Source organism: Stenotrophomonas sp. 63632_Sma, from assembly GCF_056482875.1.
Genome location: NZ_CM151220.1, coordinates 113961 through 168908, shown reverse-complemented (window position 1 = coordinate 168908; position 54948 = coordinate 113961). Strand labels below are relative to the sequence as shown.

At 67.1% G+C, this 54948-nt stretch carries 56 protein-coding genes and 1 riboswitch (2 of these 57 running past the window's edge); of the genes, 23 read left to right on the top strand and 33 right to left on the bottom strand.

What is annotated here, in order from left to right:
* Positions 1-877, bottom strand: partial view of an ATP-binding protein gene (locus tag ACZK45_RS00760; RefSeq protein WP_253145705.1) — the beginning only. The gene continues 2723 nt to the left of window position 1, outside the view; the window shows 877 of its 3600 coding nt (coding positions 1-877); it begins with the start codon at positions 875-877; its stop codon lies off the left edge, out of view.
* A 74-nt stretch (positions 878-951) separates the two neighbouring features.
* Here ACZK45_RS00760 and ACZK45_RS00755 point away from each other — a divergent pair, with 74 nt between their 5' ends.
* The 7 genes from ACZK45_RS00755 (at position 952) to pnuC (ending at position 9721) form a co-directional block, all read left to right on the top strand.
* Positions 952-1590 carry a response regulator gene (locus ACZK45_RS00755; protein WP_032130138.1) on the top strand — a complete coding sequence of 213 codons (639 nt, stop codon included), beginning with the start codon at positions 952-954 and terminating at the stop codon, positions 1588-1590.
* Between the two features lie 378 nt (positions 1591-1968).
* Positions 1969-2739, top strand: a complete 771-nt coding sequence (locus ACZK45_RS00750; protein ID WP_180837891.1) for a hypothetical protein — start codon at positions 1969-1971, stop codon at positions 2737-2739.
* 111 nt (positions 2740-2850) lie between these two features.
* Complete coding sequence (locus tag ACZK45_RS00745) at positions 2851-4842, top strand: XVIPCD domain-containing protein (RefSeq protein ID WP_253145703.1); 1992 nt, start codon at positions 2851-2853, stop codon at positions 4840-4842.
* A gap of 246 nt (positions 4843-5088) precedes the next feature.
* Positions 5089-5496 (top strand): glycine zipper 2TM domain-containing protein, encoded by a 408-nt coding sequence (locus tag ACZK45_RS00740; RefSeq protein ID WP_071228796.1) that lies wholly within the window; start codon positions 5089-5091, stop codon positions 5494-5496.
* Between the two features lie 125 nt (positions 5497-5621).
* A complete protein-coding gene (locus ACZK45_RS00735; RefSeq protein ID WP_253145701.1) occupies positions 5622-6746 on the top strand; it encodes a phosphotransferase enzyme family protein in 1125 nt (374 codons plus the stop codon).
* Between the two features lie 43 nt (positions 6747-6789).
* A riboswitch (TPP riboswitch) is annotated at positions 6790-6885 on the top strand.
* Positions 6886-6953: 68 nt separating this feature from the next.
* Complete coding sequence (locus ACZK45_RS00730; protein WP_253145699.1) at positions 6954-9143, top strand: TonB-dependent receptor; 2190 nt, start codon at positions 6954-6956, stop codon at positions 9141-9143.
* A gap of 8 nt (positions 9144-9151) precedes the next feature.
* Positions 9152-9721, top strand: coding sequence for a nicotinamide riboside transporter PnuC (pnuC, locus tag ACZK45_RS00725; protein WP_125893076.1), 570 nt, complete (start codon positions 9152-9154; stop codon positions 9719-9721).
* A gap of 636 nt (positions 9722-10357) precedes the next feature.
* On the opposite strand, the gene ACZK45_RS00720 is transcribed toward pnuC, so the two are convergent.
* From ACZK45_RS00720 to ACZK45_RS00700, 5 genes are all read right to left on the bottom strand, one after another.
* Complete coding sequence (locus ACZK45_RS00720) at positions 10358-10774, bottom strand: hypothetical protein (protein ID WP_125893075.1); 417 nt, start codon at positions 10772-10774, stop codon at positions 10358-10360.
* Between the two features lie 84 nt (positions 10775-10858).
* The gene (locus ACZK45_RS00715) at positions 10859-11833 is read right to left on the bottom strand and encodes a Dyp-type peroxidase (protein ID WP_049423112.1); all 975 of its coding nucleotides are present in this window, start codon (positions 11831-11833) and stop codon (positions 10859-10861) included.
* A gap of 123 nt (positions 11834-11956) precedes the next feature.
* The gene (locus ACZK45_RS00710) at positions 11957-12325 is read right to left on the bottom strand and encodes a VOC family protein (RefSeq protein ID WP_049423115.1); all 369 of its coding nucleotides are present in this window, start codon (positions 12323-12325) and stop codon (positions 11957-11959) included.
* A 68-nt stretch (positions 12326-12393) separates the two neighbouring features.
* Positions 12394-13161 (bottom strand): helix-turn-helix transcriptional regulator, encoded by a 768-nt coding sequence (locus ACZK45_RS00705; RefSeq protein WP_125893073.1) that lies wholly within the window; start codon positions 13159-13161, stop codon positions 12394-12396.
* A 123-nt stretch (positions 13162-13284) separates the two neighbouring features.
* Complete coding sequence (locus tag ACZK45_RS00700) at positions 13285-13860, bottom strand: OmpO family porin (protein ID WP_004134798.1); 576 nt, start codon at positions 13858-13860, stop codon at positions 13285-13287.
* Positions 13861-14066: 206 nt separating this feature from the next.
* On the opposite strand from ACZK45_RS00700, the gene ACZK45_RS00695 reads away from it, so the two are divergent.
* The 5 genes from ACZK45_RS00695 to ACZK45_RS00675 all read left to right on the top strand — a co-directional run bounded on the left by ACZK45_RS00695 (position 14067) and on the right by ACZK45_RS00675 (position 18385).
* Positions 14067-15017 carry a DUF2268 domain-containing putative Zn-dependent protease gene (locus ACZK45_RS00695; RefSeq protein WP_369352970.1) on the top strand — a complete coding sequence of 317 codons (951 nt, stop codon included), beginning with the start codon at positions 14067-14069 and terminating at the stop codon, positions 15015-15017.
* 212 nt (positions 15018-15229) lie between these two features.
* Positions 15230-15502: a hypothetical protein gene (locus tag ACZK45_RS00690; RefSeq protein WP_012509703.1), complete on the top strand. Its 273-nt coding sequence runs from the start codon at positions 15230-15232 to the stop codon at positions 15500-15502.
* 156 nt (positions 15503-15658) lie between these two features.
* Entirely contained in the window at positions 15659-16345 is a 687-nt protein-coding gene (locus ACZK45_RS00685; RefSeq protein WP_478445291.1) for a hypothetical protein, read from the top strand.
* Positions 16346-16784: 439 nt separating this feature from the next.
* Entirely contained in the window at positions 16785-17006 is a 222-nt protein-coding gene (locus ACZK45_RS00680; protein ID WP_200881082.1) for a helix-turn-helix domain-containing protein, read from the top strand.
* The gene (locus ACZK45_RS00675) at positions 17003-18385 is read left to right on the top strand and encodes a HipA domain-containing protein (RefSeq protein WP_100435579.1); all 1383 of its coding nucleotides are present in this window, start codon (positions 17003-17005) and stop codon (positions 18383-18385) included. Before ACZK45_RS00680 ends, ACZK45_RS00675 begins: the two co-directional genes overlap by 4 nt.
* 36 nt (positions 18386-18421) lie before the next feature.
* On the opposite strand, the gene ACZK45_RS00670 is transcribed toward ACZK45_RS00675, so the two are convergent.
* A complete protein-coding gene (locus tag ACZK45_RS00670) occupies positions 18422-19087 on the bottom strand; it encodes an Ivy family c-type lysozyme inhibitor (RefSeq protein ID WP_253145862.1) in 666 nt (221 codons plus the stop codon).
* 115 nt (positions 19088-19202) lie between these two features.
* On the opposite strand from ACZK45_RS00670, the gene ACZK45_RS00665 reads away from it, so the two are divergent.
* Complete coding sequence (locus ACZK45_RS00665; protein WP_125893065.1) at positions 19203-19679, top strand: YybH family protein; 477 nt, start codon at positions 19203-19205, stop codon at positions 19677-19679.
* 144 nt (positions 19680-19823) lie between these two features.
* Here ACZK45_RS00665 and ACZK45_RS00660 read toward each other — a convergent pair whose 3' ends face one another.
* The 5 genes from ACZK45_RS00660 to ACZK45_RS00640 all read right to left on the bottom strand — a co-directional run bounded on the left by ACZK45_RS00660 (position 19824) and on the right by ACZK45_RS00640 (position 22909).
* Positions 19824-20849, bottom strand: a complete 1026-nt coding sequence (locus tag ACZK45_RS00660) for an NAD(P)H-dependent glycerol-3-phosphate dehydrogenase (protein ID WP_004153554.1) — start codon at positions 20847-20849, stop codon at positions 19824-19826.
* A 20-nt stretch (positions 20850-20869) separates the two neighbouring features.
* Complete coding sequence (secB, locus tag ACZK45_RS00655) at positions 20870-21388, bottom strand: protein-export chaperone SecB (protein WP_005407596.1); 519 nt, start codon at positions 21386-21388, stop codon at positions 20870-20872.
* 100 nt (positions 21389-21488) lie between these two features.
* Positions 21489-21926 (bottom strand): rhodanese-like domain-containing protein, encoded by a 438-nt coding sequence (locus ACZK45_RS00650; protein WP_004134671.1) that lies wholly within the window; start codon positions 21924-21926, stop codon positions 21489-21491.
* Between the two features lie 57 nt (positions 21927-21983).
* Positions 21984-22409, bottom strand: a complete 426-nt coding sequence (locus ACZK45_RS00645; RefSeq protein WP_049423133.1) for a hypothetical protein — start codon at positions 22407-22409, stop codon at positions 21984-21986.
* 32 nt (positions 22410-22441) lie between these two features.
* Positions 22442-22909, bottom strand: a complete 468-nt coding sequence (locus ACZK45_RS00640; protein WP_005407593.1) for a YiiD C-terminal domain-containing protein — start codon at positions 22907-22909, stop codon at positions 22442-22444.
* A 35-nt stretch (positions 22910-22944) separates the two neighbouring features.
* On the opposite strand from ACZK45_RS00640, the gene ACZK45_RS00635 reads away from it, so the two are divergent.
* The 3 genes from ACZK45_RS00635 (at position 22945) to ACZK45_RS00625 (ending at position 26138) form a co-directional block, all read left to right on the top strand.
* Positions 22945-23754, top strand: a complete 810-nt coding sequence (locus tag ACZK45_RS00635) for a uroporphyrinogen-III synthase (protein ID WP_049462221.1) — start codon at positions 22945-22947, stop codon at positions 23752-23754.
* A gap of 104 nt (positions 23755-23858) precedes the next feature.
* Positions 23859-24836 carry a uroporphyrinogen-III C-methyltransferase gene (locus ACZK45_RS00630; protein ID WP_132808745.1) on the top strand — a complete coding sequence of 326 codons (978 nt, stop codon included), beginning with the start codon at positions 23859-23861 and terminating at the stop codon, positions 24834-24836.
* Positions 24837-24842: 6 nt separating this feature from the next.
* Complete coding sequence (locus ACZK45_RS00625) at positions 24843-26138, top strand: heme biosynthesis HemY N-terminal domain-containing protein (protein WP_478445290.1); 1296 nt, start codon at positions 24843-24845, stop codon at positions 26136-26138.
* A gap of 219 nt (positions 26139-26357) precedes the next feature.
* On the opposite strand, the gene ACZK45_RS00620 is transcribed toward ACZK45_RS00625, so the two are convergent.
* On the bottom strand, positions 26358-27653 hold the full coding sequence (locus tag ACZK45_RS00620; protein ID WP_099551602.1) for an acetyl-CoA C-acetyltransferase: 1296 nt from the start codon (positions 27651-27653) through the stop codon (positions 26358-26360).
* A gap of 93 nt (positions 27654-27746) precedes the next feature.
* On the opposite strand from ACZK45_RS00620, the gene ACZK45_RS00615 reads away from it, so the two are divergent.
* The gene (locus tag ACZK45_RS00615; RefSeq protein WP_049423143.1) at positions 27747-28634 is read left to right on the top strand and encodes a hypothetical protein; all 888 of its coding nucleotides are present in this window, start codon (positions 27747-27749) and stop codon (positions 28632-28634) included.
* Positions 28635-28756: 122 nt separating this feature from the next.
* Here the strand turns inward: ACZK45_RS00615 and ACZK45_RS00610 are convergent, their stop codons facing one another.
* The 4 genes from ACZK45_RS00610 to ACZK45_RS00595 all read right to left on the bottom strand — a co-directional run bounded on the left by ACZK45_RS00610 (position 28757) and on the right by ACZK45_RS00595 (position 32580).
* Entirely contained in the window at positions 28757-29383 is a 627-nt protein-coding gene (locus tag ACZK45_RS00610) for a superoxide dismutase family protein (RefSeq protein ID WP_478445289.1), read from the bottom strand.
* A 31-nt stretch (positions 29384-29414) separates the two neighbouring features.
* The gene (locus ACZK45_RS00605; RefSeq protein WP_004134573.1) at positions 29415-29984 is read right to left on the bottom strand and encodes a superoxide dismutase family protein; all 570 of its coding nucleotides are present in this window, start codon (positions 29982-29984) and stop codon (positions 29415-29417) included.
* Between the two features lie 93 nt (positions 29985-30077).
* Positions 30078-31526 carry a nitrogen regulation protein NR(I) gene (gene ntrC, locus ACZK45_RS00600; RefSeq protein ID WP_478445288.1) on the bottom strand — a complete coding sequence of 483 codons (1449 nt, stop codon included), beginning with the start codon at positions 31524-31526 and terminating at the stop codon, positions 30078-30080.
* Positions 31519-32580 (bottom strand): two-component system sensor histidine kinase NtrB, encoded by a 1062-nt coding sequence (locus tag ACZK45_RS00595; protein WP_478445287.1) that lies wholly within the window; start codon positions 32578-32580, stop codon positions 31519-31521. The genes ntrC and ACZK45_RS00595 overlap by 8 nt, the downstream gene beginning before the upstream one ends.
* Before the next feature lie 139 nt (positions 32581-32719).
* On the opposite strand from ACZK45_RS00595, the gene ACZK45_RS00590 reads away from it, so the two are divergent.
* Positions 32720-33001, top strand: a complete 282-nt coding sequence (locus ACZK45_RS00590) for a type II toxin-antitoxin system RelE/ParE family toxin (protein WP_478445286.1) — start codon at positions 32720-32722, stop codon at positions 32999-33001.
* A gap of 13 nt (positions 33002-33014) precedes the next feature.
* Positions 33015-33311 carry a HigA family addiction module antitoxin gene (locus ACZK45_RS00585; RefSeq protein ID WP_088023180.1) on the top strand — a complete coding sequence of 99 codons (297 nt, stop codon included), beginning with the start codon at positions 33015-33017 and terminating at the stop codon, positions 33309-33311.
* A gap of 62 nt (positions 33312-33373) precedes the next feature.
* Here the strand turns inward: ACZK45_RS00585 and ACZK45_RS00580 are convergent, their stop codons facing one another.
* The 6 genes from ACZK45_RS00580 to glnA form a co-directional block, all read right to left on the bottom strand.
* Positions 33374-33667, bottom strand: coding sequence for a hypothetical protein (locus tag ACZK45_RS00580; RefSeq protein WP_014035514.1), 294 nt, complete (start codon positions 33665-33667; stop codon positions 33374-33376).
* Positions 33668-33775: 108 nt separating this feature from the next.
* Positions 33776-34942, bottom strand: a complete 1167-nt coding sequence (mltA, locus tag ACZK45_RS00575; RefSeq protein WP_478445285.1) for a murein transglycosylase A — start codon at positions 34940-34942, stop codon at positions 33776-33778.
* 67 nt (positions 34943-35009) lie between these two features.
* Complete coding sequence (locus tag ACZK45_RS00570; protein WP_180837765.1) at positions 35010-35756, bottom strand: N-acetylmuramoyl-L-alanine amidase; 747 nt, start codon at positions 35754-35756, stop codon at positions 35010-35012.
* Positions 35757-36003: 247 nt separating this feature from the next.
* The gene (locus ACZK45_RS00565) at positions 36004-37434 is read right to left on the bottom strand and encodes an ammonium transporter (protein WP_478445284.1); all 1431 of its coding nucleotides are present in this window, start codon (positions 37432-37434) and stop codon (positions 36004-36006) included.
* Between the two features lie 21 nt (positions 37435-37455).
* The gene (locus ACZK45_RS00560; protein WP_004134334.1) at positions 37456-37794 is read right to left on the bottom strand and encodes a P-II family nitrogen regulator; all 339 of its coding nucleotides are present in this window, start codon (positions 37792-37794) and stop codon (positions 37456-37458) included.
* Between the two features lie 393 nt (positions 37795-38187).
* A complete protein-coding gene (gene glnA / locus ACZK45_RS00555) occupies positions 38188-39597 on the bottom strand; it encodes a type I glutamate--ammonia ligase (protein ID WP_004153533.1) in 1410 nt (469 codons plus the stop codon).
* Positions 39598-39821: 224 nt separating this feature from the next.
* On the opposite strand from glnA, the gene ACZK45_RS00550 reads away from it, so the two are divergent.
* Positions 39822-40616, top strand: a complete 795-nt coding sequence (locus ACZK45_RS00550; RefSeq protein ID WP_478445283.1) for an undecaprenyl-diphosphate phosphatase — start codon at positions 39822-39824, stop codon at positions 40614-40616.
* Positions 40617-40689: 73 nt separating this feature from the next.
* Positions 40690-41517 carry an META and DUF4377 domain-containing protein gene (locus ACZK45_RS00545; protein WP_188487018.1) on the top strand — a complete coding sequence of 276 codons (828 nt, stop codon included), beginning with the start codon at positions 40690-40692 and terminating at the stop codon, positions 41515-41517.
* A gap of 142 nt (positions 41518-41659) precedes the next feature.
* On the opposite strand, the gene ACZK45_RS00540 is transcribed toward ACZK45_RS00545, so the two are convergent.
* The 9 genes from ACZK45_RS00540 to ACZK45_RS00500 all read right to left on the bottom strand — a co-directional run bounded on the left by ACZK45_RS00540 (position 41660) and on the right by ACZK45_RS00500 (position 50632).
* Positions 41660-42271 (bottom strand): YbhB/YbcL family Raf kinase inhibitor-like protein, encoded by a 612-nt coding sequence (locus ACZK45_RS00540; protein ID WP_478445282.1) that lies wholly within the window; start codon positions 42269-42271, stop codon positions 41660-41662.
* Positions 42272-42281: 10 nt separating this feature from the next.
* Positions 42282-44351: a tetratricopeptide repeat protein gene (locus ACZK45_RS00535; RefSeq protein WP_049398186.1), complete on the bottom strand. Its 2070-nt coding sequence runs from the start codon at positions 44349-44351 to the stop codon at positions 42282-42284.
* A 56-nt stretch (positions 44352-44407) separates the two neighbouring features.
* Positions 44408-45397, bottom strand: a complete 990-nt coding sequence (locus ACZK45_RS00530; RefSeq protein ID WP_050509830.1) for a YheT family hydrolase — start codon at positions 45395-45397, stop codon at positions 44408-44410.
* 52 nt (positions 45398-45449) lie between these two features.
* Complete coding sequence (locus ACZK45_RS00525) at positions 45450-46241, bottom strand: lysophospholipid acyltransferase family protein (protein WP_049398187.1); 792 nt, start codon at positions 46239-46241, stop codon at positions 45450-45452.
* Between the two features lie 120 nt (positions 46242-46361).
* Complete coding sequence (locus tag ACZK45_RS00520; protein WP_032128719.1) at positions 46362-46796, bottom strand: hotdog fold thioesterase; 435 nt, start codon at positions 46794-46796, stop codon at positions 46362-46364.
* Positions 46797-46806: 10 nt separating this feature from the next.
* The gene (locus tag ACZK45_RS00515) at positions 46807-48858 is read right to left on the bottom strand and encodes a phospholipase D family protein (RefSeq protein WP_125893044.1); all 2052 of its coding nucleotides are present in this window, start codon (positions 48856-48858) and stop codon (positions 46807-46809) included.
* On the bottom strand, positions 48855-49472 hold the full coding sequence (locus ACZK45_RS00510; protein WP_032128717.1) for a YceI family protein: 618 nt from the start codon (positions 49470-49472) through the stop codon (positions 48855-48857). Before ACZK45_RS00510 ends, ACZK45_RS00515 begins: the two co-directional genes overlap by 4 nt.
* A 4-nt stretch (positions 49473-49476) precedes the next feature.
* On the bottom strand, positions 49477-49953 hold the full coding sequence (locus ACZK45_RS00505) for a SixA phosphatase family protein (protein ID WP_005407539.1): 477 nt from the start codon (positions 49951-49953) through the stop codon (positions 49477-49479).
* Between the two features lie 49 nt (positions 49954-50002).
* A complete protein-coding gene (locus ACZK45_RS00500; RefSeq protein ID WP_010487235.1) occupies positions 50003-50632 on the bottom strand; it encodes a ParA family protein in 630 nt (209 codons plus the stop codon).
* 123 nt (positions 50633-50755) lie between these two features.
* Between ACZK45_RS00500 and ACZK45_RS00495 the strand changes: the two genes are divergently transcribed.
* Positions 50756-52240, top strand: coding sequence for an AAA family ATPase (locus tag ACZK45_RS00495; protein WP_180837762.1), 1485 nt, complete (start codon positions 50756-50758; stop codon positions 52238-52240).
* Between the two features lie 586 nt (positions 52241-52826).
* Here ACZK45_RS00495 and ACZK45_RS00490 read toward each other — a convergent pair.
* Entirely contained in the window at positions 52827-53462 is a 636-nt protein-coding gene (locus tag ACZK45_RS00490; protein WP_032128715.1) for a tetratricopeptide repeat protein, read from the bottom strand.
* Between the two features lie 168 nt (positions 53463-53630).
* Here ACZK45_RS00490 and ACZK45_RS00485 point away from each other — a divergent pair, with 168 nt between their 5' ends.
* Positions 53631-54948, top strand: the 5' end (the start) of a protein-coding gene (locus ACZK45_RS00485) for an indolepyruvate ferredoxin oxidoreductase family protein (protein ID WP_125893042.1). It continues 2369 nt past the right edge of the window; the window shows 1318 of its 3687 coding nt (coding positions 1-1318); the start codon lies at positions 53631-53633; its stop codon lies off the right edge, out of view.

Here is a 54948-nt window from a genome sequence, read left to right as displayed (position 1 = left end):
CGAAGCCGATCTTCAACGGCTGCTCCAATACCCGTTTCTCGGCCTGGCTCAACGCCAGCTGTGCCGATGCCGACCACTGCGGAGGTGGCAGCCAGCGCTGCACCAGCGCATCGCGCTGGGCCTGGCTGGTCGCAGCCAGTGCCAGGTCCAATGCTTCGGCCAACGGCTGCTTGCTGTTGGGAACACCGAAGTGCAGCCGTTCGGGCGGCAGATCGCTGGGGCGCAGCAGCACGACCCCCTGCAGGTCCTCGCGTGCGATCAGTTCGGTGGCCACGTAGGCATTGCCGATGTAAACGTCTGCCTTGTCGTCTCTGACCATCTCCAGCGCCGCCAACGAGCTGTTTGCGACAAGCTGTCGTGCCCGGGGAAAGCGCGCCCGCACCTGCGGGCCGGTCAGGAAGTCCTGCTCGATCACCACCCGCAGTCCATCCAGGTCGGGGATGTCGGAGGCACGCAGGTCATCCGGGCGTCCCACCAGGGCCAGCGGTGCCTCGCCATAGGCGGCGGTATAGACCATGCAGCGGGTGCGGTCGGCACTGAGACCGACATTCATCACTACATCGATCTCGCCACGACATGCCGCATCCAGCACGGATGTCCAGTCGGGATAGCGCCGTGCCTCCACCTTCACGCCCAGCTGACGGGCGAGAAGCGACAGATAATCCGGGCCCAGGCCGACCTGCTGGCCATCACGGAGGGACTCGAACGGCGGCCAGCCACTGTCATACTGGCCCACGACGATGCTCGGATGCGCGGCAAGGTACTCGCGCTGCAGCGGGCTGAGCGGCAAAAGCCCAGGCACCGCCTGTGCCAGCGCCGCAGGCAGCACCAGCACGGCCAGCAGCAGGACCAGCCCGCGAACAGCCCAGCTACGCATCGGCGTTGATCTCCTAGAATCTGCCAGGAACCGCGATGGTCGCGGTCCGGCGTGCCCGGTGGCCATACTAGAGCATGAGCTTGCGCATCATCATCGCAGACGACCACCCGGTGGTCCGTATCGGTACCCGTGCCGTCATCGAATCGAGCGGGGTGGGCCGCGTGGTCGGCGAAGCCGACAGCGCGCAGGCGCTGATGGCCCTGCTCGGCAGCCAACCCTGTGACCTGCTGGTAACCGACTACTCCATGCCGGGCAGTCCCCAGGCCGACGGCTTCGCCATGATCGGCATGATCCGCCGCCGTCATCCCGACCTGCCGGTGCTGATGCTCAGTGTCTCCAACAACCTGGCGATCCTGCGCATGGTGCTCGACAGCGGCGTGCTCGGCCTGGTCGACAAGAGTTCGTCGATGGACGAACTGCCACAGGCCATCCAGGCGGTCTACCGGGGCCAGCCCTACATCAGCCGCAGCCTGCGCGAGCGGGTCGAGGCCGCTGGCAGCTGGCGCATGCGCGAGGGCGACGGCAAGCCACTGTCGCCACGCGAGGTGGAGGTGCTGCGGCTGCTGGGCACCGGCATGACCGTGAAGGAAATCTCGCTGCAGCTGCACAAGAGCGTCAGCACCATCAGCCGGCAGAAGGGTGACGCCATGCTCAAACTGGGCCTCAAGGGCGACGCCGAGCTGTTCGATTACCTGCGCGACGGCAAGATCTGAGAGCCAGATCACACAAGAAGGTCAGCTGCCACCGCCCTCTTTGACCGGCCGCCGATCTGTGCCAAGATGGTCCGGCATGAGTTCTCAATGCGAGGTCGAAGGAATCGACCGGCTCATGTCCTCGCTCCCGTTCCTGGTGGACGTGGCGCGGTTTCCTGCCGGCCGTCTGGCCCGGCAACGCTGACCATGGAGAGGCGCATGCATCATCCCCCCAAGCTACGCTGGACCCTGCCGTTGCGGCCTCTGCGCGCATTCGCGGCGTGCCTGCTCGTCTCTCTTTCCGCTGCCGCCTGCAGCGCCGCCGATCCGGCCCCCTCGTCCTCCCAGCCCGGCGCCCCTGCGCAGGCTGCCAATGCGCCCCGACAGGATGTTGCCCCGATGCAGACCCCCACCCCCGATGCCGCCGCCACCCCGCCCGACGCGCCGACCGTGATGTATTTCACCTACCAGGTGGACGGCGATGGCGCGACCTCCTATGAGGTCCAGAACGGCAGCGTGGCGACCTTCTGGTTCGGCCACACCTTCACTCTCGATGGCACCACGTACTACACGGGTTTCTCCTGGGATACCCGCGAGCACTACGGCAAGCCGGGCGAGCAGACGCCGGCCGGTCCGGATGACCGCGCCAACCTTGCCGAGGCCACCTTCGTGCTGGCCGGCACCGACGCCAGGAAGCCATGGAAGTTCCGTGGCCAGGAATGGACCATCGGCGCACTGGGCGCGTACGACAAGGCCGACGATGTCGATACCCGGCGCAAGCCGCTTGAACATCGCACGGCCGATGGTCGCCTGCTGCTGGCGGTGCCGACCAGCAGCTTCGACCGCGGCATCAGCAGCACCGGCTATGCGCTGCTGCTGTTCAACCCCAGGCGCAGCGAAGACGACGTGGACAGCAAGGTCTGGCGCTATGTCGGTTCAGTGCGCACGGGTGAGGACAACAGCGCCGCCTGCGACGACGGCAACGTGATGCCCTGCACCGACAGCGATGGCGAACTGACCTTCGCTGCCGACGGCGACGGCCTGCCGCGACTGACCGTGACCTTCAAGGGCACCACCATCGAAGGCCCCGGCAAGACCCGCGCACTGGGTGCCGGCGACGCCGTGCACTACACCTTCGACAGCGCGACCCAGCAGTACGTCGCGCCCTGATAGCACCCGCCACGCGCGGGTTCCCTGTTGACCGACATGTTCTTGACTCACGGATGAGTCCGGTTGGCGATTCGCGGCACGCGCCGCTCCATCAACCCCGAGGAAAACGTCATGGCACAGCATGACTACAGCAGAAAGGAAGTCCTGGACATCGTCGAGCAGGTCGCCAGGCAGAAGGGCATCCCTGTGGATGACTTCATGCGTTTCGCGCACATCGAGACCGGCGGCACCTTCAACGAGCGCGCCCACAACACCTCATCCGGCGCCAAGGGCCTGTTCCAGTTCGTGCCCGGCTCCGCGCGCCAGTACCACCTGACCGGCCACGAGTTCGACCCCACCCGCAACACCGAAGCGGCCGCGCAGATGTACCAGGACAACCTGGACTCGATGGCGCGCCGCAACGAGCGCACCGGCAACCCGTACCTGTCCGGGGGCAACACGCCCACCGGGCTGGACCTGTACCTGGCCCACCAGCAGGGCAGCGCCGGCTACGGCTCGGTGCAGACTGCCATTGCCACCGGCACCTTCGGTGTGGTCCGCAACAGCCACGGCGACGAGATCAACATGCGCCGCAACGTGCTGAACCAGATCGGCTCCGACGCGAAGGCGCTGACCGGCCACACCCTGGCCGAGATGCGCGGGATGAACGACGGCGACCTGGCGCGGACGTTCTCCAGCTATTACATCCACAAGTACGCAGCGATCAGCATTCCGGAAAAGAACATCGAACCGCAGGCGGTAGTGCAGGGCCAGGGCCAGACCCCGGCAGCACCTGCGCAGGCCAGCGCAGCCGTGGCGGCGGGTGCAGCCACGCTGGCGGCAACCGCAACGGCAGCTGCCACACCGAAGCCAGGCATTGAACTGCAGGCCGCCTACGAGGCCGGCGTGAAGTACGACGACGTCAAGTACGCCATCAACATTCCGGGCCACGCACTGTACGTACCGGGCAAGACCGGCAAGAACGTGGAGCAGGGTTACATCGACTGTTCCGGCTGGGTCGGCACGCTGCAGAACCGGACCATGGACGAGATCAACCAGAAGGCCGGGCACGCGGTGTTCAGCAAGGCTGATCGCATCGACCTGGGCAACCTCGGTTCCGGTGGGATCGTGCGCAAGGCGTTCGACCAGTCCGGCGTGCTGCTGGACCGCGACGCGATCCTGAAGCCCGATGCGCTGAAGGAAGGCATGATCATCGGCCTGGATACGGCCAGGACCCGCCATGAGCACTGGAACGGCATCGACCACATCGTGATGGTGGTGCGCGACCCCAACACCGACAAGCTGCTGATCAGCCAGTCCACCGGCAGCAAGGGCGTGCACACCATGCCGGTCGAGGACTACCTCAAGCAGGTGAAGGACCACCCGAACTGGAAGCTGTACGCCTCCGACCCGCTGTCCAAGGCGCGCGATCTGCTGGAGAACCGCACCCAGTCGCACGAACAGACTCAGGGCAGGCCCGCGGCCGAGCACAAGGCCGCTGCCACGCCGCACGCCGAACTCTACAAGCAGGGCGCACACAGCGAGGGCGTGCGCAAGGTGCAGGAGCAGCTGGGCCACCTGGGCTACGTCGGCGCCGACGGCAAGCCGCTGGTCGAAGATGGCCGCTTCGGCCGCAACACCGACGCGGCAGTGCGCCAGCTGCAGAAGGACAACGGCCTGGTGGTCGACGGCATTGTCGGGGCGAAGACCCTGGAGGCAATCAAGGACGCACGCGAACGGCCGTTGCTGAACGACGAGCGGCACCCGCGCAATCCGTTGTTCATCCAGGCCAGCAAGGGTCTGGAACTGCTGCCGGCCGGGACCTTCAAGGACCGCCACACGCTGGAAAGCGCTGCTGCGGCTTTGACCAAGGAGGCGCATGCCGCCGGCCTGCAGCGCATCGACTCGGTGGTGCCCAGCCCGAACGGTGAGCGCCTGTTCGCCGTGCAGGGCACCATCGGCGACCCGGCCGCCATTCGCGCGGCGGTGGAGACCCGTACGGCCAGCGAGCAGAGCCTGGCACTCAGCAGCGGTGCCGTGCAGGGCGCGCCGAACGTGCTGCACCAGCAGCAGGAGACGCAGCAGGAGCAGGCCCGGCAGGCGCAGAAGGCGATGGGCGTCTAGGCCCGCGGCGCCTTGGGAGAGAAGGGAGGGCCACGTTCGCGTGGCCCTTTCCCTTTCTGCCAGCTGAGCGGCCGGGGCCGCTTTCAGCCTTGCTTCATGCCGCCTGCCGCTAGATGAATGCGCAAGCCGCACGGTGGACCAGGCAATGTTCCGGCAATGTTGGAACGCCAGCGTGGACATCACGGCAGCCGGGGCGCCCCGCGCCCTCCCTGCCCAGCGTGGCATGCACCTCACAGGAGAACGAACATGCTCAGTACTTCCGCACTCAGCTTCCGCGGTCTGGCGATGGCTCTGGCACTGGTGGCCGGTGTGGCCGTGGTCAGCGATGCCAGCGCGATGTCGAGGAAGGACAAGCGCACCCTGGTCGGCGCCGTGGTCGGTGGCGTGGCCGGCAACCTGCTCTCCAACGGTGATCCCGCTGCCACTGTCGGCGGTGCCGTGGCCGGCGGCGCGATCGGCAACCTGACCACTTCCGACCGCCGCGACCGTCGTTACTACGACAATCGCCGTTACGACAACCGCTACGATCGCCGATACGACCGTGGCTACTACCGCAGCGGCTACTACGACCGCGGTGACGACCGTCGCTGGCAGCGCGAGCGCTACTACGACAACCGCTACTACCACGACCGCGGCCGCCATCGCGGCTGGTAAGCAGCGCGGCATCCCCCATGCCGATGCACGGACGGGCGGGTCGATGACCCGCCCGTTTGCGTTGCGGGCGGCCATGGCGTTGAATGCGCACCCTTGGATGTGACTTTCCCCATTGGGGCTGCGGCATGACTTCTTCTTCCCACCGGGTGCAGGGCCTCAACAACGACGAGGTCGCTGCCGACTGGCCGCCGATCAGCACCGCAGACCTCGCGTGGCTGCGCCAGCGCTTTCCGCAGCTGGATGCGGGCAGCCAGCCGCACTGGCACAGTCCTCGACCGTTGTCGGCCGCCGCCATCGTCAATGGCACGCGCGGACCGGTGTTCATCAAGCGCCACCACCACAGCGTTCGCAGCGCCGCCTGCCTGGAAGAAGAACACCACTTCATCGCCCATCTCGCTGCCGCCGGCGTACCGGTGGTGCAGGTGCTGGCGGCAACCGATGGCCACACCGCAGTAGAGCACGGCGAATGGACCTTCGAACTGCATGCCGTGGGCGTGGGCGAGGACCTGTACCGCGATGCCGTGTCGTGGTCGTTGCTGACCGATGTCGCGCAGGCCCGCGAAGCCGGCCGCATGCTGGCCCGGCTGCACCGTGCCGCCGCCAGCTATCACGCGCCACAGCGCAGTACCCATCTGCTGGTGGCGCGCGACGATCTGATCCGCGCCGACGATCCCATCGCCGCGATCAAAGCCGAACTGCCCACACGACCGGGGCTGGCCCGCTACCTCGCGCGCATTCCATGGGAAACCCAGCTTCGCCGCGACGTGCTGCCGTGGCATGCCGGCCTGGCCGAACGCCTGCGCGACGAGCCACGGCTGTGGGCGCACAACGACTGGCATGTCTCCAACCTGCTGTGGCGCGACGGGCAGGTCAGCACCGTGCTGGATTTCGGCCTGGCTTCGCCCACCAGCGCACTGTTCGACCTCGCCACCGCGATCGAGCGCAACGCAGTGGCGTGGCTGGAACTGGAGCGCGGCATGGAGGCGGTGCGCATCGACATCGCACTGGCGTTGCTCGACGGCTACCGCGAGGTGCTGCCGCTGTCGGCGGCACGCGTGCACCTGCTGGCCGACCTGCTGCCGATGGTCCATTTCGACTTCGCACTGTCCGAAGTGGAGTACTTCGAAGGCGTCACCGGCTCGACCGCGAACGCGGATGTGGCCTGGCAGCCCTTCATGCTGGGGCACCCGGCGTGGTTCCACGGCGCGCCGGGGCAGGCACTGCTGCAGGCGCTGCACGCGGCAGCCTGAAGGGCACCGGCTCGCAAATCCGTACCATTTGTAGTGAAATGGTCACCTGAAGCGGGGGTGCCTGGATCTGCCAGGCTGAGAGAGTCCCTTGGAACCTGATCCGGTTTGCACCGGCGTAGGGAGCTTTGAGCCGCAGCCACACCCCCGTCATGGCGGTGCACCTGCGCGCCGTCGCTTCGTCTCCCTTGTTGTCCGAAGACGAACCGAATGAACCGCTGCCTGCGCCCCACCCTGCTCTCCCTCGCCCTCTGCGCCGCCTTGCCGCTGCATGCCAGCGAGGCCGACGCTGCCACCGATGCGGCTGCCACCGGCGCCGAGCGCTCGCCCACCGAACTGGCGGCAGTGCGCGTGCAGGCCGGCAAACCCAAGGCCGATACCTCGCGCGTGAACGCCTTCGGTGGTGGTTCCTGGAAGGACACGCCGGCATCGGTGAACGTGCTCGAGCGCGACTATCTCGACCGCCGGCAGGTGCGTTCGCTGTCCGAGCTGGCCAGCAACGATGCCTCGCTGGGCGATGCGTATGCGCCGGTGGGCTACTACCAGAACATCGCCATCCGCGGTTTCGCGCTGGACGCCGCCACCGGCTACCGCTTCAACGGCCTGTCCATCGCCGGCGAACAGCGCCTTGCGCTGGAGAACGTGCAGTCGGTGGAGATCCTCAAGGGTGAAGCCGGCCTGGCCGCAGGCGTGATGGCGCCCGGCGGCATCATCAACTACATCGGCAAGCGCCCGGCCGAAGTGCGCACCGCCACGCTCGGTACCGACTCGGAAGGCTCGCGCTACGTCGCCGTCGATGTCGGCCACTGGATCACCCCGCGTTTCGGCCTGCGCCTGAATGCCGCATGGGATTCCAGCAATTCCTACGTCGAGCACGCCGATGGCCGTCGCAACTTCTACTCGCTGGCCGCCGACTGGCTGATTGGCGAACGCGGCAAGCTGGAAGTGGATGCCAACTACCAGACCAGCTCGCAGCGTTCGGTGTCCGGCTACCAACTGCTGGGCGCGCGTGAGCTGCCGCACGGCGTGGATCGCGAATTCCTGCTCGGCTACCAGCCGTGGCAGCGGCCGGTGGATATCGCCAGCACCAACATCACCGCCCTGCACACCTACGACTTCAACGATGCCTGGCAGTCGCGCGTCTCGGTCGGCCACAGCCGCTCGGTGATCGATGACAACGTCGCCTTCGCCTACGGCTGCTACTACGCCACGCAATGCGCCGATGGCAGCGTACCGGGCAACTACTTCGCGCCCAATGGCGATTACGACGTGTACGACTACCGCAGCCCGGACGACACCCGCCGCAACCAGCAGGCCCGTGCCGAGCTGCGTGGCCGCTTCGAGACCGGCAGCGTCGGCCACCAGCTGACCATCGGTGCCGATTACTTCCGCCGCACCGTGGACAAGCGCCCGAGCGTCAACGAGTACGTCGGCACCAGCAACATTCACGACGCGCAGGTGCCGGTGTTCGAGCCGTCGCCGAAGATGCCAGGGCCGTCCGCACGACGCCTGGACAGCCGCCAGACCGCGTTCTTCGCGCTGGACCGGATGAGCTTCGGTGATGACTGGCAGTGGCTGGCCGGCGGCCGCTTCGTGCGCCTGGACGAGCGTGCCTACGACAAGCGTGGTACCCCGCAGCGGCACAGCCGCCTGTCGCGTTTCCTGCCGCAGACCGCCGTGGTGTGGAAGGCCACCGATCAGCTCAATGCCTATGCCAGCTATGTGCGCGGCATCTCGCTGGGCCAGGAAGCGCCATTCTGGACCAGCAATGCCGACACCTTCCTGCCATCGGTGCAGTCGCGCCAGCTGGAAGTGGGCGTGAAGTACGTGCCGGTCGAGGCGCTGACGCTGGGCGCAGCCGTGTTCCGCATCTCGCAGCCGTACCAGTACGCCAAGCCGGACAGCAGCGACGTCGGCTACACCTTCGTCGAGGAAGGCACGCAGACCCACACCGGCCTGGAGCTGACTGCCAACGGGCAGCTGACAGACGCGCTGCAGATCGTGGCCAGCGCCAGCGTGCTGCAGGCGCGCGCGCGCGACACCGGCACCCCGGCCTATGAAGGCCATCAGTTGGTGAATGTGCCAAAGGTGCGCGCCAGCGTGCACGTGGCCTATGCGCTCCCGTTCGTGCAGGGCCTGGATGTGACCGGCGGCTGGCGCTATGCCGGTGCCAACGTGGCACGCGCCGACGGTGGTGTACGCGCACCGGACTACTCGGTGTTCGATGCCGGTCTGCGCTTCCAGCATCGCCTGCACGAGCGTGCGGTGACCTGGAACCTGTCGGTGGACAACGTGTTCAACCGCTTCTACTGGCGCGATACCGGCAGCAGTGGCGGTGACTACTACCTGTTCCCCGGCGCACCGCGACAGGCCCGCCTGTCGGTGACGTTCGCACTGTGAGCGGCGTCATGCTCGAGTGGACCGCCGCGCTGTGCAGCATCCTTGGCGTATGGCTGATGGCCAAGCGCCGGCTGGTGGCGTGGCCGGTCGGCCTGCTGTCGGTGACGCTGTACGGGCTGGTCTTCGCCGAGGCCAAGCTGTATTCGGACACGCTGCTACAGGTCGCCTTCGGTGGTTTCCTGATCTATGGCTGGCTCAACTGGCGGCAGCACGCCTCCGACGAGGGCAGCGTCCGCATCGTGCCACTGGCACGCGGCAAGCTGCTGCGCGACCTGGCCATCGGCCTGTGTGGTGGCGTGGCGCTGGGTGCGGCCATGCACACCTTCACCGATGCCGCGCTGCCGTGGCTGGACGCGATGCTGACCGCGCTGAGCCTGGTGGGCCAGTGGTGGCAGGCGCGCCGCCACGTGGCCTGCTGGTGGGTGTGGATCGCGGTGGACGTGGTGTACGTGGGCGCGTACCTGTTCAAGTCGCTGCACGTGACCGCCGCGCTGTACGTGTTCTTCCTCGGCCTGGCCGTGTTCGGCCTGCGCGCATGGAGCGCAGCCGCGCGTGAACCGCAGGTGGCAACGCAGTAGCGCCACGCCATGCGTGGCCGGGGCTTACCGGTAGTCACCAACCTTGGTTGGCGCGCGTGCCGACCAAGGTCGGCATCTACCCAACACATCCACGCAGGGCCTGAATCTACTGCACCCGCAAGATCAGTAGAGCCACGCCATGCGTGGCTTGGGGCTACCGGTAGTCGCCAACCTTGGTTGGCGCACGCCTGCCGACCAAGGTCGGCATCTACCCAACACATCCACGCAGGGCCTGAATCTACTGCACCCGCAAGATCAGTAGAGCCACGCCATGCGTGGCTGGGAGCCTACCGGTAGTCGCCAACCTTGGTTGGCGCACGCCTGCCGACCAAGGTCGGCATCTACCCAACACATCCACGCAGGGCCTGAATCTACTGCACCCGCAAGATCAGTAGAGCCACGCCATGCGTGGCTTGGGGCTACCGGTAGTCGCCAACCTTGGTTGGCGCACGCCTGCCGACCAAGGTCGGCATCTACCCAACACATCCACGCAGGGCGTGGATCTACTGCACCCGCAAGATCAGTAGAGCCACGCCATGCGTGGCTAGGGGCCTACCGGTAGTCGCCAACCTTGGTTGGCGTGCGCGTGCCGACCAAGGTCGGCATCTACCAGGCGCATCCACGCATGGCGTGAATCTACTGGGTAAGCAGCAGGCCCAGCCGCAGCGGCTGACGCATGTCGGCCGGTGGCGCGGCCTGCAACGGCGCGGCCTGCAGGGTCGCGCGCAGGTCGGCGTCGACCTGGGCGTCGCCCAGGCTGTCGAATTCGAGTTTCGAAATGCGGCCATCCGCCGCGATCCACACGCTCACCGACAACGGCGTCGGCGTATCCGGGTGTGCCTGCATCCATTCCAGCACGCGCTGCGCCTGCGGGTCCTGCTCCTGCTGCAGGCGCTGCTGCAGCTGGCCACCCACGGCGGCGGCATAGGCCATCCAGTGTGCGGGAGCCTCCTGCGCGGAAACGCTGGCACTACCAAGTGCGAGCGCACCGAACAACGCGGCCAGCGGCCGCCACCAGCGGCGTGCGCCGGTTGTGTTCCTTGCCATCGCCATCGCCCGCCCCTGCGCTCTCATCCAACGTCTGATGGTCGGCGCGGTAGATGACAGGCAGATGGCGGGCGGCGCTGGCCGGCGCGATCAATCGCCCAGGTCGGCCAGCACCTTGCGCGAGGGCGCGAAGAAGGTCACGCCGGTGGTGGCGGTGGAGAAGTCGAGGATGCGGTCATGCAGCGGCGCAGGATTGCCGATGAACATGCGCTCGAGCATCTTCTCGATCACCCACAGGCGGCGGGTATAGCCGATGAAGTAGGTGCCGTATTCGCCACGGCCCGGGTTGGCGAACGGCATGTTGTCACGCAGGATCTCGTGCTCGCCGTCGGCGTCCTCGATGGTGCACAGGGTCTTGTGCGATTTCTGTGCATCGGCCGGTGCATCGTCCAGCTCGATGTTGTCGTGCTTGGTGCGGCCGATGATCGCTTCCTGCGCCTCGGTCTTCTGCGCGCGCCAGGCATCAAGATTGTGCAGGTACTTCTGCACCACGACGTAGCTGCCACCGGCATGCTCCGGATCTTCATCGCCCACGATGGTGGCTTCCGGCAACGACAGCCCTTCCGGATTGGCGGTGCCGTCGACGAAGTCGAGCAGGTCACGGCCATCGAAATAACGGAAGCCGGCCACATCATCGACCGTTTCCACCGCATCGCCGAACGCCATCAGCAGGTTGCGCTCGAATGCCACGATCAGGTCCATGGTGCGCGCACGGATGTGGTACAGCAGGTCACCCGGCGTGGACACCGCGGTGTGAGTCGCGCCCTTGATCTCGCGGAACGGCTTCAGTTCACGCGGCGGCGTGGTGCCCACCAACGGCTGCCACACGCGGTGACCAATGGCCACATTGCAGGTGAAGGTGCGCTCGATTTCACGGATGGCAGTGTTCTTGATCAGGTCATCGGTGCTGGCCAGCACCTCGCGTGCCTTGGCGATCGACGCCTCGTCATCCTTCACTTTCAGCACCAGGAACGCCGCCGAATGGGTGAGCGGCGCGGTGATCTGCTGCGGCTCGTTGTCGAGCGTGTGGTTGAGGGCGGTGATCGGTGCGGGCTGGGAGTTCACGGCGGTTCCTGCTGGCTTGAGGCGGGCGCATCGCGTGTGGCGATGTGCGGGCGATCATAGCGGAACCGCCTGACCGGGGACGGAGCGGTTCTCGTTCCGTCCACCGGCGAAGGTACGAAGACCTCAATCCATATCACTCCAGACCGCCAGCTCGTAGCCATCCAGATCGCGGAAGTGGAAGCGGCGGCCACCGGGGAAGGCGAATACCGCCTGCACCACCTCGCCACCGGCGGCAATCACGCGCTGCTGGGCGTCGGCAAGGTCCGCGCAGTAGAGAATCACCAGTGGGCCGCCCTGCGCACGTACCGGTGTGTCGGACACGAAGCCGCCTTTCAGGCGGCCGTCGTCGAACTCGGTGTAGGCCGGGCCGTAGTCCGTGAATTTCCAGCCGAATACCTCGCCGTAGAAGCGCTTGCTGCGGGCGATGTCGGCGACGTTGAATTCGATGTTGTCGATGCGGCGCTCGGCATCGCGGGGTGCGGCGTGGCTCATGGCGTGACTCCTGGGTGGGAGCCCCAGCTTCGGTCAGCGCGGCACGGCGGTCTTGAACAAAACGGCCATCATCGGCCCCATTCCAGGCGCAGCTGCCGTGCGGTCATGCTGGCAAGCTCGCGCGCCTCACGGCTGAGGTGGGCCTGGTCGGCATAGCCGGCATCAGCGGCCAGCATCGCCAACGAGTGCTGCGGCAGCGCGCGGCTATGGCGAAGAAAGCGCTGCAGGCGCAGGATGCGCTCCAGCGTCTTGGCGCCGTAGCCGAACTGCGACTGGCTGAAACGGCGCAGGCTGCGCGGGCTCAGGTTCAAGCCTGCCGCCAGCTCGTCCAGCGTAGCTTGGCCACGGCCAAGCGCGTGGAACAACACATGAGCCCGTTGCGCCTGCACGTCGAGGGCCGCCGCGCCCATGTGCTGTTGCAGGCACTGCGCCATCCGCTGCAATCGTTGAGCCGGCGCGGTATCGCCAATGGAAGCAGCGGCTGCTGTGGCCCATCCGCCCTTCAGATCGGCCAACGGCACCGCCTGTCCAATGATGCCGGCCAGTGGCAGTCCCAGCGCGGCCAATGCCTGGCCAGGTCGGAAGCGTGCCCCCAGTACCTGTGCACCGGGTGCCAGTGCCGGATGTGCAGCCACCCGATCCGGGCCGACCACGAACAGCGCGCCGTCGCGCCAGAGGATATCCACGCAGCCATCGGGCAATACGGTGATGTGCCCATCGGCATCGGCAGGGAGCTGGCTCTGCCACAGCTGGCCGAAGTGGCCACGCAGCGGCGCAGGCACCAGATGCTCCTGGTAGGCCATGCCAGTACCTGCGAGGGAGGAAGGGTCGCCCATGCCGCATTGTGGCGCCACAGGGCCCATAAAAGTGAAGCCCGGCGCGAGGCCGGGCTTCGGTTGGCGTGTGGGAGAGAGAGAGAGTCACACGCCAGCACAACACGCACTAACGACAGGCGTTTGTTACCAGGTGAAGCGCGGGCCCACGAACCACTCGCGGTCGCCGGCCTTGGCCAGCTTCACTTCGCCACTCAGGCCCCAGTTCTGGTTGAACTTGGCGGTGGCGCCGACGCGGCCGTAGAACTCGCCGTCCGGGTTGTAGCCGTGCTTCTTGCTGAAATCTTCGTAGCCGGCCATCACGTAGCCTTCCACGTACGGGTTGAACGCGGTGCGCACGCCCACTTCGGTGGAGTAGCCGTTGAAGTCCAGGCCGCGCTTCTCGTCGTACTTCTGGTACGCAACACGGGCCACCAGGTCGGTGTTCGGTGCGATGCCGTAGTTGTAGCCGACACCCAGGCGCCACTGGTCGACGTCATTCTTGAACTTGTCGGTTTCCTGGGCGCTGTAGTCGCCAAAGACGTGGAAGTTCGGGTGCACCGCAACGGAACCCTTCACCTTCCAGCCATCGGCGTCGCCGCCCTTGGCATCGGTGTTCACGTAGCCGCCTTCAACGTAGTTGTACGACAGGCCATCGGTTGCCGATGCAGCGAACGGCAGAGCAGCCAGAAGACCCAGGGCAAGCAGCGAATTCTTGTTCATCGGGACACACCTTTAATTATTTTGGTTTCGTCGACCGCCTCCCGGGAGGGGGAGAGAGAGGAGGCGGTCGACAGGTGTGAATTATCCGTTAGGGGGTCTAATCAACCCTGAATATTGAACTGACTGGTGTATAAATAAGGCTGGCGTTCAGGGAACTCCGCATGGCATTGCTGTCGGCTTCTTACGCGCATCACGCTCGATGCTTGATGCGGGCACTGATCCTGATCGCCTCGCCGATCGCGCTGCTGCAGGCACAGGCGGCTGAGCGTGTCGGTCCTGCCGGGCACATCGTCGTACAGACAGACGATGTCACGCGCTTCTTCAAGGTGCTGGACGCCAACCATGGGCGCCCAAGCGCCGATGATCTGCAGCACGGCTATCTGGATGCGGGTACGGATGCCCTGCGCAGCTTCACCGACAGCCGTATCGGCTCGATGGAGCGGCTGGCCAGGGCCATCCAGGACAAGCCGGCATTGTTTGCGAAAGCGAGAACCTGCGCGACCGCATTGCCATCGATCCGCACGCGCGTCGCCGCTGCCGTCGATCAGCTCGGCGCCTTGTTGCCGTCTGCGCGCTTTCCTCCGGTCACCGTACTGGTGGGCCGCGGCAACAGTGGTGGCGTTACCACCGAAGCAGGCGTGGTCATTGGACTGGAAGCGCTGTGCAATGCGGACTGGATGCAGGCCGATGCAAGCGACCGCTTCGTGCACCTGATCGCCCATGAGTACGTGCACGTGCAACAGCCCGGCGCGCGCGTTGATGTCGAGCAGCCCACCCTGCTCTATCAGACGCTGCTGGAAGGCGGCGCCGAATACGTGGCCGAACGGATCTCCGGGCAACCGGCCAACGCGCATCTGCAGCGTTGGGCGCAGGGTCGCGAGTGTGCGCTGGAGCGCGCGTTCCTGCAGGACAGCATGGGTACCGATCTTTCGAGGTGGCTGTACAACGGCCCCGGCGACGATACGCGCCGCGGAGATCTCGGCTACTGGATCGGCTACCGCATTGCCCACGCCTATGTTGCGCGCGCGCCCGACACGCCCAACGCCATCGCCGAACTGCTGGATGTCCAGCCTGGAAACGCTGCAGCGCTGCTGGAAGCAAGTGGATGGCAGCCTGCGTGCGGAGCAGGCGAAAGCACACAGACGCACATGCCGTGATGCCGGCTTCATGCAGGTGAATGGGTGATATTGAACAGGCACAAGGCGATACGCCGGTGCAGATCAGCTCGCTTGATCCCGCTTGTTAAGGTTCGTTGATTTACAGGCCTTCACAGCCCATCCACGTACTCAAATTCCAGCTGAAAGCGCTTGGTAGCGCCGGGAACAAACGCCGCTATATTCCAGCTTCCCCAGACGAAGGAGGGAGTGGAATGAAACTGACCTCGCAACACATGAAGATGGCCCGTGCACTCAGCGTGGCGCTCATCGCCACCGTGAGCCTTGGCGCTTGCGCCTCTTACAAGAACGAGTTTGCAACGATCAACTCGCGTCTCGACCAGCTCGATGTAAAGGTGCAGGGCGCCGCCCAGAGTGCCGAGTCCGCCAACCAGTCGGCGCAGCAGGCCAACCAGCGTCTGGACCAGATCGAAGGTCGCGTGCAGCAGCTTGAAAGGGCACCAGCGGGCCGCAAGCCGCGCGGCTGATCGCTCCCTCACCGTTTGAACTGATCCACCTCTGTATCGGGAACCAGTGGCCTTCGCCGGCCACTGGCATCCTTCCACCAAGATTGCACTGCAAGGAGCCGTCCCATTCGTACCTCCTCCTCCCCTGCGCGCCGCGCCCTCCATGCCGCACTGGCCATGGCACTGGCCGTTGCGTGCAGCGGCGTAGCCAACGCCAGGGACAAGGACGCACCTGCACCCCTGGTCGCCGCAGTCGATGAACTGCCCGCTGACCAGAGCGTGTCCGAGACGGTGATCGAACTGGCCGGCTGGGTAGTCGCCAGCAAGGACAACCAGGGTTATCCGTTCGCAATCATGGACAAGGCGGCTGCGCAGGTACTGGTCTTCGGCGGAGACGGCAAGCTGCGCGGTGCCGCACCGGCGCTGTTCGGTTCGGCCATCGGCGATCACTCCGCACCCGGCGTTGCCAAGCTCGCGCTGAGTGCGATTCCAGGCCATGACCGCACCACGCCTGCTGGCCGCTTCATTGGCGGCTACGGCCCCTCCGACGATGCCGGGCGCGTGCTGTGGGTGGACTACGATTCCGCCGTTTCGATGCACCCGCTGCCGCCAGGCACTCCGAAAGAGAAGCGCGCCGAACGGCTGGCATCACCTTCGCCGGACGACAACCGCGTTACGCACGGCTGCATCAACGTCACGCCTGCGTTCTACGAGCAGATCGTGCAATCCACGTTCGAGAAGGGCGGCGTGTTCTACATCCTTCCGGACAAGGATTCGATCGCGAAGACGTTCCCGGAGTTCGCGCAGAGCCGGGGCGAAGCAAAGGACGAAGACGAGAAAGGCGCGCGGCGCGCGAGCAAGTAACAGACGCTTTGCCTGCGGCCTGTTGACGATGCGAGCCTGCGCTGCAGGCAGAGGTTCCCGGGTGCGCTTCTGGCAGGCCCCACCTGGACCCCACTCATCGCGGACGTCCCACCCTCGTGGCGCTGCCCATATGGACCGGATGAGGCATCGCTCTCTCACGGCGTCAAAGAATCCTTGAGTTCATGAGGATTTTTTGCAGGCTGGACGCCTTTGCAGATAAATCCTTATTTCAATGAGGATTTTCTTGCATCCAGCTCTTTTGCGAAAAAATCCTCAAGATCGAAAGGATTCCAAGGAATCCTGGGTTTTGCGCGAAGAATCCTCACTGCAGTGAGGATTCTATGGTATAGACGATGGGTCGAATCCAGAGCGTCAGGCTCTGCTGGGGGAGTTCCCATTGAAGATCAGGCTTGAGAAGGCTGAGGCCTTGGGACCACTGGTGAGAGCCGCCCGCAAGCATCAGGGACTGCGCCAGGATGCAACCGCCGAAGGCATCGGGGTCAGCGAGAATTTCCTGGCCAAGGTCGAACGCGGCGGTACCACGGTGCAATGGGGCAAGTTGTTCACCGTGCTTGACGAGCTGGGGCTGCATGTCGAAATCGACGTGCCGGACGAAGCGATGGCCCTGCTGGCCAAACGTGCCAACGGGAAGGTGCCATGAGCGCCCCCCGTATTGATCTCAAGGACGTCATTACAACGACCGTCCTGTCTGGACTGCACTATCCGCTTCCACCACGCGAACTGCAGGTCAGCATCGACGAAGCGCCGGTGGGCCGCCTGACCGAAGCAGCAAACCTGTGGCGCTTCACCTATGCGCCGGAGTGGCTCGGCAGCGCACATCGGTTTCCACTGGCGCCTGCGTTGCCACTGCAAGACACCGCCATCCTCGATGGCTCCAGCCAACGCCCCGTGCAGTGGTACTTCGACAATCTGCTGCCGGAAGAGCAGCAACGCACGCTGATGGCAACCGATGCCAGGGTGGATGGCGCGGACGCGTTCGCATTGCTGGCCGCCTATGGCGCGGAATCGGCAGGCTCGTTGACGCTGCTGCCTCCAGGCCAGCGCCTGCCACCCGGCGGCAGAAAACCACTGCCCGATGCGGAACTCTCCACGCGTATCCAAGGCCTGCCACGCACGTCGCTTGCGGCGGGTGCCGCCAAGCGCATGTCACTGGCAGGTGCCCAGCACAAGCTGGCAATCATCGAGACAGGGGGAGAACTCTACCAACCTCTGGGCGCCGAGCCCTCGACCCACATCCTCAAGCCTGACAGCACCAGCAGCAGTTATCCCCACAGCGTGGCCAACGAGTGGTTCGTGATGCGCCTTGCACAGCGCATGGGGCTGCAGGTGCCGAAGATCGAGCGCCGCTACGTACCGGAGCCGGTCTTCATCATCGAGCGCTTTGATCGCGAAATCACCGCCGATGCCATCCATCGCCGTCATGCCATCGACGCCTGCCAGCTGCTCAACCTCGACCGGCAGTTCAAGTACACGCTCGGCAGCATCGACACCCTGAAGGTCATCGTCGAGCAATGCAGAAGCAAGCTCAAGACGCGCGTCCGCCTGTTCGACTGGTTGATCTTCAATGTACTCACCGGCAACAACGATGCGCACCTGAAGAACCTGAGCTTCCTGGTCGACAGCAGGGGCATCGAACTGGCCCCCCACTACGACCTGCTGTCCACCGCATGTTACGAGACCCGCGCGTATGCCGACGAGGGCGCACGTTGGCCAGAACGCTCGGAACTGTCGTGGCCCATTCTCGGTGTCGCGCGCTTCCACGACCTTCGTTTCGAGCATCTGGTTTCTGCCGGTGAAGCGCTGGGCCTGGGAAGGCCGGCTGCCACCCGGCAGCTGCGCCATCAGATCGACCGCATCACGAGCGAAGCCCAGGCGCTTTACGCGCTGGTGCTGCAGGAAAACCAGCAATGGTCGACCCGTTTCGACATCGGCCCAACCTTGGAAGGCGAAGTGCATTTCCTGAGAACACTGGTCCACGTGATCATCGCCGACATGGTGAGGCAGCTTTCACCCGCATGATGCGGCCGCCGGAACATCATCCGGCGTCACCACCGATTACTCGCAGGACTCGCCTTCTTCCTTCAGCATCGCTTTGTCCACCGGCTGCTCGCGCTCGATCAGCGCGCGCTGCTCGTCGCTGGGTTCACCCAGCCACCAGATTCTGCAGCGCGCGGTAAGGCGGCCGACCATCTTCGACTGATCGGGCGAGTACAGCATCGCCAATGCGGTGCCGGGGCAGTCGTGGGCCTGGCAGGCGGTGTAGAACCACCATGGCTCGCCCTGCAGCACCACCAGCTCGCCGGGCCCGCTGGGCCCGCTCAACAGGCGTTCGCGCAGCGACGGAATCTCCTTGTCAGCAGATTCGGCCGCGGCTGTGTTCTTCATCAGGGCGTTGAACGCGGCCAGCACCTTCGGATCCTTGCGGCCACAGTCGTCCACGGTGTTGCCGCCCACCAGGGTGAAGAAATGCGTCGCCAGCGGGTTGTCCGCACAGGTGAGTTCTCCGCCGGCGCTCGGGTCTTCCGGTTCGCCTTCGTTGTCCCACACCGAGGGGTCTACGCCGTCTTCGATGGACGGCGCCTGCTCGACCACCGTTGCCGTGGCCGCAGGTGCTTCGGTGGTTGGTGCCGGTGCGGTCGGTGCTGCATCCGGCGCTGGTGCCTGTCCGCAGGCGGCCAGCAGTGCGACCGTCAGTGCCATCCCTGTGATTCGAATCTTCATTCCTTGTCCTTGTCTGATCTGCGGTGCATGCCGCCGCGCGGGCGCCTGCGTGATTCTAACCAGCAGCGCGCTAGGATGCGTTCGCACGTTCCCGTCATCGCCTGGAGCCGGACGCATGCACCGCACACGACTCGCCGTGATTTTCTGCAGTGCCCTGCTGCTGGCATCGCCGGCCATCGCCCACGATGCTGAAGGTGCGAAGCCCGCACAGCCTCTTCCTGATGCGGCCCTGCCCGCGACGCTGGACCGCGTACTGCGCGACTACGAGCAGGCCTGGCGCACGGGCGATGCCAGGGCACTGGCTGCGCTGTTCGCCGAGGATGGTTTTGTGCTGCAGAGCAACCAGCTACCGGTGCGTGGGCGCAGCGCGATCGAAGCCGCGTATGCCGGCCAGGGCGGCAGCCCGTTGCGGCTGCGCGCGCTGGCGTACTCGGTGGAGGGCAGCACGGGCTACATCATCGGTGCCTACACCTACGGCAACAACGTGGGGGACACCGGCAAGTTCACGCTGACGCTGAAGCGCGTGGGCGACGGGCCGTGGTTGATCTTCTCGGACATGGACAACACCAGCGCGCCGCCACGGGCGCGGTGATGGATTCCGCCGGGCATGGCCCGGCGCTACCGGGCGCCAATCAAGGTTGGCTGCTACCAGAAGCGGATTCCGGAGTAGATCCACGCCATGCGTGGATGGGCCACACACATAAAAAACCCCGGCACGTAGCCGGGGTTTTTCGATTCACTTGAACAGCGTGTCCGGATACTCCGGTTTCTGTTCCCGTGCCAGCAGCGCGCGCAGGCCTTCCTCAGGCGTCTGCTCGCCGTGCAGCACGGCACGCACGCGGTCCGAGATCGGCAGGTCGATGCCATGACGGCGTGCCTGTCGCATCACCTCGTCGGCGGTCTGCACCGACTCGACCACCTGGCCGATTTCGCGCACGGCATCCTGCAGCGTCTGGCCGCGGCCCAGGGCCAGGCCCAGGCGGCGGTTGCGCGACAGGTCGCCGGTGCAGGTCAGCACCAGATCGCCCAGGCCCGCCAGGCCCATCAGCGTTTCCGGCTTGGCGCCGATCGCCGCGGCCAGGCGCAGCATCTCGTTGAGGCCACGGGTGATCAGGCCGGCACGGGCGTTGAGGCCCAGCTGCATGCCGTCGGCCACACCGGTAGCCACGGCCAGCACGTTCTTCATCGCGCCGCCCAGCTCGGCACCGACCATGTCGTCGCCGGTGTAGGCGCGGAACGCCGGGCCATGCATCGCCTCGGCCACCGCCTGCGCGAACTCGGGCACGTCGCCGTGCACGGTGATCGCGGTCGGCAGGCCCTGGGTCACTTCCTTGGCGAACGACGGACCGGTGACGACGGCCAGCGGCACGTCCTCACCCAGCACTTCGCGCGCCACTTCATGCAGGAAGCGGCCCGAACCAGGTTCGAAGCCCTTGGTGGCCCAGGCCACGCCGGCACCGGCCGGACGCAGCGGCGCCAGCGCACGCACGGTTTCACCGAAGGCATGCGACGGGGTGACCACCAGGATCCAGGCGGCGCCCTCCACTGCCGACGCCAGGTCGGTGGTGGCACGCAGGCTGTCCGGCAGCGGGATGCCCGGCAGGTAGCGCGGGTTCTCGTGGCGCTGGTCGATGGCCTCGACCACGGCAGCGTCGCGCCCCCACAGCACGGTCGGGTGACCGTGCCGTGCGAGCAGGCTGGCCAGCGCGGTTCCCCAGGAACCGGCGCCAAGCACGGCGATCTTGTCAGCGGTAGTGCTCATCCGTGACGTCGCGGCAGGAATCAGGCGTTGCCAGCCGGCTCGGAGTCAGCCAGCGACGGTGCGTCGCCCTGCTCCTGGCGCTGGCGCAGGGTTTCTGCGTACAGGCCTTCGAAGTTGATCGGCTGCAGGAAGAACGGCGGGAAGCCGCCGGCCTGGATCAGGTCGCTGATCAGCTGACGCACGTACGGGAACAGGATGTTCGGGCACTGGGTGCCGAGCAGCACGTCGATCGACTGCGGGTCCAGGCCGACCAGGCCGAACACGCCGGCCTGCTTCACTTCGGCCACGTAGGCGGTGCGCTCACCGGCCTGGCAGGTCAGGGTCACGGCCAGCACGACTTCGAAGGCGTTCTCGCCCAGGCGCTGCACCTGCTGGTTCAGGTTGAGCTGCAGTTCCGGCTGCACCTGGTCATTGAAGATGGTCGGAGCGTTCGGCGACTCGAAGGAGACGTCCTTGACGTAGATCTTCTCGACGGTGAAAGCAGGGCCGGTAGCGGCATCGACCGGCGCAGCGGCGCCGTTGGTGATCTCTTCGGACATTTCCAGTAACTCCAGGTGAATGCAATGAAAACGATGGTCGAACTACTGCGATGGGGGCGGGATCAGGCCCATACAAGGCCGGATCCGCCACCTGCGGCAATCAGTTGCGGCCCTTGACCAGCGGCAGCTCGGCCTGCTGCCAGGCGGGAATGCCGCCGTCGAGCACGTAGACCTTTTCGAAGCCGGCCTTCTTCAGCGCCTTGGCGGCGGTTTCCGAGGCGTTGCCGCTGCGGCACACCAGCACCACCGGCGACTGCTTGGCGTTGGCCACCAGCTTGTTGTCCGGGCCGAAGGCACTGGCCTGGGCATTGCGGCTGCCGGCAATGTGGCCCTTCTCGAAGTCACCGCTGGCCGACAGGTCGACCACCACCGTGCCACCCGCGTTGATCAGCTGGGTCAGTTCGGCGGGCTTGATGCCCTTGAAGCCCCGGAACAGGCGGCGGATCTCGGTGACGATGATGGCCACGGTCAGGCCGACCAGGGCCGCGGACAGCATCGGGTTTCGGCCTGCAAAGGCCAGCAACTCTTCGTAATTCACTCAGGTCACGGGTCGATTAAGCGGGCGCCGATTGTCGCACAAGCCGGACGCGGCCCGTCACTGCCCCTTCCACAGGTCCGGCAGGCCGGCGGTCTGCCACCAGCGCTTGGCCTCGGCATCCCAGCGCCAGCGCTCAACCACCACCACGGTGCGTTCGGCCTGGGTGTTCTGGTTGATCACCCCGATTTCGACCCGGCGCTCGACCAGGCCCCCGTCCAGCGCGGCGCTGCTGCGCTCGCGGTAGGACGACACGCGCAGCTGCGCGTAGCGGTTGAGCTCGAACTCGGTGGGCGGCTTTTCCTTGCGCAGCTTGGGGTCCAGATAGCCGATGGCATCGTCCATGCTGCCCCAGCGGATGGTGGCGCCGTAGGCGATCTGGGTCTCTTCCAGCAGCTTGCGCTGCTTGCGGCTCAGGTCGTCGGCCGAAGCCACGGCGCTGGCCAGCAGCAGGGAACACATCAGGAACTGGATGAGGCGGCGCATCGGTGGTTTCCCCAGAACGTCAGCCTGCCATCCTACCCTTTGGCGAAGGCAACGAAGCGACCGCTGAACTCGGCGGCGGGCTTGCCATCGGCACCGGGCTGGGTGGCGATGATGCTGATGCGGGCCTTGCGGCGCTGGCGGAAGGTGTTCAGGAAGGCATCCCAGCCAGTGGCCTCGGCCGCTTCGGCATGGGCGTGCAGGTCTTCGTAGACCGGTGCCAGGTAGCGCAGGTTGCTGTCGGCCACGTAGACCTCGGCATCGTGGCCGGCCAGGCGCAGGCGCAGGCTGACCAGTGCCCAGCCGGACAGGGTCAGCACCGAGGCCAGGCTGCCACCGAAGGCGTTGCCCTTGTCGTTGACGTTGGCGGCCAGCGGCGCGGTGATGCGCAGCACGCCATCGGCATAGCCGTCGAGCTGGATCTGCATGGCGCGGACCGCCGGCATGCAGTCAAGCACGTCCTGCAGGGCGGCCAGCGAGGAAGTCAGAGCATCAACGGACATCGGAGCAGGGACCACAACAACGAAGGGCCCGCATAATGCAGGCAATGGCCGACCATACGATACCCACTGGCGCCGCCGGTTCCGAACCGGGCTGGACCTTCATTTCGCTGCGACCGCAGGGCCAGAATTCCGCGCTGCGCCGCGCCGTTGCTGGGCTGGGCGGGCATGTGCTGGCCCTGCCACCCTGGCGCCTGCAGCGCCTGAACGGCACGCCAGTGGTGCACCAGCTGCAACGCGCGCTGAACTGCGATCGGGTGGTGTTCACCAGCCCGGCCGCTGTTACCGCAGCCGCCACCCTGTTGCCACTGGCCGAGGCACAACGCAGCCCGTGGCTGACCGTGGGCGAAGGCACTGCGCGCGCGCTGCGGGCGCAGGGTGTCGCCGAGGTGCATGCGCCGCAGCGGATGGACAGCGAGGGCCTGCTGGCGCTGCCGGTACTGGCGGACGTACGCGGCCTGCGTATCGGGCTGGTGACCGCCCCCGGCGGGCGCGGCCTGATTGCCGCGCAACTGCAGGCGGCCGGCGGCAGCATCGAGCGCGCCGATGTCTATCAGCGTCGCCTGCTGCGCCTGTCGCCACGCACGCTGGCTCGATTGGCGCATTCAGCGTATCCGTGGGTGCTGGCGGTCAGCAGTGGTGAGGCGTTGCTGCATTTCTGGCAGCAGCTTCCGCCGGCATTGCAGCAACGCTGTCAGGCACATGCCACCGCCGTCGTGGCCAGCGAACGGCTGGGCGAACAGGCGCACGCATTGGGGCTGCAGCGCGTGGTGCGCGCGGCCGGGCCCACCACCGCGCAGCTGGTGGCGGCTGCACACGCCACGCTCACCGTCCCGGCAGCGAACTGAACAGGGACGTGGGTCACGCTTGCCGCTGTGGTCGGCAACAGTGATGCTGTGCACAACGCGGCCTGCCGGAACCTGACCGGCGACGGTGCCGACAAGGAAGCCCCATGAACGAGACTCCGCCCGTTTCCCCGCCCCGTCGACCCGTGCGCTGGCTGCTGCCGCTGGCCGGGGTGGTCGTGCTTGGCGTGGGCGGCTATGCCGGCTGGTACGTCTGGCAGCAGCAACAAAACGAACAGGAAGCGCAGGCGCAGACCACGGCCGTACAACTGCAGGGCCTGCAGGCGACGCTGGATGCATTGCGCCGCGACCAGCGCGCAACCAGCCAGCGCCTGCAGGATGCGGCGACCACCAACCGCGTGCTGCGCGACGAGATGCTGGGCCTTTCCCAGCGCAGTGCGCTGCTGGAAGAGAACCTGGCCAAGCTGGCCGACAGCGCCAACCAGGGCCGTCAGGCGGTACAGCGCGATGAGGCCGAACTGCTGCTGACCCAGGCGGCGCAGCGCCTGAACTACGCCGACGACGTGGAAGGCGCACGCCGCCTGTATGCACAGGCCGCCACCGCGCTGGCCGATCTGCCCGACAGCGACGGCCTGAACCTGCGCCAGGCCCTGGTACAGGAACGGGATGCACTGGATGCGCTGGGCACCGGCCCGCGCGTGCAATCGCTGCAACGCCTGGATGCCCTGGCCAAGGCCCTGCAGGGCCTGCCCTCGCAGGTGACGGGTGGCACCGCGCCCGGAGCCGGCAAGCCCTGGTGGCAGGCCACGCTGGCTCCGTTCGTGGATATCACCCCGAGCCGCCAGAATGGCCCGCTGACCGCCGCCGAACGCCGCAATGCCGACGATGCGCTGCAGCTGGAACTGACCCTGGCGCGTGCCGCAATCGAACGTGGCGACCGCACCGGTCGCGATACCGCGTTGGCGCGCGTGGAACACTGGGCACAGCGGCGTTGGCCGGATTCACCGGCCCTGCGCGCGCAACGTGCTGAACTGAAGGCCTTGCGCGAGCTTCCGCTGCAGGCCAGCAACAGCGTTCTTGGCAGCACCCTGCAGCAACTGCGCACCCAGACCGACCGGAGGTAATCCCCCATGAAACCCCTGCAATCCCTGGTCGTGCTGTTGCTGGCCGTGGCCATCGGCGTGGTGGCCGCGCAATGGCTCGGCGCCGATGACCTCAACCGCTTCGGCGAAGTGACCCTGCGCTACGGCGGCTACGACTACCACAGCAACCTGCCCAAGGTGGCACTGCTGTCGGTGATCGCCGTGCTGGTGCTGTGGCTGCTGTGGAGCCTGATCGCAGCACCGTTCCGCGCCTGGGGCCGCTACCGCCGCAAGCAGGGCCGGGTGCGCCTGATCGACGGCCTGCAGGCCTATGAGCACGGCCAGTGGCAGCGTGCCGAAAAGCTGCTGGATGGTGCCGCCAAGGATCCGGAAGTGAGCGCGGTGGCGCTGGCCAATGCCGTGCGCAGTGCGCAGGCACGTGCCGACGGCCCCGCCGGTGAAGCCCTGCTGCAGCGCCTGGGCGAGAGCGATGCCACCCTGCAGGCGCTTCTGCGTGCAGAACAGCTGCTGGCGCGCGATCTGCCGGTGGATGCGATCAACGCGTTGGATGTGGCGACGATCCAGCCGCTGCCGCCGCGCGGCCTGTGGCTGCGTACCGAAGCGCTGGCACAGGCCGGCCGCGCCCACGAGGCGTATGGCCAGCTGGGTGCACTGCGCCAGAGCAAGGTGCTGCCGGCCGACGCCAACAGCGAACTGGAAGCACGCCTGGCCGCACAGGCGCTGCTGGAAGCAGCCGACGTCAATGCGCTGGCCGCGCAGTGGGAAGCCACGCCGAAGGCGCTGCGGCCAACCCCGGACGTGGTGGGTGCGTATGCCAGCCGTGCGGTTGCATTGAAATGGGACGAACCGGCGCTGCTGGCGTTGGAACAGGCACTGGACCAGCGCTGGGATGACGAACTGGTGGCGCTGTATGGCCGCCTGCCGGCCGAGCGCCTGGCCACGCGTCAGGCCAACCTCGCGCGCTGGCGCAACGTGCACGACAGCTCGGCTGCGCTGCGCCTGGCACAGGGCCGCGTGGCCCTGGCCCAGCAGCAGTGGGATGCCGCCGATGCGTTCCTGCACGAGGCCATCGCCGCGGGCGCCGGTGCCCCGGCGTGGGAGGCACTGGGTGAGCTGTTCGCACAGCGTGGCGAGCACGCGCTGGCCGCGCAGTGCCTGGCCAATGCGCTGCGACTGCAGCGTGGCGAGGACAGCGTGGAACTGGTGCGCGGCACCGAAGCGCCGCTGCGTGCCACGGTGGAGGAGCAGCCGGGTACGGTGCAGCCGCCGGTGTATGACGCCAACGAAGAGCGCGACGAATTCGGCAATCCACGGTTGCCGTGAAGCGTGCCGACCAACGGTCGGCACCCACCGGAGCAGAAAAACGCCGCCCATTGGGCGGCGTTTTCATCTGTGGAACCCGGTAGTCGCCAACCTTGGTTGGCGCTCTGACATCTTCCGAACGATGACATCGCATGGCCGACCAAGGTCGGCATCTACCAAAGCAGATCCAACGCGCATTCCCGGTAGTCGCCAACCTTGGTTGGCGCGCGGTCGCAGCGATCAGCGCTCGACGATCGCCACTACGCCCATGCCGCCGGCGGTGCAGATCGACACCAGCGCGCGGCCACCGCCGCGTTCGGCCAGCTGCTTGGCTGCGGTGGCGATGACGCGTGCGCCGGTGGCGGCGAACGGGTGGCCGGTGGCCAGCGAGGAACCCAGCAGGTTGATCTTGTCCGGGTCGATGCGGCCCAGCGGTGCATCCAGGCCCAGGCGATTGCGGCAGTAATCCTCGCTCTCCCACGCACGCAGGGTGCACAGCACCTGCGCGGCGAAAGCTTCGTGGATCTCGTAGATGTCGAAGTCCTGCAGGGTCAGGCCGTTGCGCTTGAGCATCTCCGGCACGGCCACGGTCGGCGCCATCAGCAGGCCTTCGCCATGCACGAAGTCCACCGCCGAGACGTGCGCGTCACGCAGATAGGCCTGCGGCTCATGGCCGTGGGCACGCGCCCACTCTTCGCTGGCCAGCAGCACGGCGGCGGCGCCGTCGGTCAGCGGCGTGGAGTTGGCGGCGGTGAGCGTGCCGCGGCCGGAAACCTTGTCGAACGCCGGCTTCAGCGTGGCCAGCTTCTCCAGCGAAGTATCCGGGCGCAGGATGTTGTCACGCTCGACACCACGGAACGGTGCGATCAGGTCGTTGAAGAAACCGCGCTCATAGGCAGCAGCCAGCTTCTTGTGCGACGACACCGCCCACTCGTCCTGCGAGTCACGCGAGATGTTCCATTCCTTGGCCATGTCCTCGCAGTGGTCGCCCATGCTCTTGCCGGTGCGCGGCTCGGCCACGCCCGGGAACTCGGGCTTGAGCTCGGAGAACTTGAAGCCAGCGGTCAGCGCGCGGATCTTGTCGCCGGTGCTCTTGGCACGGTTGGCGGCCAGCAGGCGCGCGCGCAGCTTCTTGCCGTAGACGATCGGCACGTCGGAGGTGGTATCCGAACCGCCACCGATACCCGATTCGATCTGGCCCAGCGCGATCTTGTTGGCAACCGTGATGATGCTGTCCAGCGAAGTGCCGCAGGCGCGCTGCAGGGTGATGCCCGGGGTCAACGGCGACAGGCCGGAGGACAGCGTGGCTTCGCGGCCCAGGTTCCAGTCGCTGGAGTGCTTGATCACCGCACCCATCGCCACTTCACCCAGCTGCTGGCCATGCAGGCCGAAACGTTCAACCAGCGCGCCCAGCGTGCGGACCGACATGCCGAGGTTGCCGACATCCGAATACGCGGTGTTCTGGCGGCAGAACGGAATGCGGACGCCACCGAGGATGGCGACGGGACGAGCGTTGGGCATGGAGATACCTGGCATGGATGAGGGTGTCTGCAACATGGCCTGCACGACGGAGCAGGCATAATGGAGCCAAGTGTAGCTGCCGCCCTGTGATGGGCCAACCGTGGAACCATGAGCAAACCCGACCCCGCGATGAATGCCCTTGGCGTGCTGGCCCTGGAACTGGCCGGCGGCGAAATCCCCCGCCAGGCGGTGCTCAGCGCCGAACAGGCCGGTGAACTGGCCGATCGCGTCGGCCGCGACCTGTCCAAGCTGGTGCCGCAGGTGGCCGAGCTGGACCTGGTGTTCGCCGCCGCCCATTTCGACCCGGCCGAAGTACTGCGCCCGGGCTGGCCGATCCATCGCCGCCTGGAAGAACTGCAGATGCGTGCGCCGGGCCGCAACCAGGGCCCGCGCCTGCTGGCCTTCGGTACCGATGCCAACGGTGATGTGCCGCTGCCGTTCCAGGCCGATGCCAGCCTGGTGGGCGGTGGCCTGCGCGTGGTGCCGTTCCTGCTGACCGGCAGCGACGTGGCGACGACCAATGCAGTGGCCGAGGCGCTGGAAGACACGCTGCTGGCCAACGGCATGGCGCATGCCGATACCGCGTTGATGGCGCAGAACACCTTCGGTGCCCGCATCGAGCATGCGCGCTATTTCACCGTGAATGATCTGGCCGCGATGATGTCGATGCAGTACGACAATCAGGGCCTGGCCGCGCTGTGGCCGCTGATCGAGACCGCGATCATGGCCCCGGGCGAGGACGAATGGCTCAACGCCGCGCCCGAGCCGCTGCTGCGCTACACGCACGGCGAGGCACGCATGGCGCTGTTCGATCCGGCCGGCTGGTGCGCGCACTACAACCACGGCAAGAACGACTGCGACCGCCTGAAGGGCATCTACGAGCAGTTCCTGATGCGCCAGCGGCAGATGGCCGCGGTGCTGGAAGCGCACGGCGTGCCGGTGCTGTTCGTGCACTGCGAGGCCGGTCAGGACGCGCGCGAACTGCTGGCGCGCTGACCCGGGTGGCCTGTTGGTAGTGCCGGCCGCTGGCCGGCAACCTCCGGATCTGCGATTGCCGGCCAGCGGCCGGCACTACCGATAAAGAAAAACGCCGGCTTGCGCCGGCGTTTTCTGATGACTTACTGCGCCTTCTGGATCACCGCACACGCCAAGCGCGCACCGGCGTTGCCGGTCGGCTGGGTCTTGTAGTCATCCGCATCGGCGTGGACGATCAGGCCGCGGCCGATGATGTCGAAGTCATCGCCCTTGCCGATGTTGACGTTGCTCGACACCGGGCCGTCGATGGTGGCCACGCCCTTGTCGTCGGCCTTGATGTTGGGCATGTCGCCACCGTGGTGCGGATCGGCGGACACGCTGCCGTGATCCTGCTTGCCCGGGTTGAAGTGGCCACCGGCGCTCATGCCGTCCGGCGCGCTGCAGTCGCCCTTCTCGTGGATGTGGAAGCCGTGCTCGCTGCCCGGCTTCAGGCCGCTGATCTGGCCGGTCACGTGGACCTTGCCGTCAACCACCTTGAAGGTGACGCTGCCCTTGGCCTCGTTGCCCTGGGTCGGTGCCAGCTCGGCGGTGGCCGAGGCGTCGGCCGCCGGGGCGGCAGCGGGTGCCGGTGCTGCGGCCGGTTCAGTGGTTGCGCCCTCGGCCGGAGCGGCCGGCGCGGTTTCAGCCTGCGGCGCGGCCGGCTGCTGATTGCAGGCCGCCAGGCCCAGTGCAGCAATGGCTGCGAACAGCGAAGTGTGGATCAAACGCATGGAATCTCTCCCTGGATGATGCCTGCAGTGATCAGCGGACAACCCGGATCACGCCACAGGCGATGCGGACGCCGGCATTGCCGGCGGGCTGGCTGCGATAGTCGTCGGCGTTGGCATGCACGACCAGTGCACGTCCGGCGATATCGGTGGCGGCGCCTCCGCCAAGGGTAACGCCCTTGAGGTGGATATCGACGTTGGCGCGGCCCTGGGCGTCGGCACGCAGATTGTCCATGTCGCCCAGGTGGTGCTTGCCGGTGCCGGCGCGGCCATGCGCAGCGCCACCGGGATTGAAGTGATTGCCGGCACTGCTGGCATCCACCGCGCTGCAGTCACCGCGCTCGTGGATGTGGAAACCGGCCTGCTGCATCGGCTGCAGGCCACCGATCAGCCCGGTGATGTGGATGCCACCGGGCTCCACCATCAGCGCGATGCGGCCACTGACGATGCTGGCCGAGGCCGGCGACAGATTGGCCTCGGCCTGCTTGGCGGCGCTGACCACGGTCGGCGGTGGCGGGGTGGGCTCGGCCTTCTTCGGCGCACTGCCACAGGCAGACAGCAGCGCGGCGGCGGACAACGGCAGGATGGCAAAGGACAGACGCATCGAAGACTCCTTGCAGGTGACACTACGGACGGCATCGTCCATGAACGATCAACGGTTCGGCAAGCGGGCGCGAGGATCGCGTGCAGGGACCGTTCAATGGCCCCCGCGACGGCGGCCAGCGCCCAGCTTGCGGGTAAGGGTATTGCGGCCAAGGCCCAGGCGGGCCGCGGCTTCAGCACGGCGGCCATGGGTGATCTGCAGCGCGGCCTCCAGCAGGGCATGGTCGACCCGCTCACGCACCTGCGCGTGCAGGCCTTCGGTGCCTTCGGCCAGCTGCCGGCGTGCCCATTCGGCCAGCAGCGCCTCCCACTGCCCCGGATCGGCGCTGGTGGTGCTGCTGCGACGACCGCGCGTACGGTTGAGCGCGGTATCGACGTCGGCCACGCCAATGGTGTCAGCGGCGGCCAGCGCCGCCATCCGCCAGCACACGTTTTCCAGCTCGCGCACGTTGCCCGGCCAATCGTGTTCGCGCAGCGCCTGCAGTGCGGCAGCGGTCAGGCGCTTCGGCGGCGTATCCAGCTTGCGTGCGGCGGCGCCCAGGAACGTACTTGCCAGTTGTGCGATGTCCTCGCGACGCTCGCGCAGCGGTGGCAGCTGCAGGCGCACCACGTCCAGGCGATGCAGCAGATCGGCACGGAACTTCCCCTGCGCGACCAGGCCTTCCAGATCCTGGTGGGTGGCGGCAATCACCCGCACGTCGACGCGGATCAACTCGCGACCACCGACGCGGAAGAACTCGCCCTGTGCCAGCACGCGCAGCAGGCGGGTCTGCAGCGGCAACGGCATATCGCCTATTTCATCGAGGAACAGCGTGCCGCCGTTGGCCTGCTCGAAACGGCCGATATGGCGGCGCTGGGCACCGGTGAAGGCGCCGGCTTCGTGGCCGAACAACTCGCTTTCCAGCAGCTCGGACGGGATTGCAGCAGTATTGAGCGCGACGAACGGCCCCTGCGCGCGCGGCGATTCGCGATGCAGCGCATTGGCCACCAGCTCCTTGCCGGTGCCGGTTTCGCCGGTGATCAGCACCGCCAGCGGCGCCTGCGCCAGGCGGCCGATGGCACGGAACAGCGCGCGCATCGGCGGGGTATCGCCCACCAGTTGCGGTGGCTGGTCGCCATGCGCTTCCGCCGCAGGTGTGGGCGCCGCCAGTGCCGGTGCAACGGCCGGCAGCACACGCTGCGCCAGCGCCACGGCGTCGTCCAGATCGAACGGCTTGGACAGGAATTCATGCGCGCCACCGCGGAACGCACCGGCCGTGCTGGCCACGTCGGTGTAGGCCGACATCACCACCACCGGCAGCTGCGGCAGCGCGGCCTTGAGCTTGTCCAGCAGCACCAGGCCATCGTCGCCGGGCATGCGCACATCGGTGAACAGCAGCGCCGGCGGCGGGCCCTCGCTCAGGGCCTGCAGGGCGGGGGCGGCGCTGTCGAAATCGACGACCTGGTAGCCCGCCTCGCGCAGCGCGGTGCACAGCACGAAACGCACGGCCCGATCGTCATCGACCACCCAGATGCGCTGCGGGGACGAAAAAGACTCAGACATCGCGCGGGGCCTCCTCGGCCGGGGCGGCGCCGCTGATGATCGGCAGCAGCAGGGTGAACACGGTATGGCCCGGGCGCGAGCGGTAGGTCAGCGTACCGCGGTGTTCGCGCGCGACCTGCTGCGCCAGCGCCAGGCCCAGGCCAGTGCCTTCGGCACGGCCACTGACCAAGGGCAGGAACAGGTGTTCAGCCAGTTCCTCCGGCACGCCACGGCCGTCGTCGGCGATTTCCAGGCGCAACGCCAGCGTGTGCAGCTGCTCGGCGATGCGCACGCCATGCTCCACGCGGGTACGCAGGGTGATGTTGCCGGCGCCGGCCTGGATCGCGTTGCGCACCAGGTTCCAGACCGCCTGGGTGAGGCGGTCGGCGTCACCATGGAATTCGGGGATGCTGGGGTCGTAGTCACGCTGCAGGCGCACCGCCCAGCCGGCTTCGCTCTCGGCCAGGCGCAGCACGCGTTCCAGCGCGGCATGGATGTTCAGTTCGGCATGCGGCGCGGCCGGGGCCGGCGACAGCAGCTGGTCGAGCAGGCCGTTGAGGCGCTCGATCTCCGAGCCGATCAGTTCGATCAGCTCACGTTCGCTGGCGTCGCGCTGCGCCGCACGCCGGGCAAGCAGCTGGGCCGCGCCCTTCAGTCCGGCCAGCGGGTTGCGCAGCTCGTGGGCCAGGCCCTTCAGCGCCGCACTGAGCGCGCTGGGCAGCGCCTGGGTGGGATCGAGTCCTGGGAACTCATCGACCGGATGCGCCTCCAGCAGCCAGCCGCCATCGTCGCGGCGGCTCATCCAGCCCTCGGCGAAGCGCGGCGCCTCGCCGGGCACCGCCAGCGCCAACCGGTTCAGGCGCAGGCTGTCGCGCTCATCGCGGGCCAGGAAATGGGCCAGTGCCTCGCCCTGCACTTCCAGTGCGGCCAGCGGCCGCCCCAGCAGGCGCCGGACGCTGACGCCCAGCCAGCGGGCGAAGGCCGGGTTGCAGCCGGCAATGCAGCCATCGGCCCCGGCCCAGGCCAACGGCGTGCCAAGGGCATCGAGGGACGGCGGGGGTGCGGGGTCGGACATTGCACCAATGTAGTGCAAAACGCGGGTCCAGCATCAGATCGCATCGAATGCGTCGCCAGTCGTCGCGCCCGGGAATTACGCGCCATGCTTGCCGAAGGAATAATAACGCCTTACGATACTATCGTCACACGTTATCAATATGCCGATCCAATCATTTGCCTGCAAACGTACGCAGGCACTGTTTGATGGTCATCGCGTGCAGAGATGGCGCCACATTGAAGCTGCCGCGCTGCGAAAGCTGGCCATGCTCAATGTGGCAGCTGATCTGCGGGATCTGCGTCTGCCGCCAGCGAACAGACTGGAATCGCTGCATGGGGACCGGCGCGGCCAGTACAGCATCCGCATCAATGACCGGTTCCGGCTGTGCTTTGTCTGGTCTCGGGAAGGTCCTGCCAAGGTCGAAATTGTCGATTACCACTGAAGGAGTCGTGCGAGTGCGAACCGCCCCCTACCCCGCTCCCGGCGAGATCCTGTTGCATGAATTCCTGGAGCCTCTGGGCATCACCCAATACCGGCTGGCCAAGGCAATTGGCGTCTCACAACGCCGTATCGGCGAGATTGTCTCCGGTGATCGCGCAGTCACTGCGGACACCGGGCTGCGCCTGTCCCGCTACTTCGGCGTTTCCGACAAGTTCTGGATCGGCCTGCAGGCCGACTTCGATGCCGCGATGACCAAGGAAAAGCTGGCCGACGTGCTTGCCCGGATCGAACCCTACAACGCGGCTGCCTGAGCCTTGGCCCGGGGTCAGAGCCCTTTCCCTGCGGAAAGGGACCCGAGCCCGGGCGGGCAGCGTTACACCGGGTAGCCGGTGGCTTCCCGGGCCTTCTTCCAGGCACTTTCGAATTCGCGCGCGGAGATTTCGTCGTCTTCGTCGAAATCCAGGAACGACACCGGCTGGTCGGCCAGCAGGAAGCGGTCATCGCTGTGGGCGTGCTCGTCGGCCCAGACCATCTTGGTGCCGTAGATCTCCACCTGGCGCACGATCTTCTCGCCACGGGCTTCCATCAGCACGTTGCCCTTGCCCAGGCCCGATTCGGCCCAGTGCTTGTAGTACTTCTTTGCGTTGTTGTTCTTGATGTTCTTCATTGCAGGGGTCCTGGCCGCAGGCGCGGCCGGAGAGTTCGGAATGGCGCCATTATCAGGCATCCGGGGTCAGAACCCTTTCCTGCGGAAAGGGATCCGACCCCTGCCGGTTCAGTTCGGCAGCGCCACGCCCTTCGGCCACAGCATCCAGATGTTGCCCTTCTGCTTCATGTCGCCGGCCAGCTTGCCGGCGGCATCGCCACTGCCCCAGTACAGGTCCGCGCGCACTTCGCCGGCAATGGCGCCGCCGGTGTCCTGCGCGGCCACCGGGCGCACCACCGGGGTGCCGTCCGGGCGCGTGGTGGACAGCCACAGCAGGCTACCCAGCGGCACCACGGTGCGATCCACTGCGACGCTGTAGCCGGCGGTGAGCGGCACGTTCAGTGAACCACGCGGGCCTTCCGGGCTGTCCGGGTTGCGCACGAAGAACACGTAGCTGGGGTTGCTGCGCAGCAGTTCCGGCACGCGCGCGGGATTGGCCCGGGCCCAGGCGCGGATCGCATCCATGGTGACGTCTTCCTTCTTCAGCTGGCCCTGGTCCACCAGCCAGCGGCCGATGGCACGGTACGGGTGGCCGTTCTGTTCCGCATAGGCCAGCCGCACCTGCGTGCCATCGGCCAGGCGCACCCGGCCCGACCCCTGGATCTGCAGCAGCTGCAGGTCCATCGGGTCGGTCAGCCAGGCCAGTACCGGGGCCTTGGCGCCCTTGGCCGCGATGGTGCCGGCGTCGTCATAGGGCTTGAGCACCTTGCCCTCGACGCGCCCGCGCAGGCGCTTGCCCTTCAATTCCGGGTAGACGCTGTCCAGCTGCACCACGATCAGATCATTCGGCGTGCCGTAAACCGGTACGGTGGCAGCAGCCGTGCGGGTGAGGCTGCCGGGGTAGATCGGCTCGTAGTAGCCGGTAATCAGCCCGTGGGCCTGGTGGCCGCCGGCACGCAATGCATAGACATCCAAATCGCGCTGCAGGAACTGGCGGATCGCCGCCGGGTCCTTGTCCGAAACCGTCGCGGCGGTGGCGCAGGGTTTGGCCCAGACCGCATCGTTCTTCAGGCGGGTGCAGCTGCTGCGCCAGGCGACGAAACCGGCCTGCAGGTCGCTGTCGGAGACCGGTGGCAGTGCACTCCATGCGGCCTTGGCATAGGTGGCAGCGGGCGGCGTGACCGGCGTCGGCACTTCGGTTCCGGTGCGGGGAGCGGTGGTGGAGCAGCCGGCGAGCACAGCCGCTGCCAGCAGGATGCAGTGCTTGCGCTTGAAGAAGATGGCGGAATCGATCATGCCGCCATGGTGGAGTGCCGGCCGCTGGGCGGCAACCCAGCGCTGGGCCAAGCGTTCATGCGCCGGCTCACGGCGTCTGCAGCAGCAGGGAATGCAGAATGCGGGCGTCTTCAGCATCCAGTGTCTTCGGCAGGTCGTCGCGGCCACGGAAACGGCGGTGGAAGGCAGCGACGGCGGCGTCCCGGTTGTCGAGCGGATAGCCGAAGCGGGCCAGCGCATTCCACGCGTCGAAGCCTTCCGGCGCAGCCCCGTCGGCGGCGCGTGGCCATACGCCGAATCCAGCCTCGGCCAGCTGCTGCCACGGGAAGAAGCGGCTCGGGTCCTGCTTGCGTGTCGGCGCCAGGTCGGCATGGCCGATCACCTGCCGCGGCGGAATGTTCAGGCGGGTGGTGAGATCGCGCAGCAGCACGATCAGCGATTCGATCTGCGCCGCACTGAACGGGCTGCGGCCATCGTTGTCGAGCTCGATGCCGATCGATGCCGAGTTGAGGTCGGTGATGGTGCCCCAACGCCCGGCGCCGGCGTGCCAAGCACGGCGCTCATCGGCAACCAGCTGATAGCGATGGCCATCGGCACCGATCAGGTAGTGCGCGCTGACTGGTCCACCGCTGTTGGCGGTGCGCAGCGTGCGCAGGCTCTGCTGCACCGATTTCTGTTCGGTGTGGTGGATGACGATGATGACCGGCGTGCGCGCATTCTGGTTGGGTGACGACACCCAGGTGGCGAGCGGGTTGCGGGTTTCCTGCGGCGCGGAGGCACAGGCGGCCAGCAGCAGGCAGGCCGAGAGCATCAGGGCGGTGCGGATCGGGTGCATGGCCCGATTGTGCGCGATCAGGCGCGATGATGCATGCCGCCGTGCCGAGCAAGCTTGGCACCCACCAGAGAGGATGCAGTAGATCCACGCCATGCGTGGATGGGCTAGCCGCTGTGCCGACCAACGGTCGGCACCCACCAGAGCAGACCAGACCCAGTGCCAAGCAAGCTTGGCACCCACCAGAACAGTAGAAGTGCCGACCAACGGTCGGCACCCACAACATCAATGCAGCAGCTCGGCCGCTACTTCAGGCCTCGTACGCGGACTCGCCGTGCGAGGTCACATCCAGGCCGGTGCGCTCGGCTTCCTCGGTCACGCGCAGGCCGACCACGCTGCGCACCACCAGCAGGATCAGCGTGGTCACTACCGCCGACCAGACCACGGTCAGGCCGACGCTGACCACCTGCACCCAGACCTGATGGGCGATATCCAGATCGGCCTTGGTGCCGCCCAGCGACTGCGCACTGAACACACCGGTGAGAATCGCGCCGACGATGCCGCCGACACCATGCACACCGAACACGTCGGCGGTGTCGTCCACCTTCAGCAGGCGCTTCAAACCGGTCACACCCCACACGCAGACCACGCCGGCGACGAAGCCGATGATGATCGCGCCGAGCGGGCCGACGGTGCCGCAGGCCGGCGTGATGCCGACCAGGCCGGCGACTGCGCCCGAGGCCGCGCCCAGTGCCGACGGCTTGCCCTTGCTGATCGCTTCCACCAGCGTCCAACCGAGTACGGCAGCGGCCGTGGCCAGCACGGTATTGAGGAAGGCCAGCGAGGCGACGGTATCGGCGGCAGCGGCGGAACCCGCGTTGAAGCCGAACCAGCCGACCCACAGCAGCATCGCGCCGATATAGGTAAACGGCACGTTGTGCGGCTTCAGCGCGGTCTGGCCATAGCCCAGGCGCTTGCCGACGAACCACGCGGCGACCAGACCGGCCACACCTGCGTTGATGTGGACCACGGTGCCACCGGCGAAATCGATCGCGCCCATCTCACCCAGGTAGCCGCCACCCCAGACGATGTGCGCCATCGGGATGTAGCTGAGGGTGAACCACAGCGCCGAGAACAGCAGCACCGCACGGAACTTGATGCGCTCGGCGAACGCGCCGACGATCAGCGCGGTGGTGATGCCAGCAAACGTCGACTGGAAGGCGACGAACAGGTAATCCGGCAGGCCCTTGATCGGGGTGTTGCCGACCGACTCCGGAGTGAAGCCCTTGAGGAAGGCGAATTCGGTGAACGAGCCGAAGAACGGGTTGCCGGCGCTGAACACCGCGCTGTAGCCATAGGCCACCCACAGCAGCAGCACCAGCGAGAACACCACCAGGATCTGGCTGAGCACCGACAGCACGTTCTTCGAACGCACCAGGCCGCCATAGAACAACGCCAGGCCCGGCACCACCATCAGCAACACCAGGAGGGTGGACGTCAGCATCCAGGCCACGTCGCCATGGTCGTAGGTCGCGGCGGCTTCAGCCGCGGCCGGTGCGGCGACCGCAGCGACCGGATCCTGCAGCGGTTCGACCGCCACGCTTTCGCTCGGCAGCGGCGAGATCTGGGCCTGAGCGTGGGCACTGCCCGGCCACGCACCGGCGGCCAGCGCGCTGAGCAGCATCAACAGGCACACGAAGTGGAACCGGGCTTGCCACCCGGTGAGAAGGCGCATCTTCATGGGGGAGTCTCCGGAAAGGGGTTACAGAGCGTCGGCACCGATTTCGCCGGTGCGGATGCGGATGACCTGTTCGACGGCGGTGACGAAGATCTTGCCGTCACCGATCTTGCCGGTGCCTGCCGACGACTGGATCGCTTCGATCACCGCGTCGGCACGCTCATCGGTGACCACGGTTTCGATCTTGATCTTGGGCAGGAAGTCGACGACGTACTCGGCGCCGCGATACAGCTCGGTGTGGCCCTTCTGGCGGCCGAAGCCTTTCACTTCGGTCACGGTGATGCCCGACACGCCTGCGTCGGAGAGGGCCTCGCGGACCTCGTCGAGCTTGAACGGCCGGATGATGGCGGAGATCAGTTTCATGCGCATGTCCCGAGGGTGGATGGGGCCAGCGCGCCAGCGCGCGTTGGCATCAGGCAACCAGCGGCCATCAGGATGATGGCCGTGGCTGTTGCACCGGACACGTACAGGGCCGGGACGGCCGTGCCTCTCTCCTTGCACGACCGACGCGGGAGGGAGGGCGGCCCTGGTCGCGTATCCGGTCTCTCTTGCCCCTGTTTCAGCGGACCAACAGTCCGCTCTACTGCAGCGGGCCAGCGGCCCGCTCTGCCACGGCGGGCCAGCGGCCCGCTCTGCCACGGCGGGTCGGGGTCCGCTCTACCACGGCGGACCGGGGCCCGCCCTGCGGCTCCCCAGCCGCGAAGACGGAAGCGATGGCGGCGGGTGGGAGGGGAAGCCCACCGCCATCGCCACCGGTCAGCTGGCGTAGTACAGCTGGTATTCCAGCGGGTGGGTGGCCGCGCGGAACTTGGTCACTTCCTGCATCTTCAGCGCGATGTAGCCGTCGATGAAGTCATCGCTCATCACGCCGCCGGCCTTCAGGAACTCGCGGTCCTTGTCCAGCGCTTCCAGCGCCTGGTCCAGCGAGGAGCAGACCTGCGGGATCAGCTTCTCTTCTTCCGGCGGCAGGTCGTACAGGTCCTTGTCGCTCGGTGCGCCCGGGTCGATCTGGTTCTTGATGCCGTCCAGGCCGGCCATCATCAGCGCGGTGAAGGTGAGGTAGCCGGACTGGATCGGATCCGGGAAGCGCATTTCGATGCGGCGTGCCTTCGGGTTGGACACCCACGGAATGCGGCACGAAGCCGAACGGTTGCGGGCCGAGTAGGCCAGCATCACCGGTGCTTCGTAGCCCGGCACCAGGCGCTTGTAGCTGTTGGTGCCCGAGTTGGCGAAGGCGTTGATGGCCTTGGCGTGCTTGAAGATGCCGCCGATGTACCACAGCGCCAGCTGGCTCAGGCCGCCGTAGCCGTCACCGGAGAACAGGTTGGTGCCGCCCTTGGACAGCGACTGGTGCACGTGCATGCCGCTGCCGTTGTCGCCGACGATCGGCTTGGGCATGAAGGTGACGGTCTTGCCGTTGCGGTGCGCGACGTTCTTGATCACGTACTTCATGCGCAGCAGTTCGTCGGCCTTCTGCACCAGGGTGCTGAACTTGGTGCCGATCTCGCACTGGCCGGCGGTGGCCACTTCGTGGTGCTGCACTTCAACTTCGATGCCGACCTGTTCCAGGGTCTTGCACATCTCGGCGCGCAGGTCGTGCAGGGTGTCGGTCGGCGGCACCGGGAAGTAACCGCCCTTCACGCCCGGACGGTAGCCGCTGTTGGCGCCGTCGTACTTGGCGCCGCTGTTCCACGCCGCTTCTTCCGAGTCGACCTGGAAGAAGGTGTGGCCCATTTCATTGGCGAAGCGGACCGAATCGAAGATGAAGAATTCCGGCTCCGGGCCGAAGAACGCGGTTTCGGCGATGCCGGAGGACTTCAGGTAGGCCTCGGCGCGCTTGGCGATGCCGCGCGGGCAACGGCCATACGGCTGCATGGTGGCCGGATCGAGGATGTCGCAGCTGATCACGATGGTCGGATCGGCGTAGAACGGGTCGACGTAGGCGCTGGCGGTATCCGGCAGCAGCACCATGTCCGATTCGGCGATGCCCTTCCAGCCGGCGATCGAGCTGCCATCGAACATCTTGCCTTCTTCGAACAGCGACGGCTCGACGATGCTGACCGGGAAGGTCACGTGCTGCTCGACACCACGCATGTCGACAAAGCGCAGGTCGACGAACTCGATCTGGTTGTCCTTGATCAGCTTCTCAACGTTTTCCACGGACATCGGTACGACCTCGGATGGGGATGAATGCCTGCTGAGGTACAGCAACGACCGTGCCAACTTTTCGCAGGCTGCAAGTCATTGATTTCAAAAAGGCCGCCCCGCAGCGGTGCAGAACCGTGCGCACCAAATGGGTGCAGCCGACAGCGGACGCACCCGTTTGGTGCGGCAGTGATCGTCTATCCTCTCGACCTTCTTCCTTCCTGCCGCGCGTGCCCGCACCGTCCATGTCCGACCTGCTCTCCGCCCTGTTGCTGGGCATCCTCGAAGGCTTGACCGAGTTCCTGCCGATCTCCAGCACCGGCCACCTGCTCATCGCCCAGCACTGGCTGGGTGCCCGTTCGGACTTCTTCAACATCGTCATCCAGGCCGGCGCGATCGTGGCGGTGGTACTGGTGTTCCGCCAGCGCCTGCTGCAGCTGGCCACCGGCTTCGGGCAGCGCGAGAACCGCGAGTACGTATTCAAGCTGGGCGCGGCCTTCCTGGTCACCGCCGTGGTCGGCCTGGTGGTGCGCAAAGCCGGCTGGTCGCTGCCCGAGACGGTCAGCCCGGTGGCCTGGGCACTGATCATCGGTGGCATCTGGATGCTGCTGGTGGAGGCCTACACCGCGCGCCTGCCCGACCGCGACCAGGTGACCTGGACCGTGGCGATCGGCGTCGGCCTGGCGCAGGTGGTGGCCGGCGTGTTCCCCGGCACCTCGCGTTCGGCCTCGGCGATCTTCCTGGCCATGCTGCTGGGCCTGAGCCGCCGCGCGGCGGCTGCCGAGTTCGTGTTCCTGGTCGGCATTCCCACCATGTTCGCCGCCAGCGCCTACACCTTCCTGGAAATGGCCAAGGCCGGACAGCTGGGCAACGAGAACTGGACCGAGGTGGGCGTGGCCTTCCTTTCCGCGGCCGTCACCGGCTTCGTCGTAGTGAAGTGGCTGATGGGCTACATCAAATCGCACAAATTCACCGCGTTCGCGCTTTACCGCATCGCGCTGGGCGCCGCGCTGCTGCTGTGGTTGCCGTCCGGCAGCTGAACAGCGCCGGGGCACGGTAACCCCGTTGCCGGCCCCACCCCGTTTCCCCCACGGTTCCCCAAGGAGAATCACCATGAACCGCAAGCTCACCCTGCTCCTCCCGCTGGCCCTGATGGCCGCCTGCAGCCAGACCCCGGCCCCGGCCGGCAACGGCGGCGACGACGTGGCCCCGGCCGCGGCCAAGGCAGCAGACCAGCAGACGCTGGCGCACCTGGACGCGCAGCGCCTGCAGAGCCAGCACTGGCTGCTGCAGCAGGCCACCGGTGCCGACGGCAAGCGCATCGACGCGCTGTTCGCCCGCGAAGACAAGCCGGTCACCCTGGACTTCGCTGATGGCCGCCTGTCGGTCAGCAACGCCTGCAACCACATGGGTGGCGGCTACACCCTGGCCGACGGCAAGCTGACGGTCAGTGCGATGGCCTCGACCATGATGGCCTGCACCGACAAGGCGCTGATGGCGCTGGACGAGGCCGTGTCGAGCCGCCTGCAGGGCGAGCTGAAGGCCGAGCAGGATGCCGATGGCAAGCTGACCCTGACCAACGCGAAGGGCGATGTGCTGGTGTTCAACCCGGAACCGACCGCTGAAACCCGCTACGGCGGCGCCGGCGAAACCGTATTCCTGGAAGTGGCCGCCAAGACCGAGAAGTGCTCGCACCCGCTGATCCCGGACTACCAGTGCCTGCAGGTGCGTGAAGTGAAGTTCGACGACAAGGGCCTGAAGCAGGGTGAGCCGGGCAAGTTCGAGAACTTCTACGGCAACATCGAGGGTTACACCCACGAGGACGGCGTGCGCAACGTGGTGCGCGTGAAGCGCTACGAAGTGAAGAACCCGCCGGCCGATGCGCCGTCGCAGGCGTACGTGCTGGACATGGTGGTCGAGTCGGCCATCGAGAAGAAGTAAGACGACAGAAGGGCGGCCGCGAGGTCGCCCTTCTTCGTTGTGTAGAGTCGAGCCATGCTCGACTGCTTCTACGGTGAGTCGAGCATGGCTCGACACTACAGAAGCAAAGCCGGCCAGCGGCCGGCTCTACCCATCGTGCCGCTCAGCCCAGCGCCGGGTTCAACGTGTAGGTGCCATGCAGTGCGGCTTCGGCCAGCACGTGGCCGTGCATGGCGCGATATGCGTCGGCGGCGGTGAAGCGCGCCGGAAGCTCCAGCGAGGCCACATCCAGCGCGAACACGCGGAAGAAATAGCGGTGCATGCGCTCGTCGTTGAACGGCGGATAGGGGCCGTCATAGCCCAGGTAATCGCCGGCCATGTCCGGGTTGCCCGCAAACCAGCCGGTGAAGTCGTTCAGGCCCTGGCGGCTGCCCGCCGGGCCAGCCGGTGCGGTCTTGCCCTTCGCCACGAAGCCATCGCTGCAGCTGCCGGCGGCGATCTCCTGCACCGAGGCCGGAATATCGGCCATCACCCAGTGCACGAAGTCGCAGCGCGGCTGGTCGCGCGGCACGGTCATGTCGCTGCGGCCGACCGTTTCCGCAACGGTCGGCACATCCGGGTCCACGCACACCAGCAGGAACGAACGCGTGCCTTCCGGTGCGCCGTTCCAGGCCAGGTGCGGATTGCGGTCCGGCGCGAAGCCGGTGGCATCGCCGGCGGCGAACGCGCGGTCGATCGGCGCGCCGTTGGTCAGGCTGTGGCTGCTCAGTTGCATCGGCTTCTCCTTACTCTTCCGGGTAACCCAGGCGCACCGCAATCGGGGTGAGCTTGGCAAAGGCGGCGCTCATCACGTCGCGGTAGTTGCGCCAGTGGCCCGGCGGGAAGCGCGGTGCGCCCAGCTGTGCGGCCGGCGGCATCTGCCGCTCGAACAGGCGTCCCAGCAGCTCGGCCATCGCGTGCGGATCATTGCCGATCTGGTCGATGCGCAGCAGCACGTGCGGATACAGTTCTTCCTCATGCAGGGTGGCAACCTGCGCCAGCCCGCGCGCCAGCCATTCGCTGGCTTCAGCCAGCGAGGTCATCGCCAGCGGAGCGGCAGCGCCGTAGGCCACCCAGTCCAGCAGCATGTCGCGCGGGTCACGCAGCACGAGCACCAGTCGTCCCTGCGGCAGCTGCGGGCGCAGCGCCCACAGCAGGGCGTTGTCCCACCACAGCAGCCAGTCGATGACGGCATCGCCCTGCAGGCCACGCGCCGGCAGCTGCTCGCGCCAGCGCTGCACCAGCCGCTCCGGGGTCAGCACGCCGGAGGCGAGGTCCTGCAGCGTGTGGTAGTTCTGGAATGCATCATCCGGCGGATTGCTGGTGTAGCGGTCGCTGCGCAGCACCGGGCTGGCGGCCGCCAGGCCGGTCGCAACCCGCTCCACACCCGAACCCGGCGCACCCCACAGGAAGATCGGCGCGGAGCTGGCATCACTGTCGATCTCGCCCTTCTCCGGCCAGCTCGGCGGCGCCTTGGCCTGCGGTGGAAGCGGCAGGCGCTGCGGTGCCTGGTCGGCCTGCAGCGCCATCCACGTCTGCAGCGCCTGTTCCGGCTGGCCAGCGCGGTCCTGGATTTCACCCAGCCAGGTACGCAGGTCGGCGCGATGGCCGTCCGGCGCCCTGTCGATCAGCGCCTGCACGCGCGCGATCGCGGCAACCGGATCACGCTGCAGCAGGCCTTCGACCAGGCGTGTTTCGCCACTGACGCGGCCCGGTTCGAGGCTGACGATACGTTCGGCGATGGCTTCGGCCTGTTCGTGTTCGCCCACCATGTCATGCAGGCGCAGGCGTGCTTCCAGTGCCGGCAGATGACCCGGCATCGCGTCCATCCAGCGCTCCACGGTCGCCGCGGCGGTCGGGCTGCCGACTTCTTCCACGGCCAGGCGTGCCAGCCACAGGTCGTGCAGCTGCGGATGCTGTTCCAGGGCCGCGTCCAGGCGCGCGCGCGCCTCGTCTTCGCGGCCCAGGCGCTGCCAGGACATCAGCAGCAGCTGCAGCACCTGGCGGTCGTCGGGGATCGATTCCAGCAACGGCAGCAGATGGTCCAGCGCCTGCAGCGGCTGGCCGCCGCGCAGCGACAGTTCACCGGCCAGGCGACGCATCGACGGCGTATCCATGCCTTCCTGCTGAAGCGCGATCTGCATCGCTTCGGCAGCCGCCTCCAGGTTGCCCTGGCGCAGCGCCAACTGCACTACCAGGCCATGCAGCGAGCTGATGGCCGGGTTCAGCTCCAGCACGCGGCGGAACGCCTGCTCGGCGAAGGCCAGCATGTCCTTGCCCAGGTAGGCGAAGCCCAGTGCGTACAGCACGCGGGTGTCGTTGGGCTGCGCCTGGTTGGCCGCCGACAGCAGCGTCAGCGCACGATCCGGGTCGTCGCGGCGCAGCGCGATCATGCCGTCGATGGTCAGCAGTTCCGGGTGGTCCGGCTCAACGCGCGAGGCCAGCGTGGACAGGCGCTGGGCTTCATCGAAGTCGTTGCGGCCGATCGCCAGGTGCGCCTGCATCAGATAGGCGGCGAATGAGTTCGGGTCAAGCCCGGTGGTACGTGCCAGCGCTTCGTCAGCGCCCTGGTACTGGCGCAGGGCGAGCAGCAGGCCAGCGTGCTGCAGGTGCAGCTGGGCATCATCGGGGGCCAGCTGCAACGCCTGCTGCAGCGCCTCCATCGCATCCTCGGCCTTGCCCTGCTGCTGCAGCGCAAGCGCCAGCCAGCGGTGGGCTTCGGCCTGGCCGGGTTCATCACGGGTCCACGCCTGGGCCAGCTGCACGGCCTGGTCGGCCTGGTTCTGGCGCAACGCTTGGATGATCTGGTCTTGCATGGCGGTCCGGTTCAAGTGCAAACCCGCATTGTAGCGGTCCACGCACCGGTGCCGGTTCAGCCCGCCAGCACCCGCTGCAGGCGCTGCGCCACCCAGCGCTCGGAGAAGCCGTCACCCCGCCAGTTTTCCAGGAAGCCGCAGTGGCCTCCCCAGCAGGCGGTTTCCAGGTGCGCCTGGCGCGGCAGCTGCCAATCGCTGAAGGTCGCGTACGGGATCACCGGGTCGTCCTGCGCCATCAGGATGTCGGCCGGCACCTGCAGGGTGGACAGGCGGTCACCGGCAATCGAATAGCCATCGAAATAGGCCTGCAGCGAGCCGAAGGTGGTGTGCCGTTCGACCAGCCAGGCAGTCAGTGCACGGATGTCCAGCTTCAGCACGCGATCGTCGCAGTCGCTCAGCTCGGGAAACAGATCGCGCTTGCGGCGCAGCGAGCCGGCCCATTTGCGGCGGAAGTACCAGTCGTACATCGCCGGGCCGTTTTCGATGCTCTCCATCGTCAGCCCCGGGTCCAGCACCGGGCACACCGAGGCCACCCGCAGCAGCGGCACGCCGGCAGCCGGCGCGCGCAGGGCCAGGCGCAGCACGAAGTTGCCACCCAGCGAATAGCCGGCGGCCACCAGCGGCAGCTGCGGCCAGCGCTGGGCGATGTCACCCGCGGCATGCACCACTTCATCGATCAGGTTGGAGTGGAAGATGCCGGGGTTCAGATGGTGGGTGTTGCCATGGTCGCGGAAGTTCAGCCGCACAACATCGAAACCCTGTTCGATCATGCGCGCGGCAGCCATGCGCATGTAACTGGATTCGGCACTGCCCTCCCAGCCATGCAGCAGCAGGGCCATGCCCTTCGGTTCGCGGCCTTCGACATGGCTGTGCCAGCCCTGCAGGCGCACGCCATCACCGCCGTCGAGGATCAGCTCTTCGCTGACCGCACCGGTGGCGGCCAGCAGCAGCAGGCCGCGCTGCAGGCGCATGCGGCTGGAGCTGAGCATCGACTGCAGGTGCGGATTGCGCAGCCAGCGCGGCGGCTGGTAGTCAGTCGCATGCAACGTCGGTGTACCGGCGTCCAGGACGGGTGGCGGGACCAGGGCCACCGTGCCCTCAGCCGGTGCTCATGGCCGCCACGATGCGCGCGCGCGAGGTTTCCGCGATGCGTCGACGGCCTTCCAGGTCCTGGGTACCGATCGGCTCCAGGAAATGCACTTCGGTATGCCGCGCCGGCTCACCCAGCAGGCGCAGGAAATTGGCGGCGAAACTCTCGCCCGGGCCGAATGCCACGATGGTCTGTGCGTCACCCTTGAACCCATAGACCAGCGCCACAGGCTGCACCGGAACACCGGTTTCGACCGCGGCCTGGAAGATGCGGGCATGGAACGGCCCCACTTCATGGCCACCGCGGGTGCGCCCTTCCGGGAACACGCCTACTGCCTTGCCGGCACGCAGGCGATCGGCCATCACCTGCATCACGCCACCGAGCGATTCGGTATTGCCGCGCTGGTGGAAGATGGTCTGCCCGCGCGCGGCGAGCCAACCGACCAGCGGCCAGCTGGCGATTTCGCGCTTGGCGACGAAGCCCATCATGCGCTGGCTGTGCAGGATGCTGATGTCCACCCAGCTGACGTGGTTGGCGACGAACAGCACGGCACCGGGCAAGGGCTGGCCCACCCGTGACAGGCGGAAGCCGAAGATCCACATCAGGCCCCCCTGCCACCAGTTCACCACCTTCGCCCCGAAGGTATCCTCGCCCACGCGCAGCTCGCCCCACGGCGGAAGCATGCCGATCAGGATCAGCGGCAGGAACACGATGATGTGGACCAACAGCAGCGGTACGCGGTACAGGTAACGGCACACACGCGCCACGCCGCCACGGGGGGCCGGAGTGGGGGAAGTCATCCGCGCACGATACCGGAGCGCCGCAGCAGCTGCCAGCCGATTTAGGCCATAACCGCCATTGACCGGGGCAATCGGCGGGGAACGCTGGGTTCTGCCGCCGTCAACACGCCCGCCGGGGGCTCAACCGTGGCCGGCGGCCACCACCGCCAGGGTCAGCCGAGAGATGCACACCAGCCGGCCCTGCTCGTCTTCGATGCGGATCTCCCACAGCTGGGTGCTGCGGCCGACGTGCAGCGCGCGGGCGGTGCCGGTGACCGTGCCCGAGCGCACGGCGCGAACGTGGTTGGCGTTGATTTCCAGGCCCACGCAGATCTGCTTGCCGGTATCCACGCACAGGTTGCCGGCGCTGCTGCCCAGGGTCTCGGCCAGCACCACCGAGGCACCGCCGTGCAGGATGCCGTACGGCTGCCGGGTGCGCTCGTCCACCGGCATGGTGGCCTGCAGCCAGTCTTCGCCCGCAGCGCTGAAGACGATGCCGAGGGATTCGATCGCCGTGTTGCGGCTGAGCGCGTTGAGCTGCTCGATGGAAACGGCTTCGCGGAATACCTGGGTCATGCGGGCACCTTCAGAGGATGGGAACGAGGCCGGCGCCGAATGCAGTCAGCATGCGCACCAGCAGCCACTTCGGGCCGACGTTGACTTCGGGGAAGTCGCCGACGGCGACGTAGCAGTTGTGGAACGCCGGGTCCTGCCGTGGCAGCGGCTGCGGGCAGTCCGGACCGGGCTTGAACTCGTAGTCGGTGGCGTAGCGCCACGGCCAGAAGTCGAGGATCGGCAGCGCTTCGGAGGCTTTGCCGACGCTGTAGTTCAGGCCCGACAGCACTGGCGGCTTGGCCCGCGGCGCCACTGTCCACGAGTTCTGCGGATGGGTATCGCGCAGGATGCTCTCGGCCAGCTGCTCGGCAAACACCGGATCGTCGATGATCACCGCGCCTTCGGTGTTGTAGTTCTCGCTGCGCGGATCGAAGTTGTGGGTGCCGACCACGCCGATGCGGCGATCGACCACCAGCGACTTGGCGTGCAGGCCCATGCGGGCGCCCTTGCGGGTGACCGGCAACGGCTTGTTGACCGCCTTGCTGCCCAGGAACGACGGACGCGTTTCGGTGCGCAGCAGGCGCGTTTCCACCTCGCTGCCGGCGGCGCGGCGACGTTCGCGCGCGTTCTGGTAGGCACTGCCGGTACGCGGATGATGCACCGCCACCTGCTTGCGGGGCGCGGCCAGATCCCCTTCGCTGCCACCACCGGCATTGCTGCCAGCGGCGCTGCCGCCGATCAGCGGATTGCGCCCGCCGTCGTCGTCGCCTCCGGGCGCGGCGATCGGGTCGGGCAGCAGATTGCGGTAGTCGACCGGTGCATCCAGCGGGAACGGCTTGTACTCGAAGATGTTGAAGCCCAGTTCGCGCATGTTGCGTCGCTTGTACTTGTACGACAGCGCATACACGATCGGGTTGTCGGTGGCCGCCAGGCTGTTGCTGGACACCACCACGCGCGGCGGCTGCGGGCGCTTGCGCAGCTCGCGGAACAGCTTCTGCGCCGGCTTGGACAGCACCAGGTACGGCGTCTGCAGGATCACTTCCTTCTGCGCACCGGCAATGAGTGCGTCCAGCTGCGGCTCGGTCACATGCTGGCCGGCCAGCGGGGCATCGGCCTTCTCGCGGCGGTGCTTGCGCGGCAGGTCGGCGACGTAGCGCACCGAGGCCACCGGCAGCGCGGTATCCACGAAGGAACGGGTGACGAACTCCATGTCATTGGCTTCAGCGCTGACCCGCTGCACCCGCTCCGGGCGGCGGAACGTGGCGGGCGGCAGCACCGGCACGCCTTCGCGCAGCAGGGTGCGGCCCACGTCATTCAGGCGCTCGGCCGGCACGCTGCGCTTGGCGCGCCAGAACGCATCGAAGTTGGCCGCCATCGCCCGCGCTTCCGGGCCGGCGATCATGACGTCGCGATCGCGGAAGTTGTACTCGCGATCCCAGTCGTAATAGTCGTCCTGGTAGTTGCGGCCGCCGACCACGCCGATCGCATCGTCGATCACCAGCAGCTTGTTGTGCATGCGCTGGTTGAAGCGACGGAAGCAGCACAGCACGCTGCCGGCGTAATCGAAGTAGTTCAGCCGGGCCTTGCCGAAGGTCGGGTTGTAGACCCGCAGCTGGAAGTTCTGGTGGGCGCCGGACAATGCGCCGAGGATCTGCAGGTCGGAGATCGCCGAGAGCTGGTCGATCAGCACCCGCACCTTCACCCCGCGCCGCGACGCGGCCAGCAGTTCGTCGATAACCAGCCGCGCGCTGTCGTCCTTGTCGAAGATGTAGGTCTGCAGGTCGATGCTGCGGGTGGCACTGCGCAGCAGGTTCAGGCGCGCCACCAGGGCGCCCTCGCCCTCGTCCAGCAGGGTGGCGTAGTGGCGCGGCTGCTCCGGGGTGGATTCGGTGAACGCCCGGCCGGCCAGCGCCCGCAGCGGCGAATCCTGTGCGCAGCGGTCGGCGCGCTGACAGTCGACCTGGATCGAGCGCGCCTGCACGGCGATCGCTTCGGCGCGGTCGCGCTCGGCATTGGACAGCGATGCACAACCGCTGCCCAGCAACACGGTTGCCAGCGCCAGTACACGCAGCAGGAGGTTCACGGTTTCGGCGCCTCGCTCAGGCGCGCTCGCAATACGAAGGTCACTCGGTCACTCAAGGCAAGCTGCCAGCTGTCCATTCCATACCGGCCTCGCTGCACGGTACCGCGGCTGACGACGTCGCAATCATAGCCGGGTCGGGCGCAATCCGCCTTCTCGACCTTCAGTGTCTCGGGGTGGCTGATCCCGCGCAGGGTCAGCCGCCCGTTGATGTCGCCCCCGTCTTCCACGGTCTCCGGCCAGTACGGCAGCGAGTCGAACTCGACCACCGGGTGGCGGCCTGCGTCGAAGAACTCCTCGCCGCGCATCCAGCCGGTGTAGCGCGCCTTGCCGGGGATCTCGACCGAGCGCGTGAACATCTTCAGGTGCACCTGGTGGCGGCCGTCGGAGAGGATCTCGATGCGACCCTCGAAGTGCGGGAACAGGCCTTCGATGCGTTGCCCGAAGCGGGTCCGCACCTCGAAACCGATCTGCGAGCGCTGGGTATCCAGGTGCAGGACCCGGTGCGCTTCAGCGACCACCGGCGGCAAGGGCGTTGGCGGTGGCGCGGCAGCCCAGGCCGCGCCGGAAGCCAGCAGCACGGGCAGCAGAAAGCGGCTGCGCCGCGCCAGGCTCATTGGATCACGGCCACCAGAACGCGTTCAGGCTGGCCACGCCCGGCTCGATCGAGGCCTCGCGCGGGAAGCCGAGCACGGCAATGCCGGCCGGCGGCATGCCGCGATAGTCGCTGCTGGTGCCTTCCGTCATCAACGCCACCAGGCGCTCCAGGCCGGGGTTGTGGCCGACGATCAGCACCCGGTCGAGGTCACGGCGGTCGTCCACCAGCGCCGCCAGGGTGCCGGGGGTAGCCTCGTAGATGCGGTCTTCCAGGCGCTTCTCGACATAGCCGATGGTGCCGAGCACGGCTTCCAGGGTCTCCCGGGTGCGCCGCGCCGGTGAGCACAGCACACAGTCCGGCAGCAGGTTGTTCTCCTTCAGCCACTTGCCGGCGGCTTCGGCTTCGGCGAGCCCCACCGGCGACAACGGCCGGTCGAGGTCGGCCTGGCCGGGGGTAGCCGGTTCGGCATGGGCATGGCGCAGCAGGATCAGTTCACGCATCGCGGGTTTCCATGAAGAAGAGGATGCAGCAGAAAGAGTGACGCAGGCATCAAAGCTTCAGCCAGGACAGCAGCGGCTCCCAGTCGGCCTGGTGCTCGCGCACCTGGGCCGAGCGGTAGTCGAACAGGCTGCGGCCCAGGCCGGTCATGACCACATAGCTCTGGCTGTCGCGCAGCTGCGCGACCACCGGGTACGGCCATTCACCCAGCATCTGCAGCGCCTGCTGCGAGGTCTGGGTCCATGGTTTGGTACGGTTGAGCACCAGCCCCACCGGCAGCTTGCGGCTGTGCACGCGCGGGTTCTGGGCCAGGCTGTTGAGGAAGCCGACGATCGCTTCGATGTCCAGCGCCGAGGGCAGCACCGGTACCACCACCGCGTCGGCAGCGTCGAGGAAATGGGGAATATCGTCAGCCAGGGCACCGGCCGGCGCATCGATGATGACGGTGTCGGTGCCGTCGGGCAGCTTCTGCGCCCACTGCTTCTTCCGATACACGTCGATGGGGAGCACCGCGCTTTCCAGCCCGGCACGGCGTTGTGCCCAGCGGGTGCTGGAACCCTGCGGGTCGGCATCGGCAATCACCGTGGCCTTGCCCTGCAATGCCGCGTACGCGGCCAGGTGGGTGGCGACGGTGGTCTTGCCCACCCCGCCCTTGGAACCGGCCACCAGGATCGTCTTCATGCCAGCCTCGCTTCCGGGTACGTGCCCCGAGCGTACACCGGTGATGGTGACGGGAGGTAGCGTCGTGCTGAACCAGCGGCCATCGCCTTTGCTATCGTGGCGCCCCCGAAGGATCGAACCGGCATGAGCGAACTGCAGGATCTGAGCGCGTTGATCCGCGCCAATACCCCCCTGATCGTGATCGAGACCCAGGACGAGGGTCGCATCGTCGACCTGTTCCGGCAGACACTGATGCACGTCTGGCGGGCGCTGCACCGGTGGTCGATCACCGAGGGCCTGCGCCGCATCGACCTGGACAGCGAAGATCCGCCGGCCGGGCCACCCGACGCCAGCGCGGCCCTGCAGATGATCCGCCAGGCCGGGCAGCGCGGGGTCTACCTGCTGCTCGATTTCCACCCCTACCTGGGCTATGCCAGCCACCAGCGCGCCCTTCGCGACCTGATCCAGCGCCGCCACAGCGAGCCGCATGTGCTGGTGCTGATCGGTGCCAAAGTGGAGCTGCCGGCCGAGCTGGAAGCGCTGGCGGTGCGCTTCAACCCGCGCCTGCCCGATGCCAATGCCCTGCTGAAGATGCTGCGCGAGGAGGCCGACGCCTATGCGCGCGAGCATGGCGGCCGCCGGGTTGAAGTCGACAGCGAGGCGGTGAAGAAAATCCTGAAGAACCTGCAGGGCCTGAGCCTGGTCGATGCCCGGCGCATCGCGCGCCAGCTGATCTACGCCGATGGCGCACTGCGCGACGACGACCTGCCACAGCTGGCGCGGCTGAAGTTCGAGCTGCTCAACCGCAGCGGCCACCTGTTCTTCGAACATGACAGCGCGCGCTTCGGCGATGTGGCCGGTGCCAACCGGCTCAAGCGCTGGATCAACCAACGCCGGGTGGCGTTCATTGCCGGCTCCGCCCCGGCCGGGCTGGACCCGCCGCGCGGCATGCTGCTGCTGGGCGTACAGGGCTGTGGCAAGTCGATGCTGGCCAAGGCCACCGCCGCCGGCTTCGGCGTGCCCCTGCTGCGCCTGGACGTGGGCGCGCTGTACAACAAGTACCACGGCGAGACCGAAGCCAACCTGCGCCAGGCACTGGCCTCGGCCGAACAACTCGCGCCCTGCGTGCTGTGGATGGACGAGATCGAGAAGGGCCTGGCCAGCGGAGGCGAGGACGGCGGCGTGTCACGCCGCGTGCTCGGTTACCTGCTGACCTGGATGGCCGAACGCAAAGCGCCGGTGTTCATCGTCGCCACCGCCAACCAGGTGCACGAGCTGCCCGCCGAGCTGCTGCGCAAGGGCCGCTTCGACGAGATCTTCTTCGTCGATCTGCCCTCGCCCGACGTGCGCGTGGAACTGCTGCGGCTGCACTTGGGCCGGCGCCAGCTCAACGCCGACGACTTCGCGCTGCCCGCGCTGGCGGCGGCCGCCAATGGTTTTTCCGGCGCCGAGATCGAGCAGGCGATCGTGGCTGGCCTGTATGCGGCGCATGCCGAGGGCCGGCCGCTGGACACCGAGCTGCTGATGACCGAGATCCGCGCCACCCGACCGCTGTCGGTGCTGATGGCAGAGCAGGTAGAAGCACTGCGTGCGTGGGCGTCGGGGCGGACGGTTTCCGCGGACGACTGAGGGGTTTCCAGCGAACGGCGCAGCCCCTCGTGGCGGCGAGTTGGCCGTGAACATCAAAAGCCGCGCTTGGTCGGGCGGGATGGATTCGCGGGGGACGCCGTCAACCCGTCCATGGGGGCTTGGCCGCGGCATCCATGCCGCGGACACCCCCGCGAACCCACCCCGCCCGTCCTCTGGCAATTTCCGGGGGCGTCCGCCACGGAAAAGAAAAAAGAAGATCAAAAGCAAAAGCCGGTTGGCTGGCCGCTTCCTGTAGAGCCGAGCCCACACTCGGCTGCTCTTCGATCAGATATCGAATAGTCGATTCCGTTACAGATTCATCCACGCATGGCGTGGACCTACCGTGTCGACCAAGGTCGACACCTACCAACAGCTGCCGGAATCTGTCGAAGGCGGGGCACTGTGGGTTTGCGGGGTGTGAGCCGCATGGATGCGGCGACCAAGCCCCCAGGACGGGTTTACGGCGGCCCCGCAAACCCACAGTGCCCCGCCATCCCGCAGGAAGCCCGCTGTTGCTTCGGCTGTTGCTGTTGCTTCAGCTGTTGCCTCTGCGGGTGCCGGGTGCAACCCGGCCGAACCCCTTCCCTCAGGGCCAGGCAGGTGGTGCGGCCGCCCAGGCCTGCTGCACCTCGGCCAGCGACGCGCGCTCATCCTCACGCCACTGCGGCAGCAGCTGCCCATAGTTGGCCGTGGTACTCCACTGCGTCGGCTCGGTGCGTACCGCAGCCGCATACCACTGCACCGCCTCCTGCTTCTGCCCCATCCGCCACAATGCCAACGCATAGGTCGGTGGCACCCAGGTGGGCTTCGTACGGGCGTTGCTGGCCGATACCAGCCACTGTTCCAGCGCCGCCTCCGGCTTGCCCTGGCGCAGCAGGTCCCAACCGTAGTTCCAGCGCACGCTGCGGCCGCTGCTGCTCTGTGCCGGCGCCTCTTTCATCGCCTCGCCATACAGCTGCTCGGCCAGCTCGCCACGGCCCTGCGCGCCGGCCACCGATGCCAGCTGCACCGTCGCTTCCACCGCGCGGCGGCCGCGCTCACGCAGCTTGACCAGCTGGGCCACCAGCTCATCGCCCTCGCCCTGCACCGCCACCATCGGCGTTGCCGCCAGGTCGTTGTCGAAGTAGAACTCCTGTGGTGCCGGCACGGCCGGCGCGGCCCACGCAGTGGCCACTCCCGAGGCCAGCAGCACGCTGGCCAGGATCTTTCCTGGAACTGACATCCCTTCTCCCCAGGCCGCAACTGCAGCCTCCCTCTCTCTCACCGATCCTAACCCCAGCACCGCCGCGGGCGCGAGTGCCGGGGCCTCGCGGCCCCGCTGCTACAATTCGCGCCTTTCCCGCCGCGTGCCTGCACGCGGCCGGTGCCAGCCGATCCTACCGGGCCAGCCATGACCAGTACCGCGCAACTCACTTCGCCCTCGTCCGCCGACCTGCTCGACCGTGATTACACGCTCGACCACAAGTACACCCGCAGCGAGGGGCGGATCTATCTGAGTGGCGTGCAGGCGCTGGTGCGGCTGCCGCTGATGCAGCGGCTGCGCGACGCCGCCGAAGGCATCGACAGCGCCGGCTTTGTCAGCGGCTACCGTGGCAGCCCGCTGGGTGGCTTCGACCTGGAGCTGTGGCGCGCGCGCAAGCACCTTGAAGCAGCCAAGGTGAAGTTCACCCCGGGCCTGAACGAGGACCTGGGCGCCACCATGGTGTGGGGCACGCAGCAGACCAACCTGTTCCCCGGCGCCAACGTGCAGGGCGTGTTCGGCATGTGGTACGGCAAGGGCCCGGGCGTGGACCGCTGCGGCGACGTGTTCAAGCACGCCAATGCCGCCGGCACCTCGCGCTACGGCGGCGTGCTGGCGCTGGCTGCCGACGACCATGCCTGCCGCAGCTCGACGCTGCCGCACGGCAGCGAGGACGAATTCGTCAGCGCGATGATGCCGGTGCTGAACCCGGCCGGCGTGCAGGACATCCTCGACATGGGCCTGCTGGGCTGGGCGATGAGCCGCTATACCGGCCGCTGGGTCGGCTTCAAGACGATCGCCGAGACGGTGGAATCGTCGGCCTCGGTCGAGGTCGACCCGATGGCGCGCCGCATCGTGCTGCCGGAAGACTTCGAGATGCCGTCGGGTGGTCTCAACATCCGCTGGCCGGACCCGCCGCTGGACCAGGAAATGCGCCTGCACCGCTATGCGGTGAAGGCGGCGCAGGCGTTTGCCCGCGCCAACGGCATCGACAAGGTGGTGATGGATGCGCCGCGCGCGCGGCTGGGCATCGTCACCACCGGCAAGAGCTATCTGGACGTGCTGCAGGCGCTGGAATACCTGGGCCTGGATGAAGTCGCGTGCGCCGACATCGGCATCCGCGTGTACAAGGTCGGCATGACCTGGCCGCTGGAACCGCAGGGCATCGCGCGCTTCGCGCAGGGCCTGGAAGACATCATCGTGGTGGAGGAGAAGCGTGCCTTCATCGAGCGCCAGATGAAGGAACAGTTCTTCAACTGGCCGGCCAGCTGGGGCCAGCGCCCGTCCATCGTCGGCAAGTACGACGAGAGCGGCGAATGGATCCTGCCGTCCACCGGTGAGCTGACGCCGGCCACCATCGCCGGCGTGATCGGCCGCCGCATCCAGAAGTTCTTCAACAACGAATCGATCGAGCAGCGCCTGCAGTGGATGCAGGAGAAGGAAGCCGAGCTTGCGTTGCCGCGCGCCA

What these genes read in the sequence shown, in the direction of transcription:
- ACZK45_RS00755 (WP_032130138.1), top strand. Translation starts at nt 952, where the DNA reads ATGAGCTTGCGCATCATCATCGCAGACGACCACCCGGTGGTCCGTATC.
- ACZK45_RS00750 (WP_180837891.1), top strand. Translation starts at nt 1,969, where the DNA reads ATGCAGACCCCCACCCCCGATGCCGCCGCCACCCCGCCCGACGCGCCG.
- ACZK45_RS00745 (WP_253145703.1), top strand. Translation starts at nt 2,851, where the DNA reads ATGGCACAGCATGACTACAGCAGAAAGGAAGTCCTGGACATCGTCGAG.
- ACZK45_RS00740 (WP_071228796.1), top strand. Translation starts at nt 5,089, where the DNA reads ATGCTCAGTACTTCCGCACTCAGCTTCCGCGGTCTGGCGATGGCTCTG.
- ACZK45_RS00735 (WP_253145701.1), top strand. Translation starts at nt 5,622, where the DNA reads ATGACTTCTTCTTCCCACCGGGTGCAGGGCCTCAACAACGACGAGGTC.
- ACZK45_RS00730 (WP_253145699.1), top strand. Translation starts at nt 6,954, where the DNA reads ATGAACCGCTGCCTGCGCCCCACCCTGCTCTCCCTCGCCCTCTGCGCC.
- pnuC (WP_125893076.1), top strand. Translation starts at nt 9,152, where the DNA reads ATGCTCGAGTGGACCGCCGCGCTGTGCAGCATCCTTGGCGTATGGCTG.
- ACZK45_RS00720 (WP_125893075.1), bottom strand. Translation starts at nt 10,774, where the DNA reads ATGGCGATGGCAAGGAACACAACCGGCGCACGCCGCTGGTGGCGGCCG.
- ACZK45_RS00710 (WP_049423115.1), bottom strand. Translation starts at nt 12,325, where the DNA reads ATGAGCCACGCCGCACCCCGCGATGCCGAGCGCCGCATCGACAACATC.
- ACZK45_RS00705 (WP_125893073.1), bottom strand. Translation starts at nt 13,161, where the DNA reads ATGGGCGACCCTTCCTCCCTCGCAGGTACTGGCATGGCCTACCAGGAG.
- ACZK45_RS00700 (WP_004134798.1), bottom strand. Translation starts at nt 13,860, where the DNA reads ATGAACAAGAATTCGCTGCTTGCCCTGGGTCTTCTGGCTGCTCTGCCG.
- ACZK45_RS00695 (WP_369352970.1), top strand. Translation starts at nt 14,067, where the DNA reads ATGCGGGCACTGATCCTGATCGCCTCGCCGATCGCGCTGCTGCAGGCA.
- ACZK45_RS00690 (WP_012509703.1), top strand. Translation starts at nt 15,230, where the DNA reads ATGAAACTGACCTCGCAACACATGAAGATGGCCCGTGCACTCAGCGTG.
- ACZK45_RS00685 (WP_478445291.1), top strand. Translation starts at nt 15,659, where the DNA reads ATGGCACTGGCCGTTGCGTGCAGCGGCGTAGCCAACGCCAGGGACAAG.
- ACZK45_RS00675 (WP_100435579.1), top strand. Translation starts at nt 17,003, where the DNA reads ATGAGCGCCCCCCGTATTGATCTCAAGGACGTCATTACAACGACCGTC.
- ACZK45_RS00670 (WP_253145862.1), bottom strand. Translation starts at nt 19,087, where the DNA reads ATGAAGATTCGAATCACAGGGATGGCACTGACGGTCGCACTGCTGGCC.
- ACZK45_RS00665 (WP_125893065.1), top strand. Translation starts at nt 19,203, where the DNA reads ATGCACCGCACACGACTCGCCGTGATTTTCTGCAGTGCCCTGCTGCTG.
- ACZK45_RS00660 (WP_004153554.1), bottom strand. Translation starts at nt 20,849, where the DNA reads ATGAGCACTACCGCTGACAAGATCGCCGTGCTTGGCGCCGGTTCCTGG.
- secB (WP_005407596.1), bottom strand. Translation starts at nt 21,388, where the DNA reads ATGTCCGAAGAGATCACCAACGGCGCCGCTGCGCCGGTCGATGCCGCT.
- ACZK45_RS00645 (WP_049423133.1), bottom strand. Translation starts at nt 22,409, where the DNA reads ATGCGCCGCCTCATCCAGTTCCTGATGTGTTCCCTGCTGCTGGCCAGC.
- ACZK45_RS00640 (WP_005407593.1), bottom strand. Translation starts at nt 22,909, where the DNA reads ATGTCCGTTGATGCTCTGACTTCCTCGCTGGCCGCCCTGCAGGACGTG.
- ACZK45_RS00635 (WP_049462221.1), top strand. Translation starts at nt 22,945, where the DNA reads ATGCAGGCAATGGCCGACCATACGATACCCACTGGCGCCGCCGGTTCC.
- ACZK45_RS00630 (WP_132808745.1), top strand. Translation starts at nt 23,859, where the DNA reads ATGAACGAGACTCCGCCCGTTTCCCCGCCCCGTCGACCCGTGCGCTGG.
- ACZK45_RS00625 (WP_478445290.1), top strand. Translation starts at nt 24,843, where the DNA reads ATGAAACCCCTGCAATCCCTGGTCGTGCTGTTGCTGGCCGTGGCCATC.
- ACZK45_RS00620 (WP_099551602.1), bottom strand. Translation starts at nt 27,653, where the DNA reads ATGCCAGGTATCTCCATGCCCAACGCTCGTCCCGTCGCCATCCTCGGT.
- ACZK45_RS00615 (WP_049423143.1), top strand. Translation starts at nt 27,747, where the DNA reads ATGAGCAAACCCGACCCCGCGATGAATGCCCTTGGCGTGCTGGCCCTG.
- ACZK45_RS00610 (WP_478445289.1), bottom strand. Translation starts at nt 29,383, where the DNA reads ATGCGTTTGATCCACACTTCGCTGTTCGCAGCCATTGCTGCACTGGGC.
- ACZK45_RS00605 (WP_004134573.1), bottom strand. Translation starts at nt 29,984, where the DNA reads ATGCGTCTGTCCTTTGCCATCCTGCCGTTGTCCGCCGCCGCGCTGCTG.
- ntrC (WP_478445288.1), bottom strand. Translation starts at nt 31,526, where the DNA reads ATGTCTGAGTCTTTTTCGTCCCCGCAGCGCATCTGGGTGGTCGATGAC.
- ACZK45_RS00595 (WP_478445287.1), bottom strand. Translation starts at nt 32,580, where the DNA reads ATGTCCGACCCCGCACCCCCGCCGTCCCTCGATGCCCTTGGCACGCCG.
- ACZK45_RS00590 (WP_478445286.1), top strand. Translation starts at nt 32,720, where the DNA reads ATGCCGATCCAATCATTTGCCTGCAAACGTACGCAGGCACTGTTTGAT.
- ACZK45_RS00580 (WP_014035514.1), bottom strand. Translation starts at nt 33,667, where the DNA reads ATGAAGAACATCAAGAACAACAACGCAAAGAAGTACTACAAGCACTGG.
- mltA (WP_478445285.1), bottom strand. Translation starts at nt 34,942, where the DNA reads ATGATCGATTCCGCCATCTTCTTCAAGCGCAAGCACTGCATCCTGCTG.
- ACZK45_RS00570 (WP_180837765.1), bottom strand. Translation starts at nt 35,756, where the DNA reads ATGCACCCGATCCGCACCGCCCTGATGCTCTCGGCCTGCCTGCTGCTG.
- ACZK45_RS00565 (WP_478445284.1), bottom strand. Translation starts at nt 37,434, where the DNA reads ATGAAGATGCGCCTTCTCACCGGGTGGCAAGCCCGGTTCCACTTCGTG.
- ACZK45_RS00560 (WP_004134334.1), bottom strand. Translation starts at nt 37,794, where the DNA reads ATGAAACTGATCTCCGCCATCATCCGGCCGTTCAAGCTCGACGAGGTC.
- glnA (WP_004153533.1), bottom strand. Translation starts at nt 39,597, where the DNA reads ATGTCCGTGGAAAACGTTGAGAAGCTGATCAAGGACAACCAGATCGAG.
- ACZK45_RS00550 (WP_478445283.1), top strand. Translation starts at nt 39,822, where the DNA reads ATGTCCGACCTGCTCTCCGCCCTGTTGCTGGGCATCCTCGAAGGCTTG.
- ACZK45_RS00545 (WP_188487018.1), top strand. Translation starts at nt 40,690, where the DNA reads ATGAACCGCAAGCTCACCCTGCTCCTCCCGCTGGCCCTGATGGCCGCC.
- ACZK45_RS00540 (WP_478445282.1), bottom strand. Translation starts at nt 42,271, where the DNA reads ATGCAACTGAGCAGCCACAGCCTGACCAACGGCGCGCCGATCGACCGC.
- ACZK45_RS00535 (WP_049398186.1), bottom strand. Translation starts at nt 44,351, where the DNA reads ATGCAAGACCAGATCATCCAAGCGTTGCGCCAGAACCAGGCCGACCAG.
- ACZK45_RS00525 (WP_049398187.1), bottom strand. Translation starts at nt 46,241, where the DNA reads ATGACTTCCCCCACTCCGGCCCCCCGTGGCGGCGTGGCGCGTGTGTGC.
- ACZK45_RS00520 (WP_032128719.1), bottom strand. Translation starts at nt 46,796, where the DNA reads ATGACCCAGGTATTCCGCGAAGCCGTTTCCATCGAGCAGCTCAACGCG.
- ACZK45_RS00510 (WP_032128717.1), bottom strand. Translation starts at nt 49,472, where the DNA reads ATGAGCCTGGCGCGGCGCAGCCGCTTTCTGCTGCCCGTGCTGCTGGCT.
- ACZK45_RS00505 (WP_005407539.1), bottom strand. Translation starts at nt 49,953, where the DNA reads ATGCGTGAACTGATCCTGCTGCGCCATGCCCATGCCGAACCGGCTACC.
- ACZK45_RS00500 (WP_010487235.1), bottom strand. Translation starts at nt 50,632, where the DNA reads ATGAAGACGATCCTGGTGGCCGGTTCCAAGGGCGGGGTGGGCAAGACC.
- ACZK45_RS00495 (WP_180837762.1), top strand. Translation starts at nt 50,756, where the DNA reads ATGAGCGAACTGCAGGATCTGAGCGCGTTGATCCGCGCCAATACCCCC.
- ACZK45_RS00490 (WP_032128715.1), bottom strand. Translation starts at nt 53,462, where the DNA reads ATGTCAGTTCCAGGAAAGATCCTGGCCAGCGTGCTGCTGGCCTCGGGA.